This is a genomic window from Nocardia sp. NPDC050710 (assembly GCF_040654375.1).
Lineage (GTDB): Bacteria > Actinomycetota > Actinomycetes > Mycobacteriales > Mycobacteriaceae > Nocardia.
Genome location: NZ_JBFAHV010000025.1, coordinates 1 through 54,787, shown reverse-complemented (window position 1 = coordinate 54,787; position 54,787 = coordinate 1). Strand labels below are relative to the sequence as shown.

Here is a 54,787-nt window from a genome sequence, read left to right as displayed (position 1 = left end):
CCACCGTTCAACCGTCCGCTCCCAACCCAGCCCCGCACGGAGCGAGTCTTACGAGCGACCGTTCGCGGCCGTCTCGCTGCCGAGCGGCCGAAGCGCACGCGACGCAGTCGCAAGTCTCGGCCGCTCGGCAGCGAGACATCAAGGGCCGCGAACACGCCGCGCCCGCGCGGCCAACAACACAGCCGCAGGTGCTGCAAATCAGACACAGCGGTGCGGTTAGACTCCGGGCTAACTACTACGCTGCCTAGTTACTACTCTCTGTAGCGGAGCGAGACCCGGTCGACATGGAGGACAACCCGTGACTGCCCTGAATGCTGTGACCGCCTCTTCGGGGGCGCGGACGCGACGTCGCATGGTGACGGTTGCCGCACTCGCCGCGGGCGCGGCGATCGCGATCTCCGGTTGTAGCGCGGGTCAGGTCTCACAGACCGCGGACCAGGTCGCCGCCGTCAACGGCAATAGCGCCGATGCCGAGAAGATCGCCCTGCGCAATATCCACATCGTCTACCCCGGCGAGGGCTACACCAACGTCAAGGGCGGCAAGGCGCTGATCGCGCTGTCCATGATCAACAACAGCGAGTCCAAGGACGACAAGCTCGTCAGCGTGACCACCGAGCTCGGCCCGGTGAAGATCACCCCGGCCACCGGCAAGTCTGCCGTCGTGATCGCCCCGCAGCAGACCGTCGTCGCGGGCGCCGCCAAGCCCGCGGCCAAGCCGGACGCGCACGACACCGACTCGCACGGCTCACAGCCCGCGGGCCAGAAGCCGGCCGATCCGGAAGCCAACCCGGCGACGATCGAGATCAGCGGCCTGACCCGCGACATCACCCCGGGCCTCACCTACAGCATTCTGTTCAATTTCGAACGCAACGGGCCCGTCAAGGTCGAGGTCCCGGTCGACGCGGGCATCACGACCGAGCGCCACGAGTCGGATAAGTCCGGCCCGGCGGCCGAGGGCGGACACGGGTCCGAAGGCGGGCACGCGTCCGAGGGCGGACACTGAGTCACCCATCCCGCGTGATCGCGGGGTGATAGAGGCTGTCGCACCCGGTGCGGCAGCCTTTGTCATACATGGAGTCGGTGTCGGACCCCGTACGTAAGGTGCGCCTGTGGCAAAGACGAAGCCGATCTTCCGGTGTTCCGCCTGCTCGCACGAGGTCGCCAAGTGGGTGGGCAAATGTCCCGCCTGCGGGGCGTGGGGCACCGTCGACGAGGTCGTCCTCGCGGCCACCCCCGCGGGCGTCCCCGCGCGCCGCGCCATGCTGCCCAGCACCGCGGCCGCCCCGATCTCCACCATCAACTCACAGGTCACCCAGGCCAGGGCAACCGGCGTGTCGGAGCTGGACCGGGTACTCGGCGGCGGCGTTGTTCCCGGTTCGGTGGTGCTGCTCTCCGGCGAGCCCGGGGTCGGGAAGTCGACCCTGCTGCTCGAGGTGGCCTACCGCTGGGCCGCCCAGCGCGACGAGAAATCGTTGTATGTCACGGCCGAGGAGTCGGCGGGGCAGGTCCGGCTGCGCGCCGACCGCACCGGCGCGGTGCACGAGCGGGTGTATCTGGCCGCGGAGTCCGATCTGTCGATTCTGCTCGGACATGTCGAACAGGTGCGCCCGACGTTGCTTGTGGTCGACTCGGTACAGACCATCCTGGCGCCCGAGGTAGACGGCGTTATCGGCGGCGTGACCCAGGTGCGCGCGGTAACCGCCGCGTTGACCTCGCTGGCCAAGGCCAGCGGCATCGCGGTGCTGCTGGTTGGACACGTCACCAAGGACGGCAACGTCGCGGGCCCGCGCACGCTGGAGCATCTGGTCGACGTGGTGTTGCAGTTCGAGGGCGATAAGAACTCCACGCTGCGCATGGTGCGCGGCATCAAGAACCGCTTCGGCAGCGCCGACGAGGTCGGCTGTTTCGAACTGCACGAGGACGGCATCGCCGGGGTGGACGATCCGTCGGGGCTGTTCCTGCACCACCGCACGGATTCGGTGCCCGGCACCGCGGTCACCGTCGCGATGGACGGTAAGCGTCCGCTGGTCGGCGAGGTCCAGGGCCTCACGGTGAAGACCGAGATCCCCGCGCCGCGGCGAGCGGTGAGCGGGCTGGACTACAACCGCGTCGCCATGGTGCTCGCGGTACTACAGAGCCGCGGGCGGGTCTTCCTCGGCAAGCACGACGTCTACGCTGCGACTGTGGGCGGGATGCGGCTGGTGGAGCCTGCCGCTGATCTGGCCATCGCACTGGCGATCGCCAGCGCCGAATCCGATACCGCGCTGCCCGCGGGGTGGGTGATCCTCGGCGAGGTCGGATTGGCGGGCGAGGTGCGCAAGGTGACCGGGTTGTCGCGCAGGCTGGCCGAGGCCGAACGGCTCGGTTTCACCAACGCCGTGGTGCCGCCGGGGTTGGAGCGAATGAAAGGCGGGGGCATGAGGATCCACGAGGTGACCGATCTGCGATCGGCCATCAAAATCAGCGGCTTACGCAAGCTACGGAGCGTGAACGAGTGATAGCGGGTCGGTGGGCCGGCTATCTGCTCGGCCGTCCCGCGCCGCCCGACGGTGCGGCGGCACAGCCGACCACCGACGCGCGCCTGCGCGACACCATCACCAGGCTGGCCCCGGGCACCGAACTACGCGACGGTCTCGAACGCATTCTGCGCGGGCGCACCGGCGGACTGATCGTGCTCGGCCACGACGACACCGTCGAACGCATCTGCGACGGCGGCTTCGAACTCGATGTGGAATTCGCGCCCACCCGGCTGCGCGAGCTCTCCAAGATGGACGGCGCGGTGGTGCTGTCCAGCGACGGCACCCGGATTCTGCGGGCCAATGTGCATCTGGTGCCGGATCCGGCCCTGCCGTCGGTGGAATCGGGCACCCGGCACAAAGCGGCCGAACGAACCGCCACGCAGACCGGATTCCCCGTGGTGTCGGTGAGCCAATCGATGAGCCTCGTGACGGTCTACGTGGCCGGTGCGCGACATCTGATCCAGCCTTCCGCGGCCATCCTGGCGCGGGCCGATCAGGCGCTGGGCACCCTGGAACGCTACAAGTTCCGGCTGGACGCGGTCTGCAGGCAGCTGTCCAACGGCGAGGTCGAGGACTTCGTCACCCTACGCGACGCACTCACGGTCGCGCAGCGGGTGGAAATGGTGCGGCGCATCGCCGAGGAGATCGACCGGGACGTGCTCGAACTCGGCACCGACGGACGTCAGCTCGCCCTCCAGTTGGAGGAGCTGGTCGGTGACAGTGCGTGGTTGCGCGAACTGCTGGTGCGCGATTATCTGCGCGGCGAGCCCGCGGCGCGTGCCGTCGATCGGGCCATGGAGCATCTGGACGCGCTTTCCGACTCCGAGCTCCTGGATCTCACCAATCTCGCGGGCCCGCTCGGCTATCCGACCACCATCGAGGCGCTGGACGCGCCGATGCGCCCGCGCGGCTACCGGGTGCTCACCCGGATCCCGCGGCTGCATTTCGCGCAGATCGAATCGTTGGTCGGCTCATTCGGCACATTGCAGGGACTACTCGCCGCCACCACGACCGATTTGCAGTCGGTGGACGGCATCGGGGTGCCACGGGCGCGGCAGATCCGGGAAGGGTTGTCGCGCTTGGCCGAAGCCGGGATCGACACCCCCTACGACTGAACCGCCTGAACCGCCTGAACCGACTGAACCGCCTGAACCGCCGGAACCGGCCGAACCGATCAGGCGATATTGAACGGCTCGGCCGCGCTGCGTACCGAACCGAGCTGCGCGACAACGGAATACGCGCCCGCTGGCACCGGAACGCGCTCACCCGCACAGCTGGGTTGCGAGGTGGAGCCGGACCAGGTGACCTGGAAGGCGGCCTGCTCGCCGCGGTTGAGGGTGCGCATATCGGGCTGGCCGTCCGGGTAGCAGTCGGTGCTCGACCACAGCCTGCGCTGTCCGTCGAGCGAAAACACCGAGATCTGCTGGAGTCCGGAGCCGACATCTCGGGAGCAGGCCACCGACGAGATATTGGTGATCACGATCCCGAAAACCGGCTGCTCGCCCGCCTTGTAGGTCGGCTGCTCCACGGTCACCTTCACGGCGAGCGACTGATCCGGGCACTGCGGCTGCGCGACCGGCGCGGCACTCGCGGAGGCCGCGGCGCTACCGTTTGCCGCGGCGCTACTGGTCGCCGCGACGCTTCCGTTTGCCGCGACGCCACCCGATGCCTTCGCCGCCTCCGAGGTGGGCGACGGCTTGTCACCGGACTTCTTGACCGACGAGGTGGAACCGGCCGCGACCTTGGTGTCGCCGGGGGAATTGCCGCCGCGCACGACCATCACCACCAGCCAGATCACCAGCGCAAGCGCCACGACCAGAGCTCCGATGGCGAAAACACGACGACGCCAGTAGATCTCCGGTGGCAGCGGTCCAGTCGGTTCCAGCACGCCTCAACGTTAAGGGCACAAACGGGTAACGTGACTCAGGACCTCGGCGTGTCGGGCAGCGAGCAGCGCTCGTGCCCACCGAATTGCCATCGGCACGCTGGGAAAGCTATTGGCTCAGACCACTTCGCCGATATTGCCGACGACACGCTGAAGCTTCACTTGGCCGTCGGCCAGCTTGTAAGTGACGCAGGCGATGGCGCATTCGCCGGTCGCCACCCGCTGGGAGATGATCATCGACCGCTGCATGAGCAGCCTGCTGGTCTCCACCACATGCCTCGCCTCCATCTCGTCGACGGTCGACAGGCCCTCGCGGCGGCCGATCAGGATGGAGGGCGTGACCCGCTCGACGACACTGCGGATGAACCCGCCGGGCACCTCACCGCCGTCCAGTGCGTCGATGGTGGCCTTCACGGCACCGCAGCTGTCGTGCCCGAGCACCACGATCAGCGGTACGTTCAGCACCTGCACGCCGTACTCGATCGAACCGAGTACCGAACTGTCGACCACGTGGCCCGCGGTACGCACCACGAACATATCGCCGAGGCCCTGATCGAAGATCAATTCGGCGGCCACGCGGGAGTCGCCGCAACCGAACAGGATTGCCGAGGGGTGCTGGCCGCTCACGAGTTTGGCCCGGTCCGCGGCACCTTGACTAGGATGCAGCAGCGTGCCGTGGACAAAGCGCTCATTGCCCTCGCGAAGAGATTTCCAGGCGCTGATCGGGTTGGAATCGGGCATACCGTCCATTGTGCACAAGGGTTTTGCTACCAGCGAGTCTGGTTCGTTACGGATCGGCAAATATCGACTTGCCGTGGCACAGCAGGAACGGTGAGGACGATGCAGGCCAGCACAAGGAATAAGCGCTCCGAGCGGCGCGGGACGAGCACCGACGCGATCGATGCCGAGGCGTTGCTGAGCTGGTATGCCGACACCGCGCGTGATCTGCCGTGGCGCCACGCGGGGGTCACCGCGTGGCAGATTCTGATGAGCGAAATCATGCTCCAGCAGACACCGGTGGTGCGGGTCGAACCGATCTGGCGGGAATGGGTTGCGCGCTGGCCGGTGCCGTCGGCGATGGCCGCCTCCTCGCAGGCCGAGGTGCTGCGAGCTTGGGGCAAACTCGGCTATCCGCGCCGCGCGCTGCGGCTGCACGAATGCGCGCGGGTGCTGGCCGCCGAGCACGGCGACGAGGTGCCCACCGAGGTCGACGTGCTGCTCGGGCTGCCCGGCATCGGCGCCTATACCGCCCGCGCGGTCGCCTGCTTCGCCTACGGACAGCGAGTTCCGGTGGTCGACACCAATGTTCGCCGCGTGGTGGCGCGCGCCGTACACGGACGCGCCGAGGCGGGCAATCCGTCCTCTCGCGATCTGCCCGAGACCGAGGCGCTGCTGCCCGCGCGGACCGACCGCGCCGCGGTGTTCTCCGCCGCCCTCATGGAGCTCGGCGCAACGGTCTGCACCGCACGCACCCCCGGCTGCGACCGCTGCCCGCTGCCGCGCTGCGCCTGGGTGAGCGCGGGCCGACCCGCCTCCGAGGTGGTGCGCCGCGTCCAGAAGTACGAGGGCACCGACCGCCAGGCCCGCGGGCGACTGCTGGACGTCCTGCGCGATGCCAGTGGTCCGGTGGAGCGGGTTCGCCTCGATCTGGCCTGGACGCGCGACCCGGGGCAGCGCGACCGCGCACTGGATTCGCTACTCGTCGACGGGCTGATCGAGCAGACCTCCGACGGCCTGTTCGCACTCGCGGGCGAGGGCGGAGCCGCGGGCTGAGGCCATCCGAGCCCGGCCGAATATGGTTGCCGGGCGGAACGTTCCGTCAGGCGAGCACTCGGCGCAGGAACTGTTCGACCCGCTCGCGGTAGCGCTCGGGCTGGTCGTCGTGCACGAGATGCCCGGCATCCGCGATCAGTACGTATTCGGCCGCGGGGTTCGTCCGTGCCATTTCGCGCATCTGCCCGGGCGGGGTAATGGTGTGCTCACCCTCGATGAGCAGGGCCGGTGCCCGCACCGCGCGCCACTGGCTCCAGAAATCCCTGGTACCCCACTCCTCCGAGATATCGCGGAAGGTGGCGACCGAACCGTGCAGCCGGTAGCCGTCCGGTCCGCGCTCGAAGGATTTCAGGAAATAGCGGCCCGCCACCGGGCCGAAGAAATCGAGCACCGCGTCCGCGTCCGGAAACGGTTGCGGCCATGCCTCGATCATGGCCGCCCAGTTCGCGGCGGTGCGGCCGGTGAAATCAGGCGCGATGTCCTCGACCACCAGCGCCCGGACCCGCTGCGGATATCGCGCGGCGAAGACCCAACCGTGCAGACCGCCCATCGAATGCCCGATCACGACCATGGGTTCGGTAATGGCCGCGGTGGCGGCGGCGAGGTCCTCGACGAAGGCCTCGGTGGTCAATTCCTCCGGTGCGGGCCGACCGTGACCCGCGGCGTCGAAGGTGTAGAGATGACCGTGGCCGCGCAGCCAATTCAGGTGGTCTCCCCAGGTGCGGGCGCTACCCATCAATCCGTGCAGCAGCAGGATCGGAACCCCGGCACCGCCTTCGTCGTGCAACACGGGGTCGATTTTGCCGCGTGTATCGCACGGCGCACCCGCGGCCCCATCCGAGCGTGCACCGAAGTCCGCGACCACGGGCGAGAACGTATTGTCGAATCATGGCTGTTGTGAAGATCAACGCGATCGAGGTTCCCGAGGGCGCGGGCCCCGAGCTGGAGAAGCGGTTCGCCCATCGTGCGCACGCGGTCGAGGGTTCGCCGGGTTTCCTGGGGTTCCAGCTGCTGCGTCCGGTCTCCGGCGACAATCGGTACTTCGTTGTCACCCAATGGGATTCCGAGGAGTCCTTCGCGGCGTGGCGGGACGGTCCGGCGCGTGCGGCGCATGCGGGCAGCGGCGAACAGAAGCCGGTGTCGACCGGTGCCTCGCTGCTGGAGTTCGAGGTCGTACTCGACGTCGCGGCCAAGTCCGCATCCTGACGAATCCGCGAATGGCCTGGCAGGTTCGGTGTCACCGAGCTGCCGGGCGACTCGCCCGACGCCGTGGCACCGTGCTGCCGATCGTATTGACGTCGGATGCCCTCGGGTGTCACAGTTCGAGTGACCAAGCGATGGTGATGCGGTAATTCCGGTGTGATTCCGGAGCGGTCGCGCCACTGTGTTCCATGCACCGAGTCCTCGGTGCCGGAAAGCCAGACACCGGCACCGTCGCACCGCACAACTCACGGGACGCGCATCCCTAGGAGGACTCGAATGGCTATCGCGCATTCGCCCAGCCGGGCATCCGAATCCCTGGCCACCGTACTCATCACGGTAGGCGTCGTTCTTCTCGCACTGCTCACGCTGTACCTGGTCGGCTTCGACCAGGGCGCAATCTCGCGTAGCGGGATGTTCATGCACGAGCTGATGCATGACGGACGCCATCTGCTGGGTGTTCCGTGCCACTGATTTCGCCTACCCCGCCGACTCGGTCGGCTGCCGTCCCCCTGGCTGGATCGTTCAAGACGCTGCTGTTGCGCGGTCTGCTGGCCGGCTTGATCGCCGGTCTGCTGGCCGCCACGGTGGGCTATTTCGTCGGCGAGCCGAAGATCGATGCCGCCATCGCCATCGAAGAGGCGAACTCCGCCGCGGAATCGGGGCACTCCGCACCCGAGGACACCGCGGGCCATTCACACGGCGACGAGGAGGAGCCGCTGGTCAGCCGGAGCGGACAGAAGGCGGGACAATTCCTCGCCCTCGGTCTCGGCGGGCTGGCATTCGGCGCGATCTTCGGCGCGGCCACACATTTCGCGCGCCGCCACACCACCCTGTCGGGACCCGGGCTGGCGATAGCGCTGGCGGCGGGCGGCTGGCTGGCCATCGTCGCGGTGCCGTTCTTCAAGTACCCGGCGAATCCGCCCGCGGTGGGCGATCCGGAGACCATCAACGACCGCACCCTGCTGTGGGTGGGCGTGGTGCTGCTCGGCTTCGTCGCCGTCGGCGCCGGGGTCTACGTGTACACACTGCTGCGGGGCAGGCTAGGCACACTGCGGCTCATCGCGGGTGTCGCCGCGTTCGTCCTCATCACCACGCTCGGCTACATCCTGCTGCCCGGCGTCGACGAGGTGAAGGCGGACTTCCCGCCCAGTCTGCTCTGGCAGTTCCGGGTGGCGTCGCTGGCGCAGACCGCCACACTGTGGGCCGCGCTCGGGCTCGGATTCGCATTCCTCACCGAATACGCCACGCGCTCTAGTACTGCGGTACCGGAGCAGGTTGCTACCGCGGGCTGATCCGCACATCGCACGGACAGGGCAGTGTCGGTCGTATGACCGGCACTGCCCCTTCCGTCCGGCCCGCGGCGCTGCGCGCGGCCGAACCACATCGAACCCCACGCGCCGTCTCGGTGGCCTTCGGCGGACTCGTCGTCGCGCTGGTCGCGGGCGTCGCCGAAGCGATCGCGCAGGCCACGATCGCCCTCGAGCGGCCGCCGACCGATCTGCCCGCATTGGCGACCGGGCTGCTGCGCGGCGCCATCTACCTGGCGGTATTGCTGGTCGCCGTCCGGATGACGCACGGCGACCGCTGGGCCCGCCTGACCCTGACCTTCGGCATCGGCGTCCTCGGCCTGACCTCGCTCATCGTCGAACCACTGCGGGCACTATCGAACGCCGATGACTTCGGGGACCTGTTCACCGATGTGACAATGAGCGATCTGACCATCGCCGCACTGCGCGCGATCCACGTCCTGGCCGTCCTCGTCGCCATCCCCGCCATGTACACCCCCACCGCTCGCCGCCACTTCCGCACTGTCTGACGGGCACCTTTACGAGCAAAGGCCGCCGGTTCTCCGAACTGCACAGAGAACCGGCGGCCTTTTCGCAGAATCACCGTTCCCGAATACCCACTGATCTCGCCAGCACATGGGTAACTCGCCGGGTACCGGCTAACTCATCCAGCACCTCACCGCCGGCCGCCGACGCAACGATCTCGGCACCCAGATCTGGCCAGAAGACCCGGAGAGGCGGAACAGCCAATTCACATGAGTGCGGCGTCGAGGGTGATGTCGTCCACGCCCGCCAGCGCCTTGCTCACCGGGCACCCGGCCTTGGCGGCGGCCGCGGCGGCCGCGAAACCGTCGGCGTCGATACCCGAGACCCGGCCGCGGACGGTCAGCTTGATGCCGGTGATCCGGAAGCCGCCCGCCGGATCGGGGCCGAGGCTGACGTCGGCGCTGACATCGAGGCTCTCCGTCGTGCCTCCCGCATTGCCGATCTGGGCCGAGAGCGCCATCGCGTAGCAGGAGGAGTGGGCCGCCGCGATCAGCTCTTCCGGACTGGTCGTGCCGTCGGCGTTCTCGGCGGAACGCTTGGGGAACGACACATCGAACTTGCCGACGCCGGAGCTGGCCAGTTCGACCTGTCCTGAGCCATCCTGCAGGCCGCCGATCCAGGCGGTGCGCGCGGTACGAGTAGGCATCACGGTCCTTTCACAGATGATGCGCCTCCGCCTCTCCGCGACTCCAGGCCAGACACGGCGCCGCGAGAGTGACGTCGGCGGCCAGCGGTTGACCGCGTGGCCGAATTTTGGGCGTACCCGGGGAGTTACCGATGTACTCACGAAATCAGTCGTTACGTACTCGGAGCATGATAGTCATGAATTGGTCAGTCCGAGGCGCTGGTTCGACGGTCGAGTTGCTCGAGCACCAGCGGCCAGGCGGCCTGATGCCGGTCGCGGGCCGCTTCGTTCGGAAATCCGGCGTGCCGCAAGCGAAGTCGGATGCCGCGCGGCTGGTGCACGAATTCGATGGACACCACGGTTTCGGCGCCCTCGGTGCCCTCCGCCCCGGTGACCCAGGTCAGCTGCACCAGCCGCTCTGGCTCGAGCCGCAGGAACCGGCCGTAGTGCGGATAGCGCTTACCCTCGTGCTCGGTTTCGAAGAAGAACGGTTCGTTCACCGCGGGCCTCATCACCACCGAACCCGGTGCGGCGAACCAGATATCGAAACCCTGCGTCAACGCGGCGTAGAGCAGGCCGGGTGAGGCGGCCATGACGCGCTCGACGGTGAGCTCGTGGGGTCGAGCGGAAAGATCAGGCATACGAACCGACTGGTCGACCATGACTGGACCATACCCGGGCCGCCGGATCGTATGCGGTATTCGCTATTCAGGGTTGGTGACCCGCGCCAGCACGATGCCGCCGAGGATCAGCGTGAGCGATAGCAATCGGCCCGTGCCGAGCGGATCCTTGTGGACGACCACGCCGAGTCCGATGGCGCCCACCGCGCCGATGCCGGTGAAGACCGCGTACGCGGTGCCGACCGGTAATGTCTGCATCGCCCGCGACAGCAGGTAGACCGCGAGAGCGCCGAGCGCGAAGCAGATCAGCGTCGGCAATGGGCGGGTGAAATTCTCGGTCGGCTTGATGCTCTGCGACCACACGATTTCGACCAGCCCCGCGACGGCGAGAACGGCCCAATTCATCTCAGTACTCCTTCGCCAGTCGGCGCGCGGTCTCCAGCGCGCGGGTGTAGGAGGCGTCGTGCTGGTCGCGCAGGTGCGCCAGCGCCGGGTCCTGCCGGGCGTTGGCCAGTTCCGCGGTGATGAAAACCGTGTCCTGGACGGCGAAATGGCCCGCGAAGAAGTCGCGCAGATACCGCTCCTGATAATCGAAGGCCGCCTTGGGCGAACCGGGCGAGTAAGCGCCGCCACGCGCGGTCGCGACCACGAAACGGCGGTGCCCCAACGACATTCGCGGGAAGGTGAGCTGATCAAGCCAGGCCTTGAGCGCGGCCGGAATGGAGTAGTTGTACATCGGGGTGCCGATCAGGATGACATCTGCCGCAAGCACTTCGGCCAGCAAGGGCTCGATGATCCGCCATGCCGCGGCCTGGGCCGGGGTGCGGACCAGTTCGGCGAGCCGGGCCGGATCGGTACTGCCCTGTGCGAGCACCGCATCGCACAATTCGGTCCAGACCTCGTCGATGAAGGGCACCGGGTGGGCGGCCAGATCCCGGAACACGTGGATGCCGTCCCGGTTCTCGGCCAGCCAGGCGGCGGCGAATGCGGCGCTCAACTCGCGGCTGATGGAACGGCTGCGCGCGCTCGCATCCAGGTGCAGCAATGTGGTCATGACTGGTCCTCACTCATATCGTTCATCAGTAATCCGGACATTGCGTCCGGTTAGCCCGGCGTCAACGATAGAGAAAACTGGACATGTTGTCCACTTATTCCATAGGGGTTAGAGTCGCGATATGGAGTCCAGAGCCGATCTGCTCGCCGATGCGTCGACCGCACCGACGGAGCGCGCGGACGCGGCCCGCAATCGCGCCAAGGTGCTGGCCGCGGCCGCCGAACTCTTCGTCAGCCGCGACCCGCGCGCGGTGACCATGGATGACATCGCCAAGGCGGCGGGCGTCGGTCGCGGCACCCTGTACCGCCGGTACCCGGATCCGAATTCGATCGCCGTAGCCCTGCTCGACGAACACGAACGCGCGCTACAGGAGCAACTGCTGCACGGCGCGCCCCCGCTCGGCCCCGGTGCACCGCCCGGCGACCGGCTCGCCGCCTTCTACACGGCGATGATCGAACTGCTCGACGCACACGCGAATCTCGCACTCGGCGCGGAGACCGGCGGCGCGCGATTCACCACCGGCGCCTACGAATTCTGGTACGCGCATGTGCGGACGCTGCTGGTGGCGGCGGACATACCGGAGCCGGACGGGTTGGTCGATCCACTACTCGCGCCGCTGGCCGCCGAGGTATTCCGGCAGCAGCGCGAGCGCGGGCTCGGATCCGCCGATATCGCCGCCGCGCTGGTACGGCTGGCGCACGGCGTCCTCGGTTGAACCGGACGGCGCTGGAGGTACCCGCGCGGCGAAACCGTCGGCGGACACTCCGCCGACGGTTCGGCAGGTCGCTCAGACCAGATCACGCTGCCTGATCAGCCACAGCGTGCCGACCGCGAAGATCGCGATATATCCGCCGAGCACCATCAGCGATTCACCGCGCGACAGTATGTCGAGTACCCCGGGCGTGGCCGGGCCGTCCACCGTCCGCATCGCCCCGGCCAGCGAGCCCGCCGCGGTGCCGGGCAGGTGGTCGGTGATCGCCGCGATCGGCCCCCAGATCCCCGCCACACCGCGCAACAGATTCTCCACCACCAGCACCCAGACCAGTCCGAGACCGACCGCGAGCGCCGGCCCCCTGGCGATCGCGCCGACCAGCGCGCCCGCCAGCGTCCACATGCCGAGAATCGCCGTGCCGGTGCCGATTCCGATCAGCGACCGCGAAATACCCGGCAGCGCAAGCGGCTGCGACTGGGTAGCGGCGACGAGCGAGGCCACCGCCACGTCCACGACGAATGCCACGCAGACCAGCGCGACCACCACCAGCGCCAGGCTCACCACCGCGCCACCGATCGCGGCGATCCGCGACGGCCCCTGGGTCAGCACCGTTTTCCAGGTGCCCCAGCCATATCCGCTGCCGATGACCAGCGCACCGAGAATGAGCATCAGCGCGCCGCCGAACATCGCCATGCCCTGGGTGAAGACCTCCGGTACCGCGGCGGGCAGCATCTGTTGCAGTAGAACATCTTTCGGCAGATCATCGGCCATCGCGCCGGATTCACCCGAGGTGTAGGCCAGGTATTCGAACAAATAGGAGAAGGTGAGGTTCAACAGAATCCAGGTGCCGAGAATGATCCAGAAGGCAGGCCATGTGCGCAGCCGCAACAGCTCCGCCCGCACGCTTGCCATCAGGTCTTTCAGGTCGACCGCGGCCGGGGTTCTCATCGCACGGCCTCCAACCGGGTCATTTCGAAGAACACTTCCTCCAGGGACTTTTCGTCGATGCGCAGCTCCAGCAGATCCGCGCCCGACGCGACGACCGCCCGCGCCACCTCGGGCGCGGCCGAAGCCCCGGCCTCGACGCGGATGCCGCCCGCGGTCAGCAGCGCGCCGCGCTCACCGACCATCCGCAGCACCGCGGGAAAGGCCAGTTCCAGCGGCTCGGCTCGCACCAGCAGCGAGGAGACGCCGCGCAGCTCGGCGACGGTGGATTCGGCCAGCAGGGTGCCGCCGGAAATCACCCCGACCCGATCGCAGATCTCCTGTACCTCGCCGAGCATATGACTGGAGAGCAGCACGGTATGCCCGTCGGCGGCCAGCTCGGTAATCAACTCACGCATTTCGGCCATGCCCGCCGGGTCGAGGCCGTTCGTCGGCTCGTCGAGAATCAGCAGGTCGGGATGGCCGAGCAAGGCCGCGCCGACGCCGAGCCGCTGTTTCATGCCGAGGGAGTGGGTGCGGAACTTGTCGTCGCCGCGATCGGCTAGGCCGACCCTGGCCAGCGACTCCTCGACCTCGGCCCGGCCCAGACCGCGATACCTGGCCAGCACCAGCAGGTTGTCGCGACCGGACAGGTAGGGGTAGAAGCCCGGCCCCTCGATCAAGACACCGATCCGGCGCAGCACCGCCGGGTCGCCGGGAGTGTGCCCGAGTACAGTCGCGATGCCCGCACTGGGCCGGATCAATCCGGTCAGCATGCGCAGAGTTGTCGTCTTACCGGCCCCGTTCGGGCCGAGGAAACCGTAGATCTCCCCCGCCTCGACACGCATGCCGACACCGTCGACCGCGATATGGGCGCCATAACGTTTGGTCAGCCCTGCGGTGACCACGATGGAATCTGTCATACCCCGAGAATCCGCCGTGGCCTGGGCCTACACATCCGTCGTGCGGCGACACCGGAGGTACGTATCTCGGCTTAGTCCCGGCGTGTAGTCGTCGATTACGTAGCGCGGCGGACGCTGAAACCGGGTCCGCAACATAGGCTGCAAGGGTGAGAGCGCCAGGCATATCGAATCGTGGCTCGGTCGTTTGGGACTGGGGCCTCGCGTTCATCGTCGCGATTGTGCAGGTGGCCGGGGGTCGCGGGGCGAATCTACGGCAGAGCGGCGTGCAATCGCTGGATTGGCTCGGCTACGCGCTGCTGCTGGCCGGACCGATCGCGCTGGTCTTCCGGCGGCAGCATCCGATGGCGGTGCTGCTGGCGGCACTGGCCGCCGCCGGGATCTTCCTGGCGTGCGGCTACGGTTACGGTCCGATCTTCACCTCGCTGGTCATCGCCTTCCTCACGGCGGCGACCGTCGAATCCCGTTGGTGGACATATCCACTGGTTCCGCTCGGATATCTGACGATGGTCTGGCCGCTGCCCGGCCTACTCGGACATCCCACCAACGCATGGCAGCAATTCGGCATCTTGGCCTGGCTGACCGTGCTGGTTCTGGTGGCCGAGGGCATTCGGCAGCGTCATACGGTGCTGGAGGCACGCAGGCAGCGGGCCGAGGCGGCGCGCCGCGATGAGGAGGCACAGCGGGAACGGCGGGCGAGCGAGGAGCGGCTCGCGATCGCTCGCGAGCTACATGATGTTCTGGCACACAGCCTTTCGCTGATCAACGTGCAGTCCGGGGTCGCGCTGGAGCTATTCGACAAGAAACCCGAACAGGCCGCCTCCGCGCTGGCGGCGATCAAGTCGACGAGTAAGGAAGCGCTCGCCGAGGTGCATACGCTGCTGCACACCATCCGATCCGGGGCCGTCACGGGATCCGAATCGGCCGAGCCCGAACCGGATTCGTTCGACGAGACGGTGCGTCCGCGCAATCGTGGCGAGGGCGGCGAGCGTCGCAACGGCCTGCGTAGCGTCGACGAACCCGCCGCCGTCCCGGCACGGCCGGCCCCCGCGCCCAGGGCGCCCACCCCGAGCCTCGAGGATCTGGACGCCCTGCTGCAACGGGCCCGAGCGGCCGGTCTGAACGTCGACACCCGCGTCATCGGCACCCCACAGCCACTGCCCAGCGTGATCGACGTGGCGGCGGGCCGGATCATCCAGGAGTCGCTCACCAATGTGGTGCGGCACGCGCCGGGCGCGAACGCCACCGTCACCGTGCGCTACACCCCGGAGTCGGTGGATCTGACCGTCGACAACACCCGGCCGACCGGAACACCATCGAGGTCCGGTTCGAGCGGCGGCAACGGCATCATCGGCATGCGGGAACGCGCCCACGCGCTCGGCGGTCAGCTCACCGCGGGCCCACGACCCAGCGGCGGGTTCCGGGTCGCGGCCCGCCTGCCGGTGCGGGTCAGGCCGACGCCGGAACCGAGCCGCCGCGCCGAATCCGCGCCGGATACCGTCCCCGCATCGGGCGATTCGACGACGCGGGAGCCGTGATGCGCGCAGGGCGGGAGGTGCGGTGAGCATCCGGGTGCTGGTCGCCGACGATCAGGCACTGGTCCGCGGTGGCTTCGTGGCGCTGCTGAACGCGCAGGACGGCATCGAGGTGATCGGCGAGGCCGATAACGGTGAGCAGGCCGTCCGGATGACGCGCGCCCGGCAACCCGACGTCGTGCTGATGGATATCCGGATGCCGATCCTCGACGGCCTGGCCGCCACCAGGATGATCGCCGAGGACCCCCGGTTGGCGCAGGTGAAGGTGGTGGTGCTGACCACCTTCGAACTGGACGAATACGTATTCGAGGCCATGCGCTCCGGGGCGACGGGTTTCCTGGTCAAGCACACCGAACCCGCCGATCTGGTACGCGCCGTGCGGGTGGTGGCGGCCGGTGACGCGCTGCTGTCCCCCGGCGTCACCCGCCGCCTGATCGCCGAATTCTCGGCGCACGCCAAACAGCCGCCGCCCGCGGCCCTCACCGAGCTCACCGATCGCGAACGCGAGGTGATGACGCTGGTCGCCGAGGGCCTCACCAACGCCGAGATCGGCGAACGCTTGTTCATGAGCCCGGCGACCGCGCGCACGCACGTCAGCCGCATCCTGATGAAACTCGACGCCCGCGACCGAACCCAGCTGGTCGTGATGGCCTACGAATCCGGGCTGGTCCGGCCGGGCTGGCAATAGCCGGGGTCGAGTTATACGCGCCGAGACGTACGGGAAGTAGCGTCGCGCGGCCGATGTTCGGGCGGCGGCGCTCGAACAGGCTTGGGATATGAATATTTTCACCCGACCCGAGACGTTGACCTTGCCGGCCGACCACTATGACGAGATCACCGAGACCCAGTACCGGGAGCGGCTGGCCGTGCTGAAGGAGACCAGGTGATGAAATTCGGCATGGTCGTCACCCCGCGCTCGGCGGCCGCATGGAAGGACGGCGTGCGGGATGCGGAAAAGCAGGGTTACGCAACGGTTCTGCTGCCTGACACGCTGTACACACCGTCGCCACTGCCCGCACTGGCCGTCGCGGCGGCGGTCACCGAGACGGTGCGCCTGCGTCCCAATGTGCTGGCCGCCCCGCTACGACATCCCGCCGCGCTGGCCAGGGAGGTCGCTGCGCTACAACTGTTTTCGGAGGGACGGTTCGAACTCGGTATCGGCGCCGGGCGGCCCGAAGCGGCCGCGGAGGCCGAACGGCTCGCGGTGCCGTGGGGCTCCGCGGCGCGGCGGCGCGAGCAACTATTCGAGGCCGTCGCCGCGGTACGGGCCGCCGTCGACCCGGTCCCGGAGATCATGATCGCGGGTAGCGGTCCGCGCATGCTCGCCGCGGCGGCCGATGTCGCCGACCGCATCCTGCTCGCCGCCATGCCGCAGGCCACCGAGGACGACTTGGCCGAGATGGTGCGCATCGTCCGCGACAACACCGATCGCGATATCCGCTTCACCCATCAACTGGTCGGGCTGGGCGATCAGCTCCCCCACTGGATCAGCCAGCGCCTCGGCCTGACCCCGGCCGGACTGCGCGAGGCCGGCGCCGCCGGACTGCTGGACGCGGACCCGGTGGAAGCCGCACGGGTACTCGACTATCGGAGGGAGAAGTACGGAATCGACGAACTGATCGTCCCCGACGAACTGTCCCGCGCGTTCGCACCGGTCCTCGCGCGATTCGCCTCCGACGCGACCAGCTGAGCGAGAGTCCGCGCTACGCGCTATCCAGTGAGACCGCCGGGCAGCGCGCCCGCGTGCTCGGCTAGGTCTTGTCCGGCTGCGCGGCCTGGCGCTCGGCGTCGGAGAATCCGGTGCCCCACTCCGCGGATGTGGCGGTCTGGCGACGCGTCGAGTAGGCGGCGCCCGCGCGGAAGGCGCCCGCGACGCCGGCGGGGGCGGCGGTGTAGGTGATGGCGCGGCGCGGGTCGAAGCCCATTTGCGAACCGATCTGGACCGCGTCCATATTCGCGCCGAGGAACAGGAAGTCCCAGGAGTACACCTCCTGCTGCTGGGTGATCAGCGATCGCACCGCCTCGTGCGACCATTCCCGGCTGGAGTTCTCATGTCCATCGGTGAGGACGACGACGATAACCGTGCCCGGCCGCTCCGACTCGGGCCGGGCCGCCAGATCCGCGCCGACGTCGGTCACCAGCTTGCCCACCGCGTCATACAGTGCGGTTCCGCCGCGCGGCCGCAGCTCGAGCGGCGGCACCTCGGCGATCGGCCGATTGGTGTAGACACATTCGTATTCGGTGTCGAACTGCGCCAATGTCACCTGAATCGTCTTCGGCAGTGGTCGCTGCTCTTCGATATAGGCGTCGAAGCCGCCCTCGGTATCGGTCTTGATGGACTGCATGGATCCCGAGCGATCCAGCAGAACGGCGAGCAGGGTCAGGTCTGGATTCGTCATCTGTTACCCCCGGTGTGAACGTCGCGAACCCTCTCCACCGTACGCCGCGTCCACTCGTCCGGGCGGGCGCCGCGAGCAGGCCATCACATCCCACCGCGGCAGTGTAGGGACGAGTAAGGCCCACCCCCGGCGGAAGCCGTCAGGGGTGGGCCTTCTCGGTGTGAACTATTCGCCCGCGGCGGCCTCGGTCGAGCCTTCGGCCGCGCCGGTGAGCACGACCTCGGGCTTGCCCTCGGCGGCGGGAGCCTTGGTCAGCTTCGCCTTACCGGTGAAGGTGAACTTGGCGTCCTCGCCCGAGCCCTCGCCGTCCCAGCCCTCGACGTCGACGACCACGGTCTGGCCGGGGCCGATCTCGCCGAAGAGGATCTTCTCCGACAGCTGATCCTCGATCTCGCGCTGAATGGTGCGGCGCAGCGGCCGGGCACCCAGCACGGGGTCGAAACCACGCTTGGCCAGCAGCGCCTTGCCCTGTTCGGAGAGCTCCAGCGCCATATCCTTGTTCTTCAGCTGCTTCTCGACGCGGCCGATCATCAGATCCACCATCATCACGATCTGATCGGTCGTCAGCTGGTGGAAGACGATGACATCGTCGATGCGGTTGAGGAACTCGGGCCGGAAGTGCTTCTTCAGCTCATCGTTGACCTTGAGCTTCATCCGCTCGTAGTTCGAGCCCTCGTTGCCGGACTGCGAGAAGCCCAGACCAACGGCCTTCGAGATATCCGAGGTGCCGAGGTTCGAGGTGAAGATCAGCACCGTGTTCTTGAAGTCCACGGTCCGGCCCTGGCCGTCGGTGAGACGACCGTCCTCCAGAACCTGCAACAGGGTGTTGTAGATCTCCTGGTGGGCCTTCTCGATCTCGTCGAACAGCACGACCGAGAACGGCTTGCGGCGCACCTTCTCGGTGAGCTGGCCGCCCTCTTCGTAGCCCACGTACCCGGGAGGGGCACCGAAGAGCCGCGATGCGGTGAAGCGGTCGTGGAACTCGCCCATGTCGATCTGGATGAGCGCGTCATCGTCGCCGAACAGGAAGTTCGCCAGCGCCTTGGACAGCTCGGTCTTACCGACACCGGACGGACCGGCGAAGATGAACGAGCCGGACGGACGCTTCGGATCCTTCAGGCCGGCGCGAGTGCGGCGGATCGCCTTGGAGACGGCCTTGACGGCGTCCTCCTGGCCGATGATCCGCTTGTGCAGCTCGTCCTCCATGCGGAGCAGACGGGTGGTCTCCTCCTCGGTCAGCTTGAAGACGGGGATGCCGGTCCAGTTGGCCAGCACCTCCGCGATCTGCTCGTCGTCGACCTCGGCCACGACATCCAGATCACCGGAACGCCACTGCTTCTCGCGCTCGGCGCGCTTGGCGACGAGCTGCTTCTCCTTGTCACGCAGCCGCGCGGCCTTCTCGAAGTCCTGCGCGTCGATCGCGGACTCCTTCTCCCGGCGCGCATCGGCGATCTTGTCGTCGAATTCGCGCAGGTCCGGCGGAGCCGTCATGCGACGGATGCGCATGCGCGCGCCCGCCTCGTCGATCAGGTCGATCGCCTTATCCGGCAGGAACCGGTCGTTGATGTAGCGGTCGGCCAGCGTCGCCGCGGCCACCAGCGCGCCATCGGTGATGGAGACCCGGTGGTGCGCCTCGTAGCGGTCGCGCAGACCCTTGAGGATATTGATGGTGTGCTCGACGGTCGGCTCGCCCACCTGGACCGGCTGGAACCGGCGCTCCAGGGCCGCGTCCTTCTCGATGTACTTGCGGTACTCGTCGAGGGTGGTGGCACCGATGGTCTGCAGTTCGCCACGGGCCAGCTTCGGCTTCAGGATCGAGGCCGCGTCGATGGCGCCCTCGGCGGCGCCCGCACCGACGAGCGTGTGCAGCTCGTCGATGAACAGGATGATGTCGCCGCGGGTGTTGATCTCCTTGAGGACCTTCTTCAGGCGCTCTTCGAAGTCACCGCGGTAGCGGCTGCCCGCGACCAGGGAACCCAGATCGAGGGTGTAGAGCTGCTTGTCCTTGAGGGTCTCGGGAACCTCGCCATTGACGATGGCCTGGGCCAGGCCCTCGACGACAGCGGTCTTACCGACACCGGGCTCGCCGATCAGCACGGGGTTGTTCTTGGTACGGCGGCTCAGCACCTGCATGACGCGCTCGATCTCCTTCGAGCGGCCGATGACGGGGTCGAGTTTGCCTTCGAGCGCGGCCTGGGTCAGGTTGCGACCGAACTGGTCGAGCACCAGCGAAGTGGACGGGGTGCCCGCCTCGCCGCGGGAACCGGATTCCACCGGTTCCTTGCCCTGGTACCCGGACAGCAGCTGGATGACCTGCTGGCGCACCCGGTTGAGATCCGCGCCCAGCTTGACCAGCACCTGCGCCGCGACGCCCTCACCCTCGCGGATCAGGCCGAGCAGGATGTGCTCGGTGCCGATGTAGTTGTGGCCGAGTTGCAGCGCCTCGCGCAGACTCAGCTCCAGCACCTTCTTGGCCCGCGGGGTGAACGGGATATGACCGGACGGGGCCTGCTGGCCCTGGCCGATGATCTCCTCCACCTGGCTGCGCACACCCTCCAGCGAAATACCGAGGGACTCCAGCGACTTCGCCGCGACGCCCTCGCCCTCGTGGATCAACCCAAGCAGGATGTGCTCGGTGCCGATGTAGTTGTGGTTGAGCATCCGGGCCTCTTCTTGGGCCAGGACAACGACACGCCTCGCGCGGTCGGTGAACCTCTCGAACATCGCTCCCTCACTCTCCTGCTCAAGCCTTCACTGGCGTCCGACGCTTCAGTGCTGTTGTCCAACCTGTGGTCGTCAGCCTGCCATGAAGCCCGGGGGTTGCGGCCCCCGCCTCCACTCTAGTTGGCAGGGGTTCGAGCCGCCTCCAGTCCACCCTATTGGTGACCAGCGACAGCACGGTCATTCACTCATAACGTGAGCGTTGCGGGTTTCGTTTCCGTGCAGGTTTTGCCTACAGCGAACAACGGTGATCCGACCCCACAACGGCCGGTTATCCGCATCATCCGATACAAACGCCGTGCTCGCCACACTGATTCCTCAGCTCGGCGAGCACGGGGGCGACGGAATCTGGATCCGGATGAATCTTTCTCCGCTCAGTAGGCCCGCTGGGCGGGCAGATGCGGCCGGACCGGCGCGTACGGGGCGCCCTCGTAGTGCCCCATGACCTGCCGCGCGGTGAACCCGTGGCCCTGCGACGCGGCCTGCGGCACGGCGTACTGCCCGGTAGCGGCCACGGTGGCGGCCTTCGCCTCGCCCTTGCCGTGCTGCACCCCGGCGGCGAACAGCGCGCCACACAGCACCAGGAAGGCCAGCGTATGCAGCACCGCGCGAACGATGTTCCAACGGACCCAAGCGGATTCGTAGTCGGCGCGGACCGCGGCCGGGTCACCGATCTGCGCCGGGTCGCCCGCGGCCGCCAGCGCGTCGTTGAGCGGGACGTTCAGTCCCGAGGTGACCGCGAAGGCGATCACGTTGAGCGCCAAGGCGATCCCGATCCAGATCAGCGTGGTGCGGTGATCCTTGCCGAGGTGCAGCGCCGCCGCGAGCACGCTGAACCCGACGGTGCCGAGGAACCCGATCATGAACCACGGGTTGATGATCACCACGTTGATCTTCTGCATCACATCGATGATGGTGCGGTCGTCGGTGCGGTTCAGCGCGGGCATCACCGAGATCGCGTATGCGTAGAAAACGCCTGCGACCAGTCCGGTGGCCAGCACGGCCGCGATGAGAGTGGCGATTCGTAGCGCGGACATGTACTTCTCCTACCTCGGGACCCGGACCTGATCCGATCGCTCGGTCCGGCTTGTCGACTTCGAGTCAACCGGTTTCCCGCGAGACTATCCATGGTTGAGAAGCTCGGCCGCCTAAGCCATCGTCTACGCGCCACTGCGCGGACAGACCAGCCGACGGATTCAGCCGCCTGATTCAGAGGTCCCGATCGGAGATGATGCCGCTCTGCATGGCCAGGAAGGCCAGCCGGACCCGCTTCTGGTTCTGTGGCAGGCTCTCCACGCCGAATTTGGCGAACAGCGCACGCAGGTGGGTCTTGATCGCATCGACGCTGAGGAACAACTCCTCGGCGATCTGCTGGTTGGAGGCCGGGGTCGCGAAGCTGGCGCCGTTCTTGTACGGCCTGCACAGCGCGATCAGCACCGACCGCTGGGTTTCGGTGAGCGAACGCAGCGTGGGGATCGAACCGGTGGCGACACGGGTGGCGTCCTCGGCCACGCTGCCGAAATCATGGAAGGAGACCAGCGAGGTGCCGACCCGGATTCGGTCGCCCGCCATCAGCCGGTGCCTGCCGACGAGTCGCTCGCCGTTGACGAAGGTCCCGTTGCGGGACAGCCCGTCGTCGACGATGGTCCAGTGCGTGCCGAGGTATTCGATCGCCGCGTGCAGGCGCGACACCTCGGCGTCCCAGCTCAGGGTCAAATCGGCCTGGGGGGAACGCCCGATGGTGATGCGCTGCCGGTCCGGAGTCAGCATCAACTCCTGCTGACGGCCCGCGTCATCGGTGAATCGCAACAATGATCCGACGAATCCAGTCACTGTGCCGATACCTCATCTCTCCATACCGCCAGTGACGCCCTTCGCACAGTTTCCATGGTGCCGCGTACGGGTACTACGAGCAAGATCATGCGGCGCCGACCGGCTACCGCCTTCAACTCTGCCACGATTACCCGCCGCCCGGAACGCAGGCCCTCGAGGAGTCGCCGCACGACGCAGTCATATCCGGGTCCTATCAATAAACGAACTGCCGCCCCGGCGTCGCACGATTCGCCCGGACGGCAGCTCAAAAAAGAGTTAGCCCTTCGCGGCCTTGTTGTAAGCGTCGGTGATGTCGGCCGAGATACGACCCCGCGCGGACACCTTGTGCCCATTCCGGCGCGCCCACTCGCGAATTGCGGCACTTTGTTCACGGTCGATCGAGACCCGGCTCTTCGGGCCCGCCGCGGCGCCCGCCGCAGCCTTCACGCGACGGCGACCGCTGACCCGACGCGCACTCGAAACCCACTGCTCCAACTCGTCGCGCAGCTTCGCCGCATTTGCCGACGACAGGTCGATCTCGTACGAGACACCATCGATCGCAAACTCGATGGTCTCGTCCGCGATGGACTCACCGTCGACATCGTCGATCAGGCTAACGGTGACCTTCTTTGCCATGAGATGAACGTCCTCTCGAAATCGTGCGACCCGCATACTAGGCCGATTACCCGAGGCAAGAATACCCCGAATTCAGAAAATTCCAAGACGAGGCTTCGGCTATGCAATCCAGCACTCAGCGAGTGACCGGACGCACAATTGGGAACAGTATCGTTTCGCGGATTCCCAATCCCGTCAGTGCCATCAACAACCGATCGATTCCCATACCCGTTCCGGTTGTCGGGGGCATGCCGTGCTCCATCGCGGCAAGGAAGTCTTCGTCCAGCACCATAGCCTCGTCGTCGCCCGCCGCAGCCAGCCGCGCCTGATCGACGAACCGCTCGCGCTGGATCACCGGATCCACCAACTCCGAATAGCCGGTTGCCAACTCGAAGCCACGCACATAGAGGTCCCACTTCTCGGTAACTCCGCGCTTGCTGCGATGCTGTCGGGTGAGCGGTGAAGTCTCCACGGGGAAGTCACGGACGAAAGTCGGGGCATACAACTTGTCGCCGTACTGGTGCTCCCAGAGTTCCTCTACCAGTTTCCCGTGACCGTAGCCCTTACCCTCGGGAATTTCCAGTCCGACCTGATCGGCGAGAGCCCGCAATTCCGCGACGGTTGTTTCAGGAGTGACCGGAACTCCCAGCGCATCGGACAGCGAAGGGTACATCTCAACGGTTGCCCACTCGCCGCGAAGATCATATTCGGTGCCATCGGCGAGCGTAACCACCTGGGTGCCGAACGCTTCCTGAGCGACTTCCTGCACCAATTCCCGGGTCATCCGAGCCGAGTCGTCATAGGTGCCGTATGCCTCATACGTTTCCAACATCGCGAACTCCGGCGAATGCGTGGAGTCGGCGCCTTCGTTACGGAAGTTCCGGTTGACCTCGAAGACCTTCTCCAGGCCGCCGACCACGCAGCGCTTCAGGAACAGCTCCGGCGCAATACGCAGGAAGAGATCCATATCCAGGGCATTGGAATGGGTGACGAACGGCCGGGCCGCCGCGCCGCCGTGCAGCGTCTGCAACATCGGGGTCTCGACCTCGAGAAAACCACGGCGCTCGAGCGCGTCACGCAGCGCGCGGACTACCGCGACCCTGGTCCGGGCCATTTCCCTGGCCTCGGGCCGCACGATCAGATCGACATAGCGCTGCCGGACCCGCGACTCCTCGTTCATCTCCTTATGCGCCACCGGCAGCGGTCGCAGCGACTTGGCCGACATGGACCAGGAATCGGCCATAACGCTCAATTCGCCCGTCCGTGACGCGATGACCTCACCGTGCACGAATACGAAGTCACCGAGGTCGACATCGGACTTCCAGGCGGCCAGCGCATCGGCGCCGACACCGTTCAGGCTGATCATGGCCTGCAACTTGGTGCCGTCACCCTCCTGGAGCGTGGCGAAACATAGCTTTCCGGTATTACGCAGGAAAATGACGCGTCCGGCGACGCCGACTTGTTGCCCGGTCTGGGTATCCGCGGCGAGGTCGGGATAGGCGGCCCGAATTTCGGCGAGGCTATGCGTGCGCGGCACCACCACGGGATACGCCTCGGTACCCGAATCGAGCAGCCGCGCGCGCTTCTCCCGGCGAATCCGCATCTGCTCCGGAACGTCATCCACTTCCGGGGTCGGGCGGCTGGTTTGCCCCGCGGGAACCGAACCCGCGGAGCGACCGGACGAAGGCGTCTGCGGGGTGCTCACATCGAACTACCCTAGCGGGCACCGGAAATCGTTTTGCGAGCCGCCCGGGCAGTGCAGCCCAGTAACGAATCCGTATCGATTCCCGGCCCGGTCCGACGGCAGGCGCGAACCGGCGCCGCGCCGGGAAATATCCCGGCGCGGTCCGAAACCTATTGCGTCCCCTACTATTTCGAAAATTCCTACGGTGCCGTTAATTTACAGCGCGGCGAGCGAGGCCACCTCGCGGGTGAAGTGCGACGCCCGGATTCCGATGGTGAGCAGCCCGGCCGCCTTCAATGCCTGATACCCGCCGACCAGATCGGTCGCCCGGTGCAGTCCGAGTTCTTGCAGCGAGGCCGCCGCCAAGCTGGAGGTATAGCCCTCCGAGCACAGGACGATCCATTCCACATCGTGATCGCTGGCGAGCGCCAGACGGGCCGAACTGGTCGGGTCGAGCCGCCATTCCAGCACATTCCGCTCGATTACGAGGGCGCCGGGCAGGGTGCCCTCGCGATCGCGCTGAGCCTGCGGCCTGATATCGACCAGAATCGCGCCCCTGGCGAGCGCCTCCGGCAATTCGAAGGCATAGATCCGATTCAGCTGGGCACGCGCGTTCTCGAGCATCTCGTCGATGGTCAAACGGGTCATCAGAAGTCACCTTCGGGCTGGTCGGTGAGGACGGTTCGGGTACGTCGCAGGGTGCCGTGGCCGGTCACCTCGTAGTACGACATGGCGGTGAGCGGCGGCGAATACGCGTGCACGCTCAGGGTCGGATCGAGTGGACCCGCGGATTCCGGGGCGGCGGGCGCGCGCATGACATCGTGCACCCACCCGATCGGGAAAGACGCCTGATCACCAGCGGTCAGGGTGCGACTGCGCAATTCCGTGCCATTCCAGCGGAATTCCGAAAGCGCCCCGCTGAGCACGGTCAGGGCGCCGAGCGAGCCCGCATGGTCGTGCAGTTCGGTGGACTTGCCAGGCGTCCAGCTGATCAGCCAGACGTCGACCTCGTCATCGGCGAGCAGCCGGGTCGCCCAGCGCTCGTCGACGGGCCAGATGCCCTGATGGGGCAGCAGATGGTCATAACGGCCGGCCAATACGTCCTCGGCGCCCTCGTCGGTCAGCCGCAGCAGATCGGCGGGGCGCAGCCGGGTCGGCAGCGCGGACGCCACGGCACGGTCGACCGGCGGGGTAGCCGAGAAGGCGTCGCGTGCGGAATTGAGGGAAAGAACAGAAGAACGCATGAGCGAATCTCCAGGATTTGTGTCAACGGTCGAGGGACGAAGTCAGCCTCGAACGGTCGAGGCAGGATCAGCCTCGACAACACTCCTGGGTGCGCACGCGATTGGACACGGGAGCGAGCATAGCAGCGCCAGGCGGGTGGGCAATAGCCCGCCCGAGGGTGATGTACGCCCCACCCCGGTCCGGTCCACCGATATCGGTCATGGATCAGGCGTTCTTGCGCCGTTGCTGGTTGCGCTCGTAGACCAGACGCAGACCGGTGAGTGTGAGGTGCGGCTCGTGATGGTCGATGGTCTCCGATTCCGGGACGATCAGCGGAGCGCTGAATCCCGTCGCGACCACCGCGACATCGTCACCGGCGAAGGCGTCGAATTCGTCGCGAATGCGATCGACGAGCCCGTCCACCAGGCCGGCGAAACCGAAGACGGCGCCGGACTGGATGGCCTCGACCGTGTTCTTGCCGACCACCGAACGCGGACGCGCCAATTCGACCCGGCGCAATGCGGCCCGCTCGATCAGCGCCTCGCTGGAGATCTCCACACCCGGTGCGAGTACACCGCCGAGGAATTCACCCTTGGCCGAAACCAGGTCGACGGTGGTCGCGGTACCGAAGTCGACGACGATCGCGGCCGTGCCGAAACGATGATGCGCGGCAAGGGTATTCACGATCCGGTCGGCGCCGATCTCCTTCGGATTGTCGACCAGCAGCGGGATGCCGGTTCGCACCCCCGGTTCCACCACCACGTGCGGGACGTGATTCCAGTACCGATCCAGCATCAAGCGCAGTTCGCGCAGCACCGGCGGCACCGTCGAGAGGGCGGCCACACCGATCACCTCCTCCAGCTGCGCGCCGACCAGTCCGCGCACCTGCATGGCGAACTCGTCCGCGGTCAATAGCGGATTGGTGTGCATCCGCCAGTGCCGCACCAGCTTCGCGTGCGCGCCGCTGCCGGAGAACAGGCCCAGCTCGATGCTGGTATTGCGGACGTCGATGGTCAGCAGCATTGCTCAACCGATCCCGGGGTCGCGGTGGTCGTCAGGCGAACGCCGGGGTGGGTGAACCCACGGGGGCGGCAGCCGGCGGAGCCGGCGGGGTGGGTGAACCCAGCGAACGCGGCGAGGTCAGACCCGACCCCTCCGGCGCATGCGCGGGATCCGAGCCGAGTTCGATCGGGCCGTTGTGCTCGTCGACGAAGACGACCTTCGGCTCGTATCCGGCGATCTCCTGCTCGTTCATCATGCCGTAGGCGATCAGGATGACCAGGTCCCCCGGATGCACCAGATGGGCTGCGGCGCCGTTGATTCCGATGACGCCGGAACCGCGCTCACCGGCGATGACATAGGTCTCCAGGCGGGCGCCGTTGGTGATGTCGACGATGCAGACCTGCTCACCCTCGAGCAGATCGGCGGCGTCCAGCAGATCCTGGTCGACGGTGACCGAGCCGACGTAGTGCAGGTCGGCGTGAGTCACGGTGGCCCGGTGGATCTTGGACTTCATCATGGTGCGCAACATCTTCGTCGCCTTCCTAGAGTGCGGCCTGGGCGGGCTGGGATTCGCCCCCGGCCTGCCGGAAATCAGAGACTGTGGGGTGGCCGTCGATCGAGGCGCCGAGGGTGACGGCGATATTGTCGATCAGCCGGGTGGCGCCGACCTTGGCGGCCACCAGGAGTCGGGCGTTGCCACCGGCCGGGGCCGGATCGAGATTCGAGGAACGCAGCTCGAGATAGTCGACCTCGATACCCTCGGCGTTGTCGAGTACCGCGCGGGCGGCGGCCAGCACGCCTTCGGCGCCCAGACCACCCGCATGGCGGCCCGCGGCCAACGCCGCCGACAGAGCCAGCGCCGATTCACGCTGTGCCGCATCGAGATACCGATTGCGGGAGGAAAGCGCGAGACCGTCCGCCTCACGCACGGTGGGCAGCGGCACGATCTTCACATCGAAGTTCAGGTCCCGCACCATCTGCCGGATCAAGGTGAGCTGCTGATAGTCCTTCTCGCCGAAGAAGGCCTCGGTCGGCCGGGTGATCTGAAGCAGTTTGGCCACCACGGTCAGCATGCCCGCGAAATGCGTCGGGCGGCTGGCGCCTTCCAGTTCGGCGCCGAGCGGGCCGGGATGCACGGTGGTGCGCGGGCCGTCCGGGTACATATCGGCGACACTCGGGGCGAAGACCAGGTCGACACCCTCCGCGCGCAGCAGTTCCACGTCGGCGTCCAGTGTGCGCGGGTATTTGTCCAGGTCCTCGTTCGCGCCGAACTGCAACGGATTGACGAAGACCGAGACGATCACGACCTGATTGGTCCGCTTGGCACGGCGCACGATCTCCAGGTGCCCCTCGTGCAGTGCACCCATGGTCGGCACCAGGCCGACGGTGCGGCCGACCCCGCGCAAGGCCTTGACGACCGCGCCGAGCACTTCCGGATCGTGATGCACGGTGAGCTCCCCCGGCCGGTAGGCGCGCTGCTCGATTCGGCGCTCTCGGGGCCCTTCGTGGTTACGCATGCTGCCGCCTCCGGGCCCGTCGATCGCGCCGGGCAATTTCGGATCCATCATCAGCGTCCTTCCAGCAGCTCGATCACGGCGGGATTGGTTTTGGCGCGCTCGGCCGTGCGCAGTGAGAGCGCGCGGTAACCGGCGGCCAAACGGGTATCGACGGCCTCCAGCGCCGCCAAGTGCGCCGCGACGGCCTCCGCGTCACCGCGGGCGACCGGGCCGGTCAGCGCCGCCTGTCCGCGGCGCAGCGCGTTGTCCAGTGCGGCCGAGGCGAGCGGGGCGAGTAGGCGTTCGGCCAGCCCGTTCGGCTGGTCGTCGACCAACTGCTGGCCGAGCAGCCCCGGGCCGGACAGCGCCTCGCGCAGCGCGGCGACCGCGTCCACGATGACCGTGACCAGGTGATTGCTGCCGTGTGCCAACGCGGCGTGATACAGCGTGCGGCTCTCCTCGGGCACCCGCACCGGTTCGCCGCCCATCTCGATCACCAGCGACTGCGCGATCGCGTAGCCGATATCGTCGGCGGCGGTGATGCCGAAGCAGGCATTGCCCAATCGGGCGACATCCTCGTCGTGCCCGGTGAAGGTCATGGCGGGGTGGATCGCCAGGGGCAGTGCGCCCGTCGCCGCCAGCGGTGCCAGGACGGCGACGCCGTTGGCGCCGGAGGTGTGGGCGACGATGGTGCCGGGGCGCACCACACCCGCGCCCGCCAGACCGCGCACCAATCCGGCCAATTCGGCGTCGGGCACCGCGAGCAGCAGCAGTTCGCTGCGTGCCGCGACCGCTTCGACCGGCAGGATCTCGGAATCGGGCAGCCGGGTTCGGGCCCGGTGGACGGACGCGTCGGAGATCGCCGAGACACCGAACACCACATGTCCGGCTCGCTCGAGCGCGGCGCCGAGCGCCGAGCCCACGCGTCCCGCCGAGACGATTCCCACCGTCAGGCGTGCGGGCGCGGGGTCGAAACCTACCGTGTTCTGGTTGGAGCTCTCGGGCGCGTTATCAGGATTCACGCTTCTCGAGGTCAACGTTGTCCTCTCGATGTCGTTCCAGTCCCGCCATGCGGGTACCGGACGTTACGCGTCGAGGATATCGGCCCAGGGTTTGCCGATGCCATGGCCCCCCGGCGTGATCTGCGCTACCTGTGCCCGTTGCCGTTTTCTTCGGACTGGAGATTGGCCATGATCTCGGCGACCGAGAGGCGGCGAGAGGCGTTGCCGGAATCGCCGTTGGTCTCCGCCCGGCGACGCCGACCCGCCGTGCCGACCGTCGGCGCCGCGGTCGGCGTGGTACCTGCCGGGCGCGACGGCGATTCTGGGGCGGCATCCGGTGCGGGCAGGCGCTGTGGAACGGCGGGCGGTTCCTCGGTCTCGGTGAAGGCGTCGGCCCAGCCCACGGGGGCTTGCTGTGGCTGTGCGTAGCCGTTGACATCGATATCGACGTCGGTGGTCTCCGCGTCACGGTAGCCGTCGCCGTCGTAGTCACCGTCGTCGTAGCCGTCGGTGTTGTAGCCGCCGATGTTGTAGCCGCCGATGTTGTAGCCGCCGTTGTCGTAGTCGTCGCCGTCGTAGTCGCCGCCGTCGTCATAGTCGCCGTCGCGCGGCACCACCGAGGTCTCCGCGGTCACCGGTTCGTCGAACGGGCTGGCGAAAAGCGGGGGTTCGGGATGATCGGCCACGAAGACCGGGGTGACACTGCTGCGTGGTTGCTGCGGCAGATGGGGACCCCAGCCGTCGGCATTCACAGAGCTACTGTTCGCCGGATCGGCCGAACTGCTCTCCAGTTCATGGATCCGGGTGGCGTCGGCGCGCAGCGCGGGCCGATCCATCGGTAGCTCACCGTCGAACAGACGCTGCAGACTCTGCCTGAGGACGCTGAGCTCCGCGCGCAGCGCGGCCATCTCGGCCGCATCGGCGCCCACCTCTTCGCGTACCCGCGCCTCGACCCCGAGCTCGTACTCGCGCCGGGCCGTGACCTCGCGTTCCAGCTGCAACTCGTACACCGTTTGCAGATCACGCACCTTGGCCTGGTCGACCGAGGCCTCCTTGCGGAATTTCGTCGCCGCCAGCGCCCCGATCGCGGCCGCCCACAGCGCCGCTACCAGGCCGATCCGGGTGAATTGCAGGCTGTTGCTGAAGACCAGAAAAACGCTGGCAACCACACCGAGCAGAATCAACGCACCGATGAATAATTTTCCCGCTTCGTCCCGTCGTCGACGGGAAGTGCTGATACGGGAGGGTGAAACCATGGACGCCAGGGTAGCTCGGATGGCGCGGCGCGCCCACAAACCCGTCCGGTGATTCCACCCTGAAGCATTGCTAAGTAGTTGCGGGATCATCCGACGGGTCGTCGGGCGCGCGACAGCAATACTCGAGCCACAGTGCCGCAGCAACCAGGGCCACCCCCGCGAGCATCCCGACGACGGCCCCCGGCGAATCGGCGGCGGCCGCGCGCAGGGTGCCGCGCTGCGGAAACACCCAGCACAGGAAGCCGAGCCAGACACCGGCGGCGATCGAACCGACCTGCAGCGAAGCCTTGGCCAGCGCGACCGCCCTCGCCGCGGTAATGGGATGTAGCTGATGGCGGCCGTCGCCGATCTCGTGATCGTTGACTCTGGCCCGGATGACGAAGGCCAGCGCCACCTCGATCGCCGCCACCGGATACAGCGAGGCACCCGCGAAGACCGAGATCGGTGGGAAGCTGCTGTAGGCGACCCGGGTCGCGATCCACGCGGCGATCGCGGCGACCAGCACATTCGCACCCAGATCCAGCACCCGCGTCGGCTTGAGCTTCACGACTGCGCCCCCACCCCGGCCGAACCGGCCAGTGAGAACTCGGTCCGGTGGACCCCGTCACGTTCGGACGCGGGCAACCCGGCGAGCAGATCGCGCGCCGCGCGCACGGCGCCGTCGACCTCCAGTTCGGCCCCGGGCTCCACCTCCAGCCACGGGATCAGCACGAAGGCCCGGTTGTGCGCCTGCGGGTGCGGCAGCGTCAGCTCCGGATCGGCACTGACGATCGCGCGCCCCCCGTCCTCGCACCAGACCACATCGACATCCAGCGTCCGCGCACCCCAGCGCACCTCGCGCACCCGGTCCGCGGCCTGCTCCAGCCGCTGCCCGGCCCACAGCCAGTCATGGCAGCCGAACTCCGGATCCCGCACCAGTACAACGGCATTGAGATAGTCATCTTGCTCGACACCGCCCCACGGCGCGGTGGAGTACACCGAGGAGACCGCCACGACCCGGTCCCCCAGCCCGCGGACGACACTGCGCAGATGCTCGAGCCGATCCCCGAGATTGGACCCGATCGACAGCACCGCGCGACTCATCCGGTCGCCCCCGACCGGACGGCGACAGCAGTCGCGCGACCACTTCGACGCACGACACCCCTTCGGCGACCGGTCCGCGCCGTCACGCGGTGACCTGCCTGGTCCTGGCCGTGACCACCCGGACGTCGGCGAAAGTGTGCGGAATGGGGGCCGACGGCTTGTGCACGACCACCTCGACCGACCGGATGCGCGGATCCGTCATCACGTCGTCGGCGATCTCGGAGACCACCGTCTCGATCAGATTGCGGGGCGGACCCTGCACGATTCGCACGGCCCGTTCGGCCAGTCTGCCGTAGTCCACCGTGGCGGCCAGTTCGTCCGACGCCGCGGCGGCGGCGAAATCCACCGAGATGGTCAGGTCGACGATGAATTCCTGGCCGTCGCGGCGCTCGTGCTCGAAGCAACCGTGGTACCCGAACGCCCGCAGCCCGCGCAGTTCGATGCGGTCGAGTCCGGAACGGGCGGCGACATTGTCGACGGTGTGCGCGACTGACGACTCGTTCATCCGATGGCTCCTTGTGACTGTGCACCCGCTGTCGGGGCCGGACGCGACCCGGCCGCGCGCAGCCAGGCGTCGGTCACGGCAATGGCGTCCAGTGATGCGCGCACGTCGTGCACGCGCACGCCCCATGCACCGTGCAGCGCGGCCAGCGCCGAGACGGTGGCGGTCGCGGTCTCGCGCCCATCCGGCGGGCGTGGGCCCGACTCGTCGGCGAGCAGGGCGCCGAGGAAACGTTTGCGTGAGGCGCCGATCAGGATCGGCAGACCGTTCGCGACCAGCTCCGGTAGCGCGCCGAGCAGCGCCCAGTTGTGTTCGGCATTCTTGGCGAAGCCGAGCCCGGGGTCGAGCAGCAGCCGCGACGGGTCGACACCGGCGGCGACGGCCAGCTCCACCTGCACGGTGAGTTCAGCGAGCACCTCGGCCACCACATCGTCGTACTGATCGGCCGGCCCGGTGTGCCGGTAGTCGGCGCCGGCCCGCCAATGCATGAGAATCCACGGGATATCGGCGGCCGCAACGACTTTCACCATATCCGGATCGGCACGGCCGCCGGAGACGTCGTTCACCACCGAGACCCCGGCGGCGATGGCCGCGGCGGCCACACTCGCCCGCATGGTGTCGACGCTCGCCGGCACGCCCGCGGCGACCAGACCGCGGATCACCGGGGCCACTCTGGCGGCCTCGGTATCGGGATCGATTCGTATTGCGCCGGGTCGGGTCGATTCGCCGCCGACGTCGATGATGTCGGCGCCCGCTTCGTACAGTTCGATGCCGTGCGCCACGGCGAGACCGGGATCGAGATAGCGGCCGCCGTCGGAGAACGAGTCGCTGGTGACGTTCACAACGCCCATCACCACACAGCCGCGCCCGCCGCGCGGGCCGACGTTGCCGACTCGGGTCACCGGCTCACCTCCACGGTGGCCCTCCGGCGTCCGGACACCGCGGACCGCCTCACTTTCGCAGGATGAGATCGAGGGCCTCGGCGCGCGAAGCGGCGTTCGACTGCAGTAGGCCGCGCACGGCCGAGGTGGTGGTGCTCGCACCCGGCTTGCGAATGCCGCGCATCGCCATGCACAGATGCTCGGCCTCCACCACCACGATGGCGCCGCGCGGGTCCAGCTTGCGCATGATGGCGTCGGCGATCTGGCTGGTCAGCCGCTCCTGCACCTGCGGCCGCTTGGCGTATAGGTCGACCAGGCGGGCCAGCTTCGACAGGCCGGTGACCCGGCCGTGCGTGCCGGGGATATAGCCGACATGTGCGACACCGTGGAATGACACCAGGTGGTGTTCACAGGTGGAGTACATCGGAATATCGCGGACCAGAACCAGTTCCTGGTGCCCCTCGTCGAACGTGGTGTTCAGTACCGCGTCCGGCTCCTGGTAGAGCCCCGCGAACGTCTCCCGATACGCGCGGGCGACCCGGCCCGGGGTGTCGATGAGTCCGGGGCGATCCGGATTCTCACCGATCGCGATCAGCAACTCTCGGATCGCGGCCTCGGCACGAGGCTGATCGAATGGCCGACCGGTCTCGAGTGCGACCAGTTCCGGCCTACCCGGCCCCGGTCCCGACCCGTTCCACTCGGCCTCGTCCGATCCGTTGAGCGTCTGGTCGACGATGTCATAGTTGGCCGACAATCGAGGACACCTCCAAAATCTCGGGTACCGGCAATCACTCGGCACCCCGATGGTCGAGCGTAATCGTCAGCTGTCAGTGACGACCGTTCGGTCCATCCCAATCGCGGGGATCGCCCTCTCCCTGCTGGCCCGGCTCGTCGTAGCCGCCACGGTCGTATCCGCGGTCGCTGCCGGGCTGTCCCTGCTGCGGGTTGCTCCACGGCTGGTAGTCGTGCCGCTGCTGCTCGTCCTGGCCGGACCAGCCGCCACCGTAGCCGGACTGCCCGCTCTGCTGCTGTGTCTCCTCACGCGGCGGCCAACCCGGGGCCGACCAGCCGGCCGGGGCACCATAATCCGGACGCGAGCCGTGCGTGCCACCCTGTCGCGGGAAGGCCTGGGTAGGCGCCTGCGGCAGCGGGTAACCACCGCTCGGCGGTGCGGGGTAGCCGTACTGCTGCTGGCCCTGGTACCCCTCCGGCGGGTAACCGTTGGCCGGGGCGGGCTCGCGCTGCGCGGTGGCCGCCGCGGCGGCGGGCAGCGACGGTACGACCGGCTCCGGCGGCCATACCTCGCCGCGCTCGGCGGCCAGCTCGCCCGGGGTCTTCACCGGCGGCTTATCCGACGGGACGCGATCGCCGAAATCGTTGAACGCGGTGATCCGCGGCCGCTTCTCCACCGACGCGAGCAACTGCTCGAGGTCCTTGCGGTGCAGTGTCTCCTTCTCCAGCAGCGCGGTGGCCAGCACGTCCAGCACGTCGCGGTACTCGTTGAGGATGGCCCACGCCTCGGTGTGCGCGGCCTCGATCAGATTGCGCACCTCCTCATCGATGGCGCCCGCGACCTCGTGCGAGTAATCCGAGCCCATGCCCATCGAACGGCCGAGGAACGGGTCACCCTGCTCCTGGCCGTAGCGCACCGCGCCTAGGCGCGAACTCATGCCGTATTCGGTGACCATCGCGCGGGCGATCTTGGTGGCCTGGTCGATATCGGAGGAGGCGCCGGTCGTCGGCTCGTGGAACACCAGTTCCTCGGCCGCGCGGCCGCCCATCGCCATGACCAGGCGGGCGATCATCTCCGAACGGGTCATCAGGCCCTTGTCGTCCTCGGGCACCGTCATCGCGTGACCGCCGGTGCGACCGCGGGCCAGGATGGTGACCTTGTAGACCGGCTCGATATCCGGCATCGCCCAGGCCGCCAGGGTGTGGCCGCCCTCGTGGTAGGCGGTGATCTTCTTCTCGTGCTCGCTGATGATCCGGCTCTTGCGACGCGGACCACCGATGACGCGGTCGACCGACTCCTCCAGCGATTCGCCGGTAATGACGGCGCCGTGCTCACGGGCAGTGAGCAGCGCGGCCTCGTTGATGACATTGGCCAGGTCGGCGCCGGACATGCCGACGGTGCGCTTGGCCAGACCGTCCAGGTCGGCCTCGGGCGAAATCGGCTTACCCTGCGAATGCACCCGCAGGATGGCGCGACGGCCGGCCAGGTCGGGATTACTGACCGGGATCTGGCGGTCGAACCGGCCGGGGCGCAGCAGCGCCGGGTCGAGGATGTCGGGGCGGTTGGTCGCGGCGATCAGGATGATCCCGGTGCGGTCGCCGAAGCCGTCCATCTCGACGAGCAGCTGGTTCAGCGTCTGCTCGCGCTCGTCGTGACCACCGCCGAGGCCTGCGCCGCGCTGGCGGCCGACCGCGTCGATCTCGTCGACGAAGATGATGCAGGGGCTGTTCTGCTTCGCCTGCTCGAACAGGTCGCGCACCCGGGAGGCGCCGACACCGACGAACATTTCGACGAAGTCCGAACCGGAGATGGTGAAGAACGGAACGCCCGCCTCACCCGCGACGGCGCGCGCGAGCAGCGTCTTACCGGTGCCGGGCGGGCCGTAGAGGAGTACGCCCTTGGGGATCTTCGCGCCGAGCGCCTGGTAACGCACCGGGTTCTGCAGGAAGTCCTTGATTTCGTAGAGCTCTTCGACCGCCTCGTCGGCGCCCGCGACATCCGCGAAGGTGGTCTTCGGCATGTCCTTGGACAGCTGCTTGGCCTTCGACTTGCCGAAGCCCATCATGCCGCCGCGGCCGCCGCCCTGCATGCGTGCCATCACGAAGATGAACAGGCCGAGCAGAATCACCATCGGCAGCACGAACAGCAGGATCTGGGTGAACCAGCTCTCCTGTTTGACCACGGTGTTGTAGGGCGCGCCGGACTTCTGCACGGCGTCGAAGACCTGCGCGGAGGTCTCGCTGCCGCCGGGGTACTTGGCGATGATCTTGTTCGAATCACCGGTGGCGTCATTGCCGTTGTTCAGCTCGATCCGCAGCTGCTGCTCGCGGTCGTCGATCTGGACGTTCCTGACGTTGTTCTTGTCGTTGAGCTGACTCAACGCCACCGACGTATCGACGCTCTTCCAGCCGCGCGTGTCATTACCGAAATAGCTGAACGCATAGACCACGAGCAGAATGCCCGCGATTATGGCCAGAGTGCGAAACACTGTCTTGCGGTTCATAGAGCGTCGGCCGGGCGGCCAGTCCTTTCCGGTGTCTCCGGTTCTGCCTAGCGAAACGTCGGGTGCGTAGTTCACGCGACCCGCCATGGCGGTGTCCGATCTCACCCTTCTCCCACCCGCGTACGGGAGGGTTCGGATGCGGACATGCCACGTTACCGCGTACGGTCTACTCGATACATCGCGCAGTTCGGCAGTTGGTGCAGTTCGACAGGTAAACGGCCGGGGAACGACGGTGGTTCCCGAATCCCCGATCCGGCTTACCTCAAGTGGTCACAATCATGGCATGTTCGGCCTATCGTGAGCGACGACACAACATCGCGGCGTGAGCGACGGGCCCGGAGGCGGTAGCTCGCGTATCCACGAAGGGCCCCGGGAGCGCCGCAAATCAGACAGAGCGCAGGGGGTATGGACATAGTCGAGCTACGGACACCCACAGCGATAGTGCGTCACGGCCGGGGGCGATTGATCGTCCTGCGGCCGGGCAGCGACGGCGAGCGTGTGCTCGATGTTCCGGTCACCGACGTGCTCAAGGTGCGGCTGAACCGGCGGGCCGACGATGCGGTCGTCATCGAGATCTACCTGCGCTATCCGACGCCCGTGCTAACCGGCGTGCCCGCCGATCGCACCCCGCTACCGGTGCTGATCGCCGAGCACGATGTCCCCGCGGCGACCGGGATCGTCGACCGGATCAACGACCAGATCCTGAGCACGCAGCGCGTCGATGTGGCCGCCCCCGATCTGAACCCGCCCGCCCCGACCTGGTCCAAGAGCGGACCCGCCCGCGCCGATGTAGACCGGGCCGTTCGCCGGATGACGCCCAGGCGTGAGGCCAAGTCGGCGATAGCCGCTCTGCATCGCTATGTCACGCCCGACGAGTACGTGCTGGAGACCGCGATCGCCGTCGCGCACCCGCCCGCGGGCACCGGGCCGGGGCTGCTGGCCGCGACCACCGGGCGGCTGCTGTTCATCTCCATCGGCACCGGGGCGCGGTTCGCGCATGAGCTACCGATCCCGGCCGTGCTCTGGGCCCGCACCACCGAATGCACCGCGGTCGCGCCGGGAGAGATCGGTTCGGCGCGCGGCGAGACCGGCATCGATGTGCACGACGGCAATGTCACCCTGCACTTCGTCGGCACCGACCGTGCGGATATCGAGCGGGTCACCTGCGCGGTGAACTTCGCGGTCCGGCGCGACTCCGCCGACGGCGCCGCCGGACCGGCCGATCCCGGTGTGGCGCAGCTGTATTCGGAATGGGAACTGCTGGTGGAGCGGCATTCGCTCGGGATGGTGGACGACGCCCAGTTCCAGCGCTACGGCCGCGGCATCCTGCGCTCGCTACCCGACGGTGGATAGACCTCTAACCGGCGTTCAGGGTGATCCGCCGCCATGGGCTGGTCGGACGCAGCCAGAGGCGGAGTAGTTCCATGCGACGGTCGACGCCGCCGTTCTTGAGTTCGGCCAGATCCTCGCAGGCCTGCCAGTAGGTCCACCCGGCCAGATAGGCATCGCCGAACTGACGCCAGTTCCGGTACTTGCGCTGCGCCAGCGGGAGCGCGCGCATCAGATAGTCCCAGGCCAGATCGGCGTCGAGATAGCCCGCGGTGAACGCCATCCGGGCCACCGCGACGACTCTGGCCAGATCCCAGGCGTGGATATCACTCGGCAGCGGGCGGGCCAGGTGGTCGGTGAAGCCGATTTTGATCGCCTGCGACCAGATGTCGTAATCGCGAACCAGCGCCTCGGGGTTGTCCATCCCCCGAAACGAGCCGACCTGCCGCAGGAAGGCCCGGTGCCGATCGGCGCGCTCGCCGAAGCGGTCCCGTTCGCTGGCGTTGATCGAAGCCATCACCAATGGGTGCACCAGCGCGTACAGCGGCGCGTGCATGCCATCCAGCAGCTGTTCCATCGAGGCCTGCGCCTCGGTGCCGTCGGTGATACCCCACGCGCCGGTCAGGGTATCGATGGCGAGTTCGCGGCGATCGCCGAGCGGATGCTCGCGCTCCGGGCCGAGCAGTAAGGCGTCGTGAAAGGCGTCCCAGCGGGCGGAATAGAAGCCGCCCAGCGCCAGGGCGCGCAGTTCGTCATCCGATACCGCGGCCCCGGACCAGTGATCCTCTTCCCGCGTGTCCAGGTCTTCATAGGGGAAGGTGGTCAACGTGGGTACACCGCGGGCAGGCATGCCACCGATTGTTCCCCATCGATCTCCGGAGAGCCCCTACTTATGGCCAACCGGTCCGGTGTCGCGAGAGATTTTCACATCCAGGCAAACTTGCGCTGACGCATTCCGTTGTTCGGGGCTAATGTGCACGCATGCGTGACAACATCACCCTTCTGCGTGGTCTGGAACCTGCCGCTACCGAGCAGGAAATCTACGCTGCCGCACTGCAGTACGTGCGCAAGGTCGGTGGAGTCTCCGGCCTGAGCACCACCACCAAGGCGGCCGTCGACAAGGCCGTCTCGACCATCGCGGCGGCGACCACCCAGCTATTGGCCGATCTGTCGAATCATCCGGTGCCGTCGACCACCGAGACGCCGCTACGCCAGGCCGCGGCCGAGTGATCGATCAGGGCAGCGCGTCGACACCGTAGGCGGCCAGGCAGGCCAGCGCGATCTCCAGCGGCAGGCTGCGCTGTTCGATCGGATGCCCCAGCAGTTCCTCGATCCGCTGGATCCGATAGCGGACCGTGTTCTTGTGTACCCCGAGTAGTTGCGCCGTACCCTCCGGGCTGCGGTGGCACCGAAGATAGGCATGCAGCGTTGCGCGTAACCGCGCGGCGTTGGCATCCCGGCCCGCCAGCGCGCGCAGCTCCCTGGCGACGAGACCGTGCATGGCGGCCTCGTCCGCGCCCGCCAGATAGGCGATCTCCACCTCGCGATACCCGGTGACCCGGTCCGCGCCCGCCGGTCCGCGTTCGGCGACATGGCGCGCCGCCACCGCCTCACGATGACTCCCCCGGAATCCGGCGACCTGCGCCGCGGGGACGCCGAAGGCCACCCGGACCGGCGCCTCCAGCTGTCCGCGAACGATGCGCTCCGGTGCGCCCGGCGCGCTCAGTTCGGCCGCCCGCCCGGCATCCTCCAGCCCGGCCCAGGCCCACATCGCGCTCGCGCCGGACGGCAGGGTGAGCACCCGGCCGGTGCCGAGCGCATTGGCCAGCCGGGTCGCGACCCGGTCGAGCAGGCCGAGCATTTCGCCGTCACCACCCGTCTCGGCGGTCGCCTCGTCGGTCCACAGCACGAACGCCAGATGCTGTTGGGAGAGCCGGTAGCCGAGGCGCACCGAGGCCTGGTCGATATCCAGGTCGTCACCGGCCAGCAGCGCCCGCACGGTTTCGGTGCGCCGGTTCAGTGCCGCCCGCAGCACCCGTTCGCGCTCCTCCATATAGGTATCGGTGAGCCGCTCCACCGACATGCTGACCCATTTGGTGGTCCGTTCGAACAGCCGCATCATGACCGCGCGTTCGATCTCCGGCGGGGCCTTGCGCTGGTCGACGGCCTCGCTCATGTAGTCGAGAACGGCCTCCATCCCCGTGTGATAGGTGCGCAGCAGCACCCGCAGTTCGAAGCCGCGCCGGGCGATGGTGCGCGCCAGCGCATGCGGTTCCTCCGGCAGCACGAATTCGAAAGAGTCGGTGGTGAGCCCGCTCAGCATGGTCCTGGCGTGCGCGCGGGTGCTCGCGGCCAGATCCCGGCTCATATCGCGATCGGCGAGTTCGGGGACCTGCGCGACGATCGCGTTGTCGAGGCGCTCCACCACCTGTTCTAGGGTCTCGCTGCGCATCGTCTCGAAGACGTAGTCCGCCAGCCACTCGCGGACCACCTCGCTATTCGGTCCCACGCGATTCGCGTCAGCCGCCGTCATGGCTCTCCACTTGTACTCGAGATACAAAACAGCCCGATTCAGTTGACAATTCGGGCCAAGAAACTCCCCACCGATTGTGTCAACATCATAGATCAGTGAGCTGATTCACAATGATCGGTTCCACGCGGTTCACAGCACAACGTCAGTGGGAGAACAGCAGTGACCAATACCGAGTCGGCGACCGGCGCCGCGAAGAAGACCGGCACCCGCAAGAGCCCGCCGAAGCCCGCCGAGCCCGCCGAGCCCGCCGAGCCCGCCGTCATCGAGGTGCGCAATCCCGGCACCGGCGAGCTCGTCGGCACGGTGGCGAGCCGGAGCGCCGACGAAGTGGCGGCCACAGTTCGCGAACTGCGCCTGTACCAGCCGGAGTGGGAGGCCATCGGCCCCGACGGCCGCAGGAAATGGCTGCTCGAGCTCCAGGACTGGCTGATCGACAACACCGAGCGGCTGGCCGATGTGCTGCAATCCGAGACCTCCAAGCCGCGGGCCGACGCGCTCATCGACCCGTCCTTCGGCGCCGACCTGATCGGCTACTACGCGCGCCGCGCCGCCAAATTCCTCGCCGACGATCACCCGTCGCCGCACAGCCCGTTGGCCAGGGTGAAGAAGCTGACCACGGTGTACAAGCCGTACCCGGTGGTCGGCGTGATCACCCCGTGGAACTTCCCGCTGGCCATGCCGATTATGGACGTGATCCCGGCATTGGCCGCGGGCGCCGCGGTGATCCTCAAGCCGTCCGAGGTGACCCCGCTCTCGGCCGTCGAACTGGCCAGGGGCTGGGCCGAAATCGGTGCGCCGCCGGTCTTCGCGGTGGTCACCGGCGCGGGGGCGACCGGTGCCGCCGTGGTGGGCAATGCCGACTACATCCAGTTCACCGGTTCCACCGCGACCGGCCGCAAGATCGCGGCCGCCTGTGTCGAGCGAATGGTCCCGTACAGCCTGGAACTCGGCGGCAAGGATCCGGCCCTCGTGCTGGCCGACGCCGATATCGACCGGGCCGCGCACGGCATCGCCTTCGGCGGCATGTTCAACGCGGGTCAGGTCTGCATCTCGGTGGAGCGGGTCTACGTCGAAGCGCCGGTCTACGACGAATTCGTCGCCAAACTCACCGCGAACGTCAAGGCGCTGCGCCAAGGTCTGGACGGGCGAGAGGTACAGCACGATGTGGGAGCGCTGGCCAACGAGAACCAGGTGAGCATCGTGCAGCGGCATGTGGACGAGGCTGTCGCGGCCGGAGCCAAGGTGCTGACCGGCGGCAAGCGGACCGGCCAGGGCACCTTCTTCGAGCCGACCGTACTCGTCGACGTGGACCACAGCATGTCCTGTGTCCGCGAGGAGACCTTCGGGCCGACGCTGCCGGTGATGAAGGTGGCCGACGAGGCCGAGGCGATTCGGCTGGCCAACGATTCGATCTACGGTCTGTCCGCCTCGGTCTGGACCGGGGACAAGGACCGCGGCGAGCGCGTCGCACGGCAGCTGAACGCGGGCGCGGTCAATATCAACGATGTCTTCGCCAACCTGTTCAGCTACGCACTGCCGATGGGCGGCTGGGGACTGTCCGGGGTCGGCGCCCGCTGGGGCGGTGCGAACGGGGTCCGCAAGTACTGCCGCCAGCAGGCCATCACCAAGCCGATGCTGCCGACGCAGCAGAAGGAACTGTTCTGGTACCCGTACAAGACGTCGAACCTGCTCATGGCGCTGGGCGCGATGCGCGCGGCCGGCGCCCGCGGCCTGCGCCGGGTCGACCTGCCCGCACTGCTGAAGCTCAAGGGAGGCAATAAGTGAGCAACGAAATCCGTGGCAAGGTCGTCGTCATCACCGGTGGCGCGCGTGGCATCGGACTTGCCACGGCCACCGCGCTGCAGGCGCTCGGCGCCGAGATCGCCATCGGCGATGTCGACGAGGTCACCGTCAAGGAGTCCGGGACCGCTCGCGGTTTCGAGCTCTACGGCAAGCTCGATGTCACCGATCCCAGCTCGTTCGAGAGCTTCCTGGACGAGGTGGAACGCACCGTCGGCCCGATCGATGTGCTCATCAACAACGCGGGCATCATGCCGACCGGCAAGCTGGTCGACGAACCGGATCAGATCACCCGCCGAATTCTGGACATCAACGTCTACGGCGTGATTCTCGGATCCAAGCTGGGGCTGGCCCGGATGCTGCCGCGCAAGAGCGGGCACATCATCAATATCGCGTCGCTGGCAGGTGAAACCCATATCCCCGGTCTCGCCACCTATAACGCCAGCAAGCACGCGGTACTCGGTTTCACCGATACCCTGCGCGAGGAATACCGCGGTTGCGGCGTGCACATCTCGTCGGTGCTGCCGACGCTGACCAACACCGAGCTCGGTTCCGGGGTCACCGCTCCGAAACTGCTGCGCCCCGCCGAGCCGGAGGAGATCGCGGACGCCATCGTCGCGCTCATCACCGCGCCGAAGTCGAAGGTCAGGGTGACGGCGGTGGCCGGGATCATCTCGCAGGTCGTCGGTCTACTGCCGGAGGCCGTCGGCGACGGCATCGCGCGGGCGCTCGGCTCCAGCCACGCATTCCTCGACGATGTCGACACCGAGCGGCGCAAAGCCTATGAGGATCGGGCGCGCCGCCTCTGAATCCGGCGCGATATCGGGTGCCGCAGGGCGCCGGGGTGATCACCCCGGCGCCCTGTTCGCGTTGGGAGCCGCTTCACACCCCGTTCCCGGCCCCACCGAGAAGGCCGGGGCGGTCCGCGCTACGCCCGCCCAAACCGGTTTGTGATGAATGTCACCCCCTAGGCGCGACGGGGACCGCCAGGCGATTCGCGAACGGTTCCCGGCCGGTCACTGACCACTTCGCCGTTGCCGACATCGAGATCCATCGCGCGCCGCGCACGTCCCATTCACGCTGGTCAAGCGCCCAGTTTTGGCAATCCGCTCCAGATCGGCGAGGACTGCCGAAGATTCGCCCACTCGATGGTGCATACGACCATCACAAGCAATATGCTGTCTCTAACAAACCTGCCGACTGTTTCTTCACCCGTATTCGAACTTTCCGGCCTGAAAAGGCTGGAAATTCCCGACTGATTCTGATAGCAAGGGGCTATGGACCCGCATTTGCGCGACCTGCGGTATTTCGTCGCCGTCGCTGAGGAACTGCATTTCACCAACGCCGCCCAGCGGCTGCACATCGCTCAACCCACCCTGTCGCGTCAGATTCGTCAGCTGGAACGCCAACTCGACGTGGTCCTGTTCGACCGCAACCAGCGCAGTGTCGCGCTGACCGTCGCCGGTAAGGAACTGCTCGAAGGCGCCCGCAAGATCCTGGAGCTGTGGGAGGTCACCAACGCCTCGCTACAGGAGGCGGGCGAGGTACTGCGCGTCGGTATCCAATCCGCACTCGGCCGCGGACTGCTCAATGATCTGGAGAGCGCGAGCGGGCACCGGCTCGCCCTGCACGCCGCGTCCTGGACCGACCCTTCCAGCGGCCTGGCGGGCCGACAGGCCGACCTGGCGCTGGTCTGGCTTCCGCTGCCCGACCCGAACCGCTACCGCTGGCAGGTGCTGCGCACCGAGCCGCGCTGGGTGCTGCTACCGGAGAACCACGCGCTGGCCGAGCAGGAGAGCATCGACTTCGCCGATCTGCTGGACGAACCGTTTATCGCACTGCCCTCGGAGGCCGGCGCGGTGCGCGACTTCTGGCTCGGCAACGACGCGCGCAACGGCCGCCAGCCGAAGATCGGCGCCGAGGCCGCGACCCCCGAGGACAAGCTGGAGGCGGTCAGCCTCGGACTCGGCGTCTGCCTGCTCGCCGAGAACAATGTCCCGATGTACCGCTGGCCCGGACTCACCGCACGACCGTTGACCGGTCTGGCTCCGTGCGAACTCGCGGTGGCATGGCGGGCCGACGACTCCCGCCCGACGATCCTCGAATTCGCCGGACGCGCCATGGACGGCGGGTTCAGCGCGACGACACCGAACTGACGCGGATTCGGCCCTACGGGGCGACGCGCGGCCAGGGTCTGCGCTGCTCCAGTTGCGCGGACAGCCGCAGCAGGGTCGATTCACTGCCGGGCGGACCGGCCAGCTGCGCCGCGACCGGCGTCGCCGAGCGCGGGTGCATGCCCATCGGTATCGAAGCGGCGGGCCACCCGACCAGGTTCCACACCGTGGTGAACGGGGAAAGCCGGGCGGTGACAAGGAGATTGGCCAGCCAGCCGCGGGCGCTCCAGGAACGAGCGCGAGGCGGGGCGGCGGGGAGTGTCGGAGTGATCACGACGTCGTAGCGTTCGAAGAATTCCAGCAGCCGCGCCTCGATCCGATCGATCTGCGCGGGGCGCACCAGGCGCAGGCGCTGCACCAGCCTGCCGAGTGCGAGATGACGGCGAGTCCTCGGCTGTAGTCGCTCGGGTCGGGCGAGCAGTGCGACGCTCGGGAGTTCCACTGTGAGCCAACGCAAGAACGCCGCGAGCAGGGCGGCGCCGTAGGGCAGGGTGACCGGTTCCACGGTATGCCCGGCCGCCTGGGCGGCGGCAGCGGCGGTGCGGGCCGCCTCGGTCCAGTGCCGGTCGACTCGGAAGATGCGGTGCGGCGCGGCCACGGCCAGCGCGATACGTAGTCGGCCCGGTGGATCCACCTCGGATAGGTCCGGCCGGCCGGCCAGCACCGACAGCGCCAGCGCCGCATCGCCGACCGTCGTGGCGAGCACGCCGTTTTCGACGAGCCCGCCCCATCCGTCGCTACCGATCTCGGCGGGCACGGTATGCCTGCCCGGCTTGATCCCGAATACCCCGCAGCAGGCCGCCGGGATGCGCAGGGATCCGAGCCCATCGCTTCCGTGTGCCACCGGGACCAGCCCGGCCGCCACCGCCGCGGCCGCCCCACCGGAGGATCCGCCGGTGCCGCGCTCGGGGTTCCACGGGTTACGGGTGATCCTGCCCGCGGAGTCGGTCACGGACCACAGACCGAGCTCCGACACCGCGGTCAGCCCGACGATCACCGCGCCCGCCGCCCGCAATCTGTGTACCACCGGGTGGTCGTCACCGGCGAGCGCCGGATCGGTCGCGTCCGAGCCGCAGCGCACCGTCTCCCCGGCTACCGCAATGTTGTGTGTGACCGCGACCGGAGCACCGGCCAGCGGTAATACGTCCAGGTCGGAGCGCTGTTCCAGCGCCGCGGCCTCGGCCCGGGCCCGCGCGGCGCGAACCACACTGAATGCGTTCCATTTCTGATTACTGTCGGTGATCCGGTCGAGCGCGGCCGTCACCACCTCGGTCGGAGTCGCCGCGCCCTCGTGCACGCTCGCCACGATCGCCGCGGCGGCTCCGTGCGCAGGCGTGCTCGGGGCCGCGGGTGCCTCCCGTACGACCGTCGTTTCCGGCTCGGCAATCGAGCCCGCTGCCACCGCTGTGGCGTCGCTAGCCATGTGCTGATTCGCCCCCGTCGTATCGTTGTAGAAATCGGGTGATCCGCTGTTGAGCCGCAAGTTATCATTTCGAATACTGCCCGGGGGATGATGGCGTCGGGTGTGGCGGGAATTATTCCGGCACAGCCACCGACAGGTAGTGCGGATTTCCCGAACATCCGCCAAGCGCTAGGTCCGAGAATGAGTACCGAGTCCGATCGCAATTCCACCGCGGACATGGGTTCCAACACCGGAGCCGATGGCGGTCAACCCATGACCAAAACCGAGTCCGGTGCGGTCGACGCCTTCGCCGCAGCTTGGGAAACCGCTGCTCGCGCCGCTGCCGCCGGACAATCCACGCCGCCGCTGCCCGAGATTGCCGAATATCTGCCCGACGCCAGGACGCTGCGCAGGGACGCCCTCATCGAACTGATCCGGGTCGATCTACGGCACCGCTGGCTGCGCCATACCGAACCGACCGGCCGCAAACGCCTGACCGATTACTGCGCCGAATTTCCAGAACTGGATGCGGCCACCATCCCGGCCGGTTTGGTGTACGAGGAATTCGTGGTCCGCAGGCACAGTGGCGAGCGAGTGGACCCGCGCGATTGCCTCCGCGAATATCCGCGACAAGCGGCCGAGCTACGCGATCTGCTCATTGCCGACGACGTCGACCCGAGCACCCGGCGGTCGGTGCTGAGGGACTCGGACCCCACCCATATCGCGGCGACCGAGTCCGACACCGACGAAACCCGGACCGATGCCACGATCGCCACGACGGACGACCTCACCCGCACCACGCCCGAGCCGACCATGCCCGTATCCGGCCCCGATCTGAACCGAACAGGCACCCCCACTCGTAGTACCGGTGTGAATCGAACGGCGGAGGCAACAGCGACATCGGTCGCCGATCCGACGGACACCGTCACCGAGATCGGCACCACAGCCGGCCAGGAGCCGGGACTTTTCAATGTCCTCGACCGCATCGAAATCGGCCAGCGCATCGATGACTTCGACCTGCTGACCAGCCTGGGCAGCGGTGCGTTCGCGCGCGTATTCCTGGCCAGGCAGCGATCGCTACAGCGCTTGGTCGCGGTCAAGATCTCCGCAGATCACGGCACCGAGCCGCAGACCCTTGCCCAGCTGGACCACGACTACATCGTGCGGGTCTTCGACCAACGCCTGCTCGAAACCGGGCACGAACTCACCGGCGCCTCGCGCAGGCTGCGCCTGCTGTACATGCAATTCCTGCCCGGCGGGACACTGCTCGGCGTGCTGCGCTGGCTGCGCGCCACCCCGCCGTCCGAACGCAGCGGCAGGCTGCTGCTCGACGCCGTGGACGCGGCCATGGAGGAGAAGGGCGAGATACGCCCGACCGATTCCAGCGTGCGCGCCGAGATCGCGGCGCTCAGCTGGCCCGAAACGGTGGCCTGGCTCGGTCGCAGGCTGGCCGAGGCCCTGGACTACGCGTCGGCGCACGGCGTGCTGCACCGCGATGTGAAGCCCGCGAATGTGCTGCTCACCGCCGAGGCGGTGCCCAAACTGGCCGATTTCAACATCAGCTTCAGCCGCAATGTCGAGGGCACCAGCCCGGTCGCCTACTTCGGCGGATCGCTGGCCTACATGTCGCCGGAGCAATTGGAGGCCTGCCACCCCGGCCGCCAGCGCAGTGCCGCCGACCTGGACACCCGCGCCGACATCTACTCCCTCGGTGTGGTGCTGTGGGAGCTGCTGACCGGCGCGAAGCCCTTCGACGACTCCACCGCGGGCGCGGGCGCGCAGGGTGACGACACCACCCTCGAAGCGATGCTGGAACGACGCAGCGGGGGCGTGGATGCCGCCGCGCTGGAACGCGTGCCCGCCGACTGCCCCGCCGCGCTGCGCCGGGTGCTGCTGACCTGCCTGGAGCCCGACCGCGCCCAGCGCTGGTCCAGCGGTGCGGTACTGGCCAAACAATTCGATATGTGCCTGGATCCGCGGGCCAGGGATCTGGTCGATCCCACACCGGGCAGCTGGCGGCTGCGATTGCGGCCCTGGGTCATCCCGGTGCTGATGTTCGCCATCGGCCTGCCGAATATTCTCGCCTCGCTGTACAACATCCAGCACAATCAGCAACTGATCGTCGAACGGATGAACGAGGAGGCCCAACGCACCTTCCTGATCACCACCGGGGTGGTCAACGCGGTGTTCTTCCCGCTGGGCATGGTGCTGATCATCTATATGACGAGATATATCCTGCTGGTTCCACGCGGACTGCGAAAAGGCCGGCGATTCGACCCGGCCACCCTGCGCCGAGCCAGAATCGACTCCCTGCTACTCGGCGAACGTGCGGTGGCGATCCCGTTCGCCCTGTGGGTGATGTCCGGGCTGATCTTCCCGGTAGCGCTGCAACTGGCCACCGGTGAGATCACCGGGCGTTCGGTCGTGCACTTCCTCGCCTCGATCGTGGTGTGCGGCGCCATCGCCGCCTCGTATCCGTTCTTCCTCGCGACGTTCTACATGGTGCGTTGCATCTATCCGATCTTCCTGCGACACGGTGATGTCGGCGCCGAGGACGCGGTATGGCTGCGTGGCCTCGACCGCCGGGCCACCGGCTATCTGGCGATCGCCGCATCGGTGCCGCTGCTCGCGGTGGCCGGTGTGACCTTCCTGCCGCCGACCGATATCCCCATGGTGATCGTCGCGGTGCGGGTGCTGTGCGCGGGCGGCATTATCGCGTTCGTCGGCGCCTACCTGCTGTTCCGGGCATTGGAGGCCGATCTGCGGGCGCTGGAGCGGGTAGTGGCGCCCGATAGCGACGAACGCTCGGTACGGCAGTCGAAATCCGCTGAGACGGGCAAGCGGGTATCGCGGCTCAGCCGGGTGGTGCACCTGGGACGCGAACGATCGAGCGTATTGGCGGAGTCGCCCCGGTGACGATGTACTGGACCGACAGCGTCGCTCGGTTCACCGCGGATTGGCGACGATCGCTGCACCGTGGCGCGCCCACCCCGCCGCGGCTCGCGGACTATGTGCCCGACGGAGGCACGGCCCGCGTCGCGGTACTCGTCGACCTGGTCCGCATCGATCTGCGCCATCGCTGGGACGAGCCGGGACTCGGCAAACGGTTATCGGAATACCGCACCGAATTTCCCGAGGTGAACGACAGCCCCACCCTGGTGGAGCTGGTCTGCGAGGAGTTCGCGGCGCGGCGCAGGCACGGCCCACTGCCACTGGAGCAGTTCCTGTCAGAGTATCCCGAGCTGGCCGACCGGGTGCGAGACCGGCTCGCGGCGGAGGCGGCGCGCATCGACGCCGGTGCGCTCACCGTCGATCGTCCGCTCGCCGAGATCACGCCCGGTCAGCGCATCGACGATTTCGACCTGCTCACCGATCTGGGCGGGAGCGAGCTGGGGCGGGTCTTCCTCGCCCGGCAGCGATCCATGCAGCGGCTGGTCGCGGTGCGGCTGTCGGCCAGTGGGGGTGGCGATCGGCATCCGATGGCGCGGCTGGACCATCCACATATCGTCCGGGTCTTCGACTTCAAGGAGCTCGCCCTCGGCCGCGGCGGCGACACCTCATTCGGTCGGCTCGTCTACATGCAGTATCTGCCCGGCGGCACCGCCGTCGACGTCCTCGAGCAGCGGCGCGGCGGTGCGGAACCGGGCGGCGGCGCACTGCTGCTGCGTGCCATCGATGCCGCGATGGAATCGAGAGGCGAGATCCGGCCCGCGGATTCGAGCACCCGCGCCGAGATCGCCGCGCTCAGCTGGCCGGAGACAGTGGCCTGGGTGGGCCGAAGGCTGGCCGAGGCGCTGGACTACGCCCACCAGCACGGTGTGCGGCATCGTGCCATCAAACCGTCGAATGTGCTCTTCACCGCGGAGGGCATCCCCAAGCTCGCCGACTTCGTGGTGCCGGAGAACGGGGATGGCGCCGCGGCCCGAGGTGGTTCACTCCCCTATCGGTCACCCGAAGAGCTGGCGCTCGTGCTCGACCCCACGGCCCCGGAACCGGGTAACCGCGGGGACATCTACTCGCTCGGCGTCTTCCTGTGGGAACTGCTCACCGGCTCCCCACCCTTCGAGGACATGCCCGAGACCGTGCCGAAGACGACGCGGTCCGATGCCACCGAGGTGCGGCGGGGCGATATCGCCGCCGCGCTCGAACGGCGCCGCCGCGGCGTGGACCCGGCGGCACTGGCGCGTATTCCGCCGGACTGCCCGGCGGCCCTGCGTCGCATCCTGCTGACCTGCCTGGAACCCGAACCGGATCGGCGCTGGAGTGATGGCGCGGTGTTGGCCCAGCAGCTGGATCTATGCCTCGACGCGCGCGCCCGCGACCTGGTCGATCCGCCCGAAGACAGTTGGCGCCGCAGGGTGGTGCCCTGGCGGGTGCCACTGATCGCGCTGGCCATCACCGTGCCGAATATTCTCGCCTCGCTGTACAACATCGAGCACGACCGGGCGCTGATCACCGACCAGCTGAACGCGGAGGCGCAGCACCGGATCGATATCGGCACGCCGATAGTGAACGCCATCGGATTCGGCTTGGGCGGCATCGTGTTGACCTACTTCTCCTGGTACCTGATCGCTGTGCCATATGGGTTGCGCCGCGGGGGGCGCTACGCGTCGGAGAAGCTGCGGCGCGCCCGGATCGACTCGATCCTCTTCGGCGACCGCGCGATTCTGGTCATCTTCTCGATGTGGATGATCTCGATCGTCTCGTTCCCGATCGTGCTGTACGGCACCGGAAACCCGCTGACGGCAGACGACTACCTGCATTTCGTCGCCTCGCACGCGGTGTGCGGCGCCATCGCCCTGGTGTATCCGTTCTTCCTGGTGAACTTCTACATCGTGCGGTGCATCTACCCGATGTTCCTGCGCCACGGCGAGATCAGCGAAAAGGACGCCGTCCGATTGCACCGCCTGCGCCGCCGCTGCGGGCGGTGGCTGATCGTCGCCGCGGTGATTCCGCTGGCCGCGGTCGCGGGCACCACCCTGCTTGCCCCGGCCGATCTCGCCCAAATCATTGTCGTGCTGAGGATTCTGGCGATCGGCAGCCTGGTCGCCTTCATCGGCGCCTATCTTCTGTTCATGGCAGTGGAGAACGATCTGCGTGCCCTGGAGCGGGTGCTCTCACCCGCCGCGGCGGCACCGAAGGCGGCGCGGTGAAGCCGCCCTTCGGGCGGCTGATCAGCTTGTCGCACATCCACGATCCCGCGACCACACCGCTGTTTCCCGGCGACCCGGAGTTCCGCGCCGATATCGTGGCGACGGTTGCCGACGACGGCTACTATCTGCGTCACGTCCAGCAGGGCGAGCACACCGGAACCCATTGGGGCGCACCGATCCACTTCCAGGCCGACGGCCTGGCCGCGGACGAACTCGACCTGGCCGACCTGCTGCTGCCCGCGGTGAAGGTCGATGTCCGCGAACAATGCTCCGACAACCGCGACTACGCGATCACCGTCGCCGATCTGCGCGCTTGGGAAGCCCGCCACGGCCACATCCCGGACGGCGCCGCGATCGTCGCGTGGACCGGCTGGGACGCCAAATGGGGCGGCCCCGCCTTCATCGGCGCCGATGAATCCGCCTACCACCAACCGGGGTTCGCGGTCGAGACGGTGGAATGGCTCCTGCGCACCGGCCGTCTCGGGCGCCGGGGCGCCCTCGGCATCGACACCTTCGGTCCCGATCTGGGCACCGACGACACCTACGCGGTCTCCAGACTGCTCTACCGCGAGCATCGCATCAGCCTCGAATGCCTGGCCAATCTGGCCGATCTCCCCTCCACGGGTGCCTGGATCCTGGTCGGCGGCCCGCTCTACCGCGCTGGTTCCGGCTCCCCCGCAACAATTTTCGGCATCCTCCCCTGAGGCGCCGGTCGGCTACAGCGGAGCGGGCGGCTCCGGCGTCGGCTTGCGGGTCGGCACCGCGCTGACTGTCAGGGCCAGCATGACCAGTGCGATGCCGATGATTTCGAGCGCCGCCGGCCGCTGGGTGAGCACAATCGCGCCGACGATGGCGGCGGTGGCGGGGAGCAGGGCGAGCAGGAGGGCGAAGCGGGCGCGGCCGACGGTGGTGAGCACCAGTTGATCCAGTGCGTAGGGCACCGCACTGGACAGAACACCGACGCCGACGCCGAGCAGCCACGTGTGGGGATCCGCGAAAACAGCCGCGTCGATGATCAATTGGGGGATCATGACGAGCGGGGCGAGCAGGGCCGCGGCGGCGGCCATGCCCACCGCCAGCGAGTCGAGGCCCTCTCCCGCGTCGGCGACCCGCTTGCCGACCAGGATGTAACCGGCCCACAGTGCGGCCGATGCCAGCGCGAACGCGACGCCGATCGGGGCCACGCCGATGCTGACACCGGCCAGTAGAAAGACACCGACGGCCACCAGGACCACCGCGAAAACATCTCGGGGCCTGCGGGATCCGAGGGTGGCGACGGCGACTGGGCCGAGGAATTCGATGGCGACCGCGGTGCCGAGCGGGATGCGGGCGATCGCCTCGTAGAAGGCGATGTTCATCAGGACGGTGACGATGCCGAAGCCCGCCGCCACGGTCACACCGCGGCGGGTCCAGCGGGTGCGCCAGGGACGCCGCCACACCAGCAGGGCGAGTCCGGCCGCGGCCGCCCGCAGCCACGCCACGGTGGCGGGTTCGGTGGTGTCGAACAGGAAGACGCCGATGGCGGCGCCGAGATACTGCGAGACCGCGCCGATGACGAAGACCAGCGGAACCGACCACGCGGGCAGATCCGTGCCGAGCCGCCGGGTCCGCGTCGCTGTCGAGTCCATACGGCCACCCTAGGAGTGGCCGCAACCGAAGTCCGGCGCGAACGGAAGCCTGCGCCGATCATCCCGGGCCGATCACCCTGCGGCGATCACCGCTGCCGATCGGATTCCGCCCCCGGGCCGAATCAGGCTCCGCCGTATACCTTCGGGTGCAGCGTGCCGATGTAGGGCAGGTCGCGGTAGCGCTCGGCGTAGTCGAGGCCGTAGCCGACCACGAACTCATTGGGGATATCGAATCCGACGTGGGCGACGTCGACGGGGGTGCGCAGCGCATCGGGCTTGCGCAGCAGGGTGACCACCTCCAGCGAGGCCGGATTGCGGCTGGATAGGTTGCGCTTGAGCCAGGACAGGGTGAGGCCGGAGTCGATGATGTCCTCGACGATCAGCACGTTGCGCCCGGCGATGTCCTTGTCCAGATCCTTCATGATCCGCACCACGCCCGAGGACGAGGTGGACGAACCGTAGGAGGAGACCGCCATGAATTCCATCTGGGTCGGGATGGGCAGCGCCTTGGCCAGGTCGGTCATGAAGAAGATCGCGCCCTTGAGCACGCCGACCAGCAGCAGATCACCCTCGGGGGCATCGGCCGGGTAGCGCTTGGCGATCAGTTCGGCCAGCTCCTGCGTCTTGGCGGCGATTTCTTCCTCGGTGATCAGCACCGACGCGATGTCGTCCCCGTACACGTAAGTTGGTGTCCCTTCCCTGTGTTGATCGGCGGCGCTTCCGGTCACGCTGCGCCACCGTCTCCGGGCCCGTCGCTCGCGCCGCGGGTGTCGATTCGGTCACCGCGTAGACATGTTTATTGCCTGCGCAGTGTCAGCCTGCCATGTTCGCGCGCGGCAACCAACCTCGTACCCGGCGACCCGCCGCCGACAGCGACTCCGCCCTGTCCGCGCCAGGACGTGACCAGCGCGTCGACCGCCCGTAAATGCTTATCTGTCAGCGCTTTCGCACCACCGGCCAGTAGCCATGAGCGGAGCGCCCTTCGCCGCAGCGCGACCGGCGCAGTGGCGAGCGTCTCGACCGACAGTGTCGCCCCATCACTCACCGCCCCGGCCGACTCGCTGCCCGCTCCGACGTGCTCGCCGCCCCGACGCGCGGCCTCCAGCAACTCTTCGGCAAGCGCATCGAGGACCGCGCCGTCCGCGCGTAACTGCTCGGCAGTGCGGGCCAGCGCCCCCGCCACCCCGCCGCCGAGTACCTCCTCCAATAGCGGCAGCACCTCGGCACGCAGTCGGACCCGGGTGAACTCGGGCGACGAATTATGGGGATCCTCGTGCGGCCGCAAGCCCAGTTCCGCGCAGACCTGCCGAGTCACCGCCCGCCGCACCTCGAGCAGCGGACGCCCCCACGGTTCGGCGTAGGCCGCCATGCCCTGGATGGACCGCCCACCCGACCCGCGCGCCAACCCGAGCAGCACGGTTTCGGCTTGATCATCGAGGGTGTGCCCGAGCAGGACCGGCAACCCGTCGCGTGCCGCGTCCAGTGCCGCGTAGCGCGCGCGGCGCGCCGCCGCCTCCATACCGCCCGCCGCGCCGACCTGGACCGCGAGCACCCGGGCCGACCGGCAGCCGAGCGCGAGCGCCGCCGCCGCGGCATCCGCGGCCACCTGATCCGAGCCGGCCTGCAATTGATGATCGACGATCAGCGCGTCGACCACATCCGCCTCGATCACCGCGGCGGCCGTCAGCGCCAGCGAATCCGCCCCGCCGGACAGCGCGACCGCGACCATCCGCGGACCGCCGCGCCCATACTCCCCCAACCAGGCCCGTACCGCCCGCCGCACTTCGAGCACGGCCACGGTCTCCGGCAACTGGCGCACCTCCGGCCCCGCCGCCCAGCCAGGGCCCCGAGGCGTTGCTCCCGCGGCTCGACCCATAACCGGAGACTACCGACCCCGGCACATAACCATCCACACCCACTCAACCCCGCACGGAGCGAGTCATACACGCGCCGTTCGCGGCCATCTCACCACCGAACAGCCAAAGCACAGCGACACAGTCACAAGTCCCGACCACCCGACCGCAAGACACAGCTTGCGAACCCGCCACGCAACCATCCGCCCCCAACCCAGCCCCACACGGAGCGAGTCTTACGAGCGACCCGTTCGCGGCCGTCTCGCCACCGACCGGTCAAAGCACAGCGACACAGTCACAAGTCCCGACCACCCGACCGCAAGACACAGCTTGCGAACCCGCCACGCAACCATCCGCCCCCAACCCAGCCCCACACGGAGCGAGTCTTACGAGCGACCCGT

Annotated in this window: 54 protein-coding genes and 1 riboswitch; of the genes, 20 read left to right on the top strand and 34 right to left on the bottom strand. The window is 67.8% G+C overall.

Annotated features, from left to right (window positions below; all coding sequences use genetic code 11):
- The first annotated feature begins 298 nt into the window (after window positions 1-298).
- The 3 genes from AB0H61_RS31960 (at window position 299) to disA (ending at window position 3,634) form a co-directional block, all read left to right on the top strand.
- On the top strand, window positions 299-1,003 hold the full coding sequence (locus AB0H61_RS31960) for a hypothetical protein (protein WP_357311460.1): 705 nt from the start codon (window positions 299-301) through the stop codon (window positions 1,001-1,003).
- A 106-nt stretch (window positions 1,004-1,109) separates the two neighbouring features.
- The gene (gene radA / locus AB0H61_RS31955; RefSeq protein ID WP_357311459.1) at window positions 1,110-2,498 is read left to right on the top strand and encodes a DNA repair protein RadA; all 1,389 of its coding nucleotides are present in this window, start codon (window positions 1,110-1,112) and stop codon (window positions 2,496-2,498) included.
- Window positions 2,499-2,581: 83 nt separating this feature from the next.
- Entirely contained in the window at window positions 2,582-3,634 is a 1,053-nt protein-coding gene (disA, locus tag AB0H61_RS31950) for a DNA integrity scanning diadenylate cyclase DisA (protein WP_357311519.1), read from the top strand.
- A gap of 59 nt (window positions 3,635-3,693) precedes the next feature.
- Here the strand turns inward: disA and AB0H61_RS31945 are convergent, their stop codons facing one another.
- Both AB0H61_RS31945 and AB0H61_RS31940 read right to left on the bottom strand, forming a co-directional pair.
- Window positions 3,694-4,407 (bottom strand): hypothetical protein, encoded by a 714-nt coding sequence (locus tag AB0H61_RS31945; protein WP_357311458.1) that lies wholly within the window; start codon window positions 4,405-4,407, stop codon window positions 3,694-3,696.
- A 114-nt stretch (window positions 4,408-4,521) separates the two neighbouring features.
- Window positions 4,522-5,145: a carbonic anhydrase gene (locus tag AB0H61_RS31940; RefSeq protein ID WP_357311457.1), complete on the bottom strand. Its 624-nt coding sequence runs from the start codon at window positions 5,143-5,145 to the stop codon at window positions 4,522-4,524.
- A gap of 99 nt (window positions 5,146-5,244) precedes the next feature.
- On the opposite strand from AB0H61_RS31940, the gene AB0H61_RS31935 reads away from it, so the two are divergent.
- Window positions 5,245-6,177, top strand: a complete 933-nt coding sequence (locus AB0H61_RS31935) for an A/G-specific adenine glycosylase (protein WP_357311456.1) — start codon at window positions 5,245-5,247, stop codon at window positions 6,175-6,177.
- Between the two features lie 46 nt (window positions 6,178-6,223).
- Here AB0H61_RS31935 and AB0H61_RS31930 read toward each other — a convergent pair whose 3' ends face one another.
- Window positions 6,224-6,967 carry an alpha/beta hydrolase gene (locus AB0H61_RS31930; protein WP_357311455.1) on the bottom strand — a complete coding sequence of 248 codons (744 nt, stop codon included), beginning with the start codon at window positions 6,965-6,967 and terminating at the stop codon, window positions 6,224-6,226.
- 98 nt (window positions 6,968-7,065) lie between these two features.
- Between AB0H61_RS31930 and AB0H61_RS31925 the strand changes: the two genes are divergently transcribed.
- From AB0H61_RS31925 to AB0H61_RS31910, 4 genes are all read left to right on the top strand, one after another.
- Window positions 7,066-7,383 (top strand): antibiotic biosynthesis monooxygenase, encoded by a 318-nt coding sequence (locus tag AB0H61_RS31925; RefSeq protein WP_357311454.1) that lies wholly within the window; start codon window positions 7,066-7,068, stop codon window positions 7,381-7,383.
- An 89-nt stretch (window positions 7,384-7,472) separates the two neighbouring features.
- A riboswitch (cobalamin riboswitch) is annotated at window positions 7,473-7,626 on the top strand.
- A 30-nt stretch (window positions 7,627-7,656) separates the two neighbouring features.
- A complete protein-coding gene (locus tag AB0H61_RS31920) occupies window positions 7,657-7,851 on the top strand; it encodes a CbtB-domain containing protein (RefSeq protein ID WP_357311453.1) in 195 nt (64 codons plus the stop codon).
- Window positions 7,842-8,672, top strand: coding sequence for a CbtA family protein (locus AB0H61_RS31915; protein WP_357311452.1), 831 nt, complete (start codon window positions 7,842-7,844; stop codon window positions 8,670-8,672). Before AB0H61_RS31920 ends, AB0H61_RS31915 begins: the two co-directional genes overlap by 10 nt.
- 35 nt (window positions 8,673-8,707) lie before the next feature.
- Window positions 8,708-9,196, top strand: a complete 489-nt coding sequence (locus tag AB0H61_RS31910; RefSeq protein ID WP_357311451.1) for a hypothetical protein — start codon at window positions 8,708-8,710, stop codon at window positions 9,194-9,196.
- A gap of 221 nt (window positions 9,197-9,417) precedes the next feature.
- Here AB0H61_RS31910 and AB0H61_RS31905 read toward each other — a convergent pair whose 3' ends face one another.
- The 4 genes from AB0H61_RS31905 to AB0H61_RS31890 all read right to left on the bottom strand — a co-directional run bounded on the left by AB0H61_RS31905 (window position 9,418) and on the right by AB0H61_RS31890 (window position 11,511).
- The gene (locus AB0H61_RS31905) at window positions 9,418-9,858 is read right to left on the bottom strand and encodes an OsmC family peroxiredoxin (RefSeq protein WP_357311450.1); all 441 of its coding nucleotides are present in this window, start codon (window positions 9,856-9,858) and stop codon (window positions 9,418-9,420) included.
- 185 nt (window positions 9,859-10,043) lie between these two features.
- On the bottom strand, window positions 10,044-10,499 hold the full coding sequence (locus AB0H61_RS31900) for an SRPBCC domain-containing protein (RefSeq protein WP_357311449.1): 456 nt from the start codon (window positions 10,497-10,499) through the stop codon (window positions 10,044-10,046).
- A gap of 42 nt (window positions 10,500-10,541) precedes the next feature.
- The gene (locus tag AB0H61_RS31895) at window positions 10,542-10,862 is read right to left on the bottom strand and encodes a multidrug efflux SMR transporter (protein WP_357311448.1); all 321 of its coding nucleotides are present in this window, start codon (window positions 10,860-10,862) and stop codon (window positions 10,542-10,544) included.
- Between the two features lies 1 nt (window position 10,863).
- Window positions 10,864-11,511 (bottom strand): NAD(P)H-dependent oxidoreductase, encoded by a 648-nt coding sequence (locus tag AB0H61_RS31890; protein WP_357311447.1) that lies wholly within the window; start codon window positions 11,509-11,511, stop codon window positions 10,864-10,866.
- Window positions 11,512-11,632: 121 nt separating this feature from the next.
- On the opposite strand from AB0H61_RS31890, the gene AB0H61_RS31885 reads away from it, so the two are divergent.
- Window positions 11,633-12,226: a helix-turn-helix domain-containing protein gene (locus AB0H61_RS31885; protein WP_357311446.1), complete on the top strand. Its 594-nt coding sequence runs from the start codon at window positions 11,633-11,635 to the stop codon at window positions 12,224-12,226.
- A 72-nt stretch (window positions 12,227-12,298) separates the two neighbouring features.
- Here the strand turns inward: AB0H61_RS31885 and AB0H61_RS31880 are convergent, their stop codons facing one another.
- Window positions 12,299-13,171, bottom strand: coding sequence for an ABC transporter permease (locus tag AB0H61_RS31880; RefSeq protein WP_357311445.1), 873 nt, complete (start codon window positions 13,169-13,171; stop codon window positions 12,299-12,301).
- A complete protein-coding gene (locus AB0H61_RS31875) occupies window positions 13,168-14,070 on the bottom strand; it encodes an ABC transporter ATP-binding protein (protein WP_357311444.1) in 903 nt (300 codons plus the stop codon). Before AB0H61_RS31875 ends, AB0H61_RS31880 begins: the two co-directional genes overlap by 4 nt.
- A 146-nt stretch (window positions 14,071-14,216) precedes the next feature.
- On the opposite strand from AB0H61_RS31875, the gene AB0H61_RS31870 reads away from it, so the two are divergent.
- The 3 genes from AB0H61_RS31870 (at window position 14,217) to AB0H61_RS31860 (ending at window position 17,292) form a co-directional block, all read left to right on the top strand.
- Window positions 14,217-15,605 carry a histidine kinase gene (locus AB0H61_RS31870; protein WP_357311443.1) on the top strand — a complete coding sequence of 463 codons (1,389 nt, stop codon included), beginning with the start codon at window positions 14,217-14,219 and terminating at the stop codon, window positions 15,603-15,605.
- A gap of 22 nt (window positions 15,606-15,627) precedes the next feature.
- A complete protein-coding gene (locus tag AB0H61_RS31865; protein WP_357311442.1) occupies window positions 15,628-16,290 on the top strand; it encodes a response regulator transcription factor in 663 nt (220 codons plus the stop codon).
- Between the two features lie 198 nt (window positions 16,291-16,488).
- Window positions 16,489-17,292: an LLM class flavin-dependent oxidoreductase gene (locus tag AB0H61_RS31860; RefSeq protein ID WP_357311441.1), complete on the top strand. Its 804-nt coding sequence runs from the start codon at window positions 16,489-16,491 to the stop codon at window positions 17,290-17,292.
- A 61-nt stretch (window positions 17,293-17,353) separates the two neighbouring features.
- Here AB0H61_RS31860 and AB0H61_RS31855 read toward each other — a convergent pair whose 3' ends face one another.
- The 19 genes from AB0H61_RS31855 to ftsH form a co-directional block, all read right to left on the bottom strand.
- Window positions 17,354-18,001, bottom strand: coding sequence for a vWA domain-containing protein (locus tag AB0H61_RS31855; protein ID WP_357311440.1), 648 nt, complete (start codon window positions 17,999-18,001; stop codon window positions 17,354-17,356).
- Window positions 18,002-18,166: 165 nt separating this feature from the next.
- Complete coding sequence (locus tag AB0H61_RS31850; protein WP_357311439.1) at window positions 18,167-20,725, bottom strand: ATP-dependent Clp protease ATP-binding subunit; 2,559 nt, start codon at window positions 20,723-20,725, stop codon at window positions 18,167-18,169.
- 371 nt (window positions 20,726-21,096) lie between these two features.
- A complete protein-coding gene (locus AB0H61_RS31845) occupies window positions 21,097-21,759 on the bottom strand; it encodes an anthrone oxygenase family protein (protein ID WP_357311438.1) in 663 nt (220 codons plus the stop codon).
- Between the two features lie 172 nt (window positions 21,760-21,931).
- A complete protein-coding gene (locus AB0H61_RS31840; RefSeq protein ID WP_357311518.1) occupies window positions 21,932-22,492 on the bottom strand; it encodes an FHA domain-containing protein in 561 nt (186 codons plus the stop codon).
- A gap of 318 nt (window positions 22,493-22,810) precedes the next feature.
- Entirely contained in the window at window positions 22,811-23,170 is a 360-nt protein-coding gene (locus AB0H61_RS31835; RefSeq protein WP_357311437.1) for an Lsr2 family protein, read from the bottom strand.
- Window positions 23,171-23,285: 115 nt separating this feature from the next.
- Window positions 23,286-24,752, bottom strand: a complete 1,467-nt coding sequence (gene lysS / locus AB0H61_RS31830) for a lysine--tRNA ligase (RefSeq protein WP_357311517.1) — start codon at window positions 24,750-24,752, stop codon at window positions 23,286-23,288.
- A gap of 297 nt (window positions 24,753-25,049) precedes the next feature.
- Window positions 25,050-25,472: a rhodanese-like domain-containing protein gene (locus AB0H61_RS31825; protein WP_357311516.1), complete on the bottom strand. Its 423-nt coding sequence runs from the start codon at window positions 25,470-25,472 to the stop codon at window positions 25,050-25,052.
- Window positions 25,473-25,480: 8 nt separating this feature from the next.
- Window positions 25,481-26,077, bottom strand: a complete 597-nt coding sequence (locus tag AB0H61_RS31820) for a cysteine dioxygenase family protein (RefSeq protein ID WP_357311436.1) — start codon at window positions 26,075-26,077, stop codon at window positions 25,481-25,483.
- A 205-nt stretch (window positions 26,078-26,282) separates the two neighbouring features.
- Complete coding sequence (locus AB0H61_RS31815) at window positions 26,283-27,080, bottom strand: type III pantothenate kinase (RefSeq protein WP_357311435.1); 798 nt, start codon at window positions 27,078-27,080, stop codon at window positions 26,283-26,285.
- 31 nt (window positions 27,081-27,111) lie between these two features.
- A complete protein-coding gene (gene panD, locus AB0H61_RS31810; RefSeq protein WP_357311434.1) occupies window positions 27,112-27,588 on the bottom strand; it encodes an aspartate 1-decarboxylase in 477 nt (158 codons plus the stop codon).
- Window positions 27,589-27,601: 13 nt separating this feature from the next.
- Window positions 27,602-28,576, bottom strand: a complete 975-nt coding sequence (gene panC / locus AB0H61_RS31805) for a pantoate--beta-alanine ligase (RefSeq protein ID WP_357311515.1) — start codon at window positions 28,574-28,576, stop codon at window positions 27,602-27,604.
- Window positions 28,577-28,626: 50 nt separating this feature from the next.
- Entirely contained in the window at window positions 28,627-29,577 is a 951-nt protein-coding gene (locus tag AB0H61_RS31800) for a DUF2520 domain-containing protein (protein ID WP_357311514.1), read from the bottom strand.
- A gap of 125 nt (window positions 29,578-29,702) precedes the next feature.
- Window positions 29,703-30,725 carry a DUF6779 domain-containing protein gene (locus tag AB0H61_RS31795; protein ID WP_357311433.1) on the bottom strand — a complete coding sequence of 341 codons (1,023 nt, stop codon included), beginning with the start codon at window positions 30,723-30,725 and terminating at the stop codon, window positions 29,703-29,705.
- A gap of 157 nt (window positions 30,726-30,882) precedes the next feature.
- Window positions 30,883-31,359, bottom strand: coding sequence for a DUF3180 domain-containing protein (locus tag AB0H61_RS31790; RefSeq protein WP_357311432.1), 477 nt, complete (start codon window positions 31,357-31,359; stop codon window positions 30,883-30,885).
- Entirely contained in the window at window positions 31,356-31,895 is a 540-nt protein-coding gene (gene folK / locus AB0H61_RS31785) for a 2-amino-4-hydroxy-6-hydroxymethyldihydropteridine diphosphokinase (protein ID WP_357311431.1), read from the bottom strand. The genes AB0H61_RS31790 and folK overlap by 4 nt, the downstream gene beginning before the upstream one ends.
- A gap of 82 nt (window positions 31,896-31,977) precedes the next feature.
- Window positions 31,978-32,400, bottom strand: a complete 423-nt coding sequence (folB, locus tag AB0H61_RS31780) for a dihydroneopterin aldolase (protein WP_357311430.1) — start codon at window positions 32,398-32,400, stop codon at window positions 31,978-31,980.
- Entirely contained in the window at window positions 32,397-33,248 is an 852-nt protein-coding gene (folP, locus tag AB0H61_RS31775) for a dihydropteroate synthase (RefSeq protein WP_357311513.1), read from the bottom strand. Before folP ends, folB begins: the two co-directional genes overlap by 4 nt.
- 100 nt (window positions 33,249-33,348) lie before the next feature.
- Window positions 33,349-33,939 (bottom strand): GTP cyclohydrolase I FolE, encoded by a 591-nt coding sequence (gene folE, locus AB0H61_RS31770; RefSeq protein ID WP_357311512.1) that lies wholly within the window; start codon window positions 33,937-33,939, stop codon window positions 33,349-33,351.
- Window positions 33,940-34,105: 166 nt separating this feature from the next.
- Window positions 34,106-36,514, bottom strand: a complete 2,409-nt coding sequence (ftsH, locus tag AB0H61_RS31765; protein WP_357311429.1) for an ATP-dependent zinc metalloprotease FtsH — start codon at window positions 36,512-36,514, stop codon at window positions 34,106-34,108.
- Window positions 36,515-36,919: 405 nt separating this feature from the next.
- Between ftsH and AB0H61_RS31760 the strand changes: the two genes are divergently transcribed.
- Window positions 36,920-37,867 carry a hypothetical protein gene (locus AB0H61_RS31760; protein WP_357311428.1) on the top strand — a complete coding sequence of 316 codons (948 nt, stop codon included), beginning with the start codon at window positions 36,920-36,922 and terminating at the stop codon, window positions 37,865-37,867.
- Between the two features lie 4 nt (window positions 37,868-37,871).
- Here the strand turns inward: AB0H61_RS31760 and AB0H61_RS31755 are convergent, their stop codons facing one another.
- Window positions 37,872-38,693: a DUF1266 domain-containing protein gene (locus AB0H61_RS31755; protein WP_357311427.1), complete on the bottom strand. Its 822-nt coding sequence runs from the start codon at window positions 38,691-38,693 to the stop codon at window positions 37,872-37,874.
- A gap of 131 nt (window positions 38,694-38,824) precedes the next feature.
- On the opposite strand from AB0H61_RS31755, the gene AB0H61_RS31750 reads away from it, so the two are divergent.
- Window positions 38,825-39,073 carry a DUF2277 domain-containing protein gene (locus AB0H61_RS31750; protein ID WP_357311426.1) on the top strand — a complete coding sequence of 83 codons (249 nt, stop codon included), beginning with the start codon at window positions 38,825-38,827 and terminating at the stop codon, window positions 39,071-39,073.
- Between the two features lie 4 nt (window positions 39,074-39,077).
- Here AB0H61_RS31750 and AB0H61_RS31745 read toward each other — a convergent pair whose 3' ends face one another.
- A complete protein-coding gene (locus AB0H61_RS31745) occupies window positions 39,078-40,376 on the bottom strand; it encodes a helix-turn-helix domain-containing protein (protein WP_357311425.1) in 1,299 nt (432 codons plus the stop codon).
- 261 nt (window positions 40,377-40,637) lie between these two features.
- Between AB0H61_RS31745 and AB0H61_RS31740 the strand changes: the two genes are divergently transcribed.
- The 3 genes from AB0H61_RS31740 to AB0H61_RS31730 all read left to right on the top strand — a co-directional run bounded on the left by AB0H61_RS31740 (window position 40,638) and on the right by AB0H61_RS31730 (window position 44,332).
- Window positions 40,638-42,161: an aldehyde dehydrogenase family protein gene (locus AB0H61_RS31740; RefSeq protein WP_357311511.1), complete on the top strand. Its 1,524-nt coding sequence runs from the start codon at window positions 40,638-40,640 to the stop codon at window positions 42,159-42,161.
- A complete protein-coding gene (locus AB0H61_RS31735) occupies window positions 42,158-42,985 on the top strand; it encodes an SDR family oxidoreductase (protein WP_357311424.1) in 828 nt (275 codons plus the stop codon). Before AB0H61_RS31740 ends, AB0H61_RS31735 begins: the two co-directional genes overlap by 4 nt.
- Window positions 42,986-43,453: 468 nt before the next feature.
- Complete coding sequence (locus tag AB0H61_RS31730; RefSeq protein WP_357311423.1) at window positions 43,454-44,332, top strand: LysR substrate-binding domain-containing protein; 879 nt, start codon at window positions 43,454-43,456, stop codon at window positions 44,330-44,332.
- Between the two features lie 13 nt (window positions 44,333-44,345).
- Here AB0H61_RS31730 and AB0H61_RS31725 read toward each other — a convergent pair whose 3' ends face one another.
- The gene (locus AB0H61_RS31725) at window positions 44,346-45,773 is read right to left on the bottom strand and encodes an amidase family protein (protein ID WP_357311422.1); all 1,428 of its coding nucleotides are present in this window, start codon (window positions 45,771-45,773) and stop codon (window positions 44,346-44,348) included.
- Window positions 45,774-46,025: 252 nt separating this feature from the next.
- Here AB0H61_RS31725 and AB0H61_RS31720 point away from each other — a divergent pair, with 252 nt between their 5' ends.
- Genes AB0H61_RS31720 through AB0H61_RS31710 form a run of 3 tightly spaced genes read left to right on the top strand, consistent with a single transcriptional unit; the run spans window position 46,026 to window position 51,609 of the window.
- Window positions 46,026-48,668: a serine/threonine-protein kinase gene (locus AB0H61_RS31720; RefSeq protein ID WP_357311421.1), complete on the top strand. Its 2,643-nt coding sequence runs from the start codon at window positions 46,026-46,028 to the stop codon at window positions 48,666-48,668.
- Between the two features lie 2 nt (window positions 48,669-48,670).
- Entirely contained in the window at window positions 48,671-50,905 is a 2,235-nt protein-coding gene (locus tag AB0H61_RS31715; RefSeq protein ID WP_357311510.1) for a serine/threonine-protein kinase, read from the top strand.
- Entirely contained in the window at window positions 50,902-51,609 is a 708-nt protein-coding gene (locus AB0H61_RS31710) for a cyclase family protein (protein ID WP_357311420.1), read from the top strand. Before AB0H61_RS31715 ends, AB0H61_RS31710 begins: the two co-directional genes overlap by 4 nt.
- A 12-nt stretch (window positions 51,610-51,621) precedes the next feature.
- On the opposite strand, the gene AB0H61_RS31705 is transcribed toward AB0H61_RS31710, so the two are convergent.
- From AB0H61_RS31705 to tilS, 3 genes are all read right to left on the bottom strand, one after another.
- Window positions 51,622-52,533 carry an EamA family transporter gene (locus tag AB0H61_RS31705; protein WP_357311419.1) on the bottom strand — a complete coding sequence of 304 codons (912 nt, stop codon included), beginning with the start codon at window positions 52,531-52,533 and terminating at the stop codon, window positions 51,622-51,624.
- Window positions 52,534-52,655: 122 nt separating this feature from the next.
- Window positions 52,656-53,213 carry a hypoxanthine phosphoribosyltransferase gene (gene hpt / locus AB0H61_RS31700; RefSeq protein WP_357311418.1) on the bottom strand — a complete coding sequence of 186 codons (558 nt, stop codon included), beginning with the start codon at window positions 53,211-53,213 and terminating at the stop codon, window positions 52,656-52,658.
- 116 nt (window positions 53,214-53,329) lie between these two features.
- Complete coding sequence (gene tilS, locus AB0H61_RS31695; RefSeq protein WP_357311509.1) at window positions 53,330-54,352, bottom strand: tRNA lysidine(34) synthetase TilS; 1,023 nt, start codon at window positions 54,350-54,352, stop codon at window positions 53,330-53,332.
- Window positions 54,353-54,787: the final 435 nt, after the last annotated feature.

Coding starts and splice junctions, on each gene's coding strand:
- AB0H61_RS31940 (WP_357311457.1), bottom strand. CDS start 5,145: ATGCCCGATTCCAACCCGATCAGCGCCTGGAAATCTCTTCGCGAGGGC.
- AB0H61_RS31935 (WP_357311456.1), top strand. CDS start 5,245: ATGCAGGCCAGCACAAGGAATAAGCGCTCCGAGCGGCGCGGGACGAGC.
- AB0H61_RS31925 (WP_357311454.1), top strand. CDS start 7,066: ATGGCTGTTGTGAAGATCAACGCGATCGAGGTTCCCGAGGGCGCGGGC.
- AB0H61_RS31920 (WP_357311453.1), top strand. CDS start 7,657: ATGGCTATCGCGCATTCGCCCAGCCGGGCATCCGAATCCCTGGCCACC.
- AB0H61_RS31910 (WP_357311451.1), top strand. CDS start 8,708: ATGACCGGCACTGCCCCTTCCGTCCGGCCCGCGGCGCTGCGCGCGGCC.
- AB0H61_RS31905 (WP_357311450.1), bottom strand. CDS start 9,858: ATGCCTACTCGTACCGCGCGCACCGCCTGGATCGGCGGCCTGCAGGAT.
- AB0H61_RS31900 (WP_357311449.1), bottom strand. CDS start 10,499: ATGGTCGACCAGTCGGTTCGTATGCCTGATCTTTCCGCTCGACCCCAC.
- AB0H61_RS31895 (WP_357311448.1), bottom strand. CDS start 10,862: ATGAATTGGGCCGTTCTCGCCGTCGCGGGGCTGGTCGAAATCGTGTGG.
- AB0H61_RS31890 (WP_357311447.1), bottom strand. CDS start 11,511: ATGACCACATTGCTGCACCTGGATGCGAGCGCGCGCAGCCGTTCCATC.
- AB0H61_RS31885 (WP_357311446.1), top strand. CDS start 11,633: ATGGAGTCCAGAGCCGATCTGCTCGCCGATGCGTCGACCGCACCGACG.
- AB0H61_RS31880 (WP_357311445.1), bottom strand. CDS start 13,171: ATGAGAACCCCGGCCGCGGTCGACCTGAAAGACCTGATGGCAAGCGTG.
- AB0H61_RS31875 (WP_357311444.1), bottom strand. CDS start 14,070: ATGACAGATTCCATCGTGGTCACCGCAGGGCTGACCAAACGTTATGGC.
- AB0H61_RS31860 (WP_357311441.1), top strand. CDS start 16,489: ATGAAATTCGGCATGGTCGTCACCCCGCGCTCGGCGGCCGCATGGAAG.
- AB0H61_RS31855 (WP_357311440.1), bottom strand. CDS start 18,001: ATGACGAATCCAGACCTGACCCTGCTCGCCGTTCTGCTGGATCGCTCG.
- AB0H61_RS31850 (WP_357311439.1), bottom strand. CDS start 20,725: ATGTTCGAGAGGTTCACCGACCGCGCGAGGCGTGTCGTTGTCCTGGCC.
- AB0H61_RS31845 (WP_357311438.1), bottom strand. CDS start 21,759: ATGTCCGCGCTACGAATCGCCACTCTCATCGCGGCCGTGCTGGCCACC.
- AB0H61_RS31840 (WP_357311518.1), bottom strand. CDS start 22,492: ATGCTGACTCCGGACCGGCAGCGCATCACCATCGGGCGTTCCCCCCAG.
- AB0H61_RS31835 (WP_357311437.1), bottom strand. CDS start 23,170: ATGGCAAAGAAGGTCACCGTTAGCCTGATCGACGATGTCGACGGTGAG.
- lysS (WP_357311517.1), bottom strand. CDS start 24,752: ATGCGGATTCGCCGGGAGAAGCGCGCGCGGCTGCTCGATTCGGGTACC.
- AB0H61_RS31820 (WP_357311436.1), bottom strand. CDS start 26,077: ATGCGTTCTTCTGTTCTTTCCCTCAATTCCGCACGCGACGCCTTCTCG.
- AB0H61_RS31815 (WP_357311435.1), bottom strand. CDS start 27,080: ATGCTGCTGACCATCGACGTCCGCAATACCAGCATCGAGCTGGGCCTG.
- panD (WP_357311434.1), bottom strand. CDS start 27,588: ATGTTGCGCACCATGATGAAGTCCAAGATCCACCGGGCCACCGTGACT.
- panC (WP_357311515.1), bottom strand. CDS start 28,576: ATGCGTAACCACGAAGGGCCCCGAGAGCGCCGAATCGAGCAGCGCGCC.
- folK (WP_357311431.1), bottom strand. CDS start 31,895: ATGAGTCGCGCGGTGCTGTCGATCGGGTCCAATCTCGGGGATCGGCTC.
- folB (WP_357311430.1), bottom strand. CDS start 32,400: ATGAACGAGTCGTCAGTCGCGCACACCGTCGACAATGTCGCCGCCCGT.
- folP (WP_357311513.1), bottom strand. CDS start 33,248: ATGGGCGTTGTGAACGTCACCAGCGACTCGTTCTCCGACGGCGGCCGC.
- ftsH (WP_357311429.1), bottom strand. CDS start 36,514: ATGAACCGCAAGACAGTGTTTCGCACTCTGGCCATAATCGCGGGCATT.
- AB0H61_RS31760 (WP_357311428.1), top strand. CDS start 36,920: ATGGACATAGTCGAGCTACGGACACCCACAGCGATAGTGCGTCACGGC.
- AB0H61_RS31755 (WP_357311427.1), bottom strand. CDS start 38,693: ATGCCTGCCCGCGGTGTACCCACGTTGACCACCTTCCCCTATGAAGAC.
- AB0H61_RS31750 (WP_357311426.1), top strand. CDS start 38,825: ATGCGTGACAACATCACCCTTCTGCGTGGTCTGGAACCTGCCGCTACC.
- AB0H61_RS31745 (WP_357311425.1), bottom strand. CDS start 40,376: ATGACGGCGGCTGACGCGAATCGCGTGGGACCGAATAGCGAGGTGGTC.
- AB0H61_RS31730 (WP_357311423.1), top strand. CDS start 43,454: ATGGACCCGCATTTGCGCGACCTGCGGTATTTCGTCGCCGTCGCTGAG.
- AB0H61_RS31725 (WP_357311422.1), bottom strand. CDS start 45,773: ATGGCTAGCGACGCCACAGCGGTGGCAGCGGGCTCGATTGCCGAGCCG.
- AB0H61_RS31720 (WP_357311421.1), top strand. CDS start 46,026: ATGACCAAAACCGAGTCCGGTGCGGTCGACGCCTTCGCCGCAGCTTGG.
- AB0H61_RS31715 (WP_357311510.1), top strand. CDS start 48,671: ATGTACTGGACCGACAGCGTCGCTCGGTTCACCGCGGATTGGCGACGA.
- AB0H61_RS31705 (WP_357311419.1), bottom strand. CDS start 52,533: ATGGACTCGACAGCGACGCGGACCCGGCGGCTCGGCACGGATCTGCCC.